Source organism: Streptomyces sp. NPDC031670, assembly GCF_055580545.1.
Genome location: NZ_JBVILC010000013.1, coordinates 113005 through 168986, shown reverse-complemented (window position 1 = coordinate 168986; position 55982 = coordinate 113005). Strand labels below are relative to the sequence as shown.

General features: G+C 68.8%; 51 protein-coding genes and 2 pseudogenes (1 of these 53 running past the window's edge). 30 read left to right on the top strand and 23 right to left on the bottom strand.

Going from position 1 to position 55982, the window contains the following annotated elements:
- Positions 1-309: 309 nt before the first annotated feature.
- Positions 310-1227, top strand: a complete 918-nt coding sequence (locus ACZ5ID_RS24110) for an ATP-binding protein (RefSeq protein ID WP_468901513.1) — start codon at positions 310-312, stop codon at positions 1225-1227.
- Here the strand turns inward: ACZ5ID_RS24110 and ACZ5ID_RS24105 are convergent.
- Positions 1145-2263 carry an FAD-dependent oxidoreductase gene (locus tag ACZ5ID_RS24105; RefSeq protein WP_468901511.1) on the bottom strand — a complete coding sequence of 373 codons (1119 nt, stop codon included), beginning with the start codon at positions 2261-2263 and terminating at the stop codon, positions 1145-1147. The two genes, ACZ5ID_RS24110 and ACZ5ID_RS24105, sit on opposite strands and share 83 nt — an antisense overlap.
- Positions 2264-2316: 53 nt before the next feature.
- On the opposite strand from ACZ5ID_RS24105, the gene ACZ5ID_RS24100 reads away from it, so the two are divergent.
- Positions 2317-3009 carry a TetR/AcrR family transcriptional regulator gene (locus tag ACZ5ID_RS24100; RefSeq protein WP_468901509.1) on the top strand — a complete coding sequence of 231 codons (693 nt, stop codon included), beginning with the start codon at positions 2317-2319 and terminating at the stop codon, positions 3007-3009.
- Positions 3010-3190: 181 nt separating this feature from the next.
- Here the strand turns inward: ACZ5ID_RS24100 and ACZ5ID_RS24095 are convergent, their stop codons facing one another.
- Positions 3191-4177, bottom strand: a complete 987-nt coding sequence (locus ACZ5ID_RS24095; RefSeq protein ID WP_468901507.1) for an alpha/beta fold hydrolase — start codon at positions 4175-4177, stop codon at positions 3191-3193.
- Between the two features lie 109 nt (positions 4178-4286).
- Between ACZ5ID_RS24095 and ACZ5ID_RS24090 the strand changes: the two are divergent.
- Positions 4287-4661: pseudogene (locus tag ACZ5ID_RS24090) on the top strand (MmyB family transcriptional regulator); the annotation flags it as partial.
- Positions 4662-4926: 265 nt separating this feature from the next.
- Here the strand turns inward: ACZ5ID_RS24090 and map are convergent.
- Entirely contained in the window at positions 4927-5703 is a 777-nt protein-coding gene (map, locus tag ACZ5ID_RS24085) for a type I methionyl aminopeptidase (protein WP_468901504.1), read from the bottom strand.
- Between the two features lie 772 nt (positions 5704-6475).
- On the opposite strand from map, the gene ACZ5ID_RS24080 reads away from it, so the two are divergent.
- Positions 6476-7849: an NHL domain-containing protein gene (locus ACZ5ID_RS24080; protein WP_468901501.1), complete on the top strand. Its 1374-nt coding sequence runs from the start codon at positions 6476-6478 to the stop codon at positions 7847-7849.
- Positions 7850-7901: 52 nt separating this feature from the next.
- Here ACZ5ID_RS24080 and ACZ5ID_RS24075 read toward each other — a convergent pair whose 3' ends face one another.
- Together ACZ5ID_RS24075 and ACZ5ID_RS24070 are read right to left on the bottom strand one after the other, a co-directional pair.
- On the bottom strand, positions 7902-8411 hold the full coding sequence (locus ACZ5ID_RS24075) for a hypothetical protein (RefSeq protein ID WP_468901498.1): 510 nt from the start codon (positions 8409-8411) through the stop codon (positions 7902-7904).
- A gap of 31 nt (positions 8412-8442) precedes the next feature.
- Positions 8443-9540, bottom strand: a complete 1098-nt coding sequence (locus ACZ5ID_RS24070) for a hypothetical protein (RefSeq protein ID WP_468901495.1) — start codon at positions 9538-9540, stop codon at positions 8443-8445.
- A gap of 414 nt (positions 9541-9954) precedes the next feature.
- On the opposite strand from ACZ5ID_RS24070, the gene ACZ5ID_RS24065 reads away from it, so the two are divergent.
- From ACZ5ID_RS24065 to ACZ5ID_RS24050, 4 genes are all read left to right on the top strand, one after another.
- Entirely contained in the window at positions 9955-10704 is a 750-nt protein-coding gene (locus ACZ5ID_RS24065; protein ID WP_468901492.1) for a hypothetical protein, read from the top strand.
- A gap of 67 nt (positions 10705-10771) precedes the next feature.
- Positions 10772-12616: an FG-GAP-like repeat-containing protein gene (locus tag ACZ5ID_RS24060; protein WP_468901490.1), complete on the top strand. Its 1845-nt coding sequence runs from the start codon at positions 10772-10774 to the stop codon at positions 12614-12616.
- A gap of 233 nt (positions 12617-12849) precedes the next feature.
- Positions 12850-13176 carry a hypothetical protein gene (locus ACZ5ID_RS24055; protein ID WP_468901487.1) on the top strand — a complete coding sequence of 109 codons (327 nt, stop codon included), beginning with the start codon at positions 12850-12852 and terminating at the stop codon, positions 13174-13176.
- Positions 13177-13192: 16 nt separating this feature from the next.
- The gene (locus ACZ5ID_RS24050) at positions 13193-13495 is read left to right on the top strand and encodes a hypothetical protein (protein ID WP_468901485.1); all 303 of its coding nucleotides are present in this window, start codon (positions 13193-13195) and stop codon (positions 13493-13495) included.
- Between the two features lie 146 nt (positions 13496-13641).
- Here ACZ5ID_RS24050 and ACZ5ID_RS24045 read toward each other — a convergent pair whose 3' ends face one another.
- On the bottom strand, positions 13642-14442 hold the full coding sequence (locus ACZ5ID_RS24045; RefSeq protein WP_468901482.1) for a maleylpyruvate isomerase family mycothiol-dependent enzyme: 801 nt from the start codon (positions 14440-14442) through the stop codon (positions 13642-13644).
- A 184-nt stretch (positions 14443-14626) separates the two neighbouring features.
- On the bottom strand, positions 14627-15415 hold the full coding sequence (locus tag ACZ5ID_RS24040) for an amidohydrolase family protein (RefSeq protein ID WP_468901479.1): 789 nt from the start codon (positions 15413-15415) through the stop codon (positions 14627-14629).
- 100 nt (positions 15416-15515) lie between these two features.
- Between ACZ5ID_RS24040 and ACZ5ID_RS24035 the strand changes: the two genes are divergently transcribed.
- The 4 genes from ACZ5ID_RS24035 to ACZ5ID_RS24020 all read left to right on the top strand — a co-directional run bounded on the left by ACZ5ID_RS24035 (position 15516) and on the right by ACZ5ID_RS24020 (position 19547).
- Entirely contained in the window at positions 15516-15992 is a 477-nt protein-coding gene (locus ACZ5ID_RS24035; protein WP_468901476.1) for a MerR family transcriptional regulator, read from the top strand.
- Between the two features lie 178 nt (positions 15993-16170).
- Positions 16171-17094, top strand: a complete 924-nt coding sequence (locus ACZ5ID_RS24030) for a UbiA family prenyltransferase (protein WP_468901474.1) — start codon at positions 16171-16173, stop codon at positions 17092-17094.
- 51 nt (positions 17095-17145) lie between these two features.
- A complete protein-coding gene (locus tag ACZ5ID_RS24025; protein ID WP_468901471.1) occupies positions 17146-18171 on the top strand; it encodes a spirocyclase AveC family protein in 1026 nt (341 codons plus the stop codon).
- Positions 18168-19547, top strand: a complete 1380-nt coding sequence (locus ACZ5ID_RS24020) for an FAD-dependent oxidoreductase (protein WP_468901468.1) — start codon at positions 18168-18170, stop codon at positions 19545-19547. Before ACZ5ID_RS24025 ends, ACZ5ID_RS24020 begins: the two co-directional genes overlap by 4 nt.
- A gap of 29 nt (positions 19548-19576) precedes the next feature.
- Here ACZ5ID_RS24020 and ACZ5ID_RS24015 read toward each other — a convergent pair whose 3' ends face one another.
- Positions 19577-20224 (bottom strand): alpha/beta fold hydrolase, encoded by a 648-nt coding sequence (locus ACZ5ID_RS24015; protein WP_468901466.1) that lies wholly within the window; start codon positions 20222-20224, stop codon positions 19577-19579.
- Positions 20225-20548: 324 nt separating this feature from the next.
- Positions 20549-22783: a sigma-70 family RNA polymerase sigma factor gene (locus tag ACZ5ID_RS24010; protein ID WP_468901463.1), complete on the bottom strand. Its 2235-nt coding sequence runs from the start codon at positions 22781-22783 to the stop codon at positions 20549-20551.
- A 183-nt stretch (positions 22784-22966) separates the two neighbouring features.
- Between ACZ5ID_RS24010 and ACZ5ID_RS24005 the strand changes: the two genes are divergently transcribed.
- Positions 22967-25675, top strand: coding sequence for a pectinesterase family protein (locus ACZ5ID_RS24005; protein WP_468901460.1), 2709 nt, complete (start codon positions 22967-22969; stop codon positions 25673-25675).
- A 1005-nt stretch (positions 25676-26680) separates the two neighbouring features.
- Here the strand turns inward: ACZ5ID_RS24005 and ACZ5ID_RS24000 are convergent.
- On the bottom strand, positions 26681-27439 hold the full coding sequence (locus ACZ5ID_RS24000; protein ID WP_468901458.1) for a metallophosphoesterase family protein: 759 nt from the start codon (positions 27437-27439) through the stop codon (positions 26681-26683).
- Between the two features lie 352 nt (positions 27440-27791).
- Here ACZ5ID_RS24000 and ACZ5ID_RS23995 point away from each other — a divergent pair, with 352 nt between their 5' ends.
- Complete coding sequence (locus tag ACZ5ID_RS23995) at positions 27792-28082, top strand: hypothetical protein (protein ID WP_468901455.1); 291 nt, start codon at positions 27792-27794, stop codon at positions 28080-28082.
- Between the two features lie 333 nt (positions 28083-28415).
- Here the strand turns inward: ACZ5ID_RS23995 and ACZ5ID_RS23990 are convergent, their stop codons facing one another.
- The 4 genes from ACZ5ID_RS23990 to ACZ5ID_RS23975 form a co-directional block, all read right to left on the bottom strand.
- Positions 28416-29624 (bottom strand): HTTM domain-containing protein, encoded by a 1209-nt coding sequence (locus ACZ5ID_RS23990; protein WP_468901452.1) that lies wholly within the window; start codon positions 29622-29624, stop codon positions 28416-28418.
- Complete coding sequence (locus ACZ5ID_RS23985; RefSeq protein WP_468901449.1) at positions 29614-30330, bottom strand: DUF5819 family protein; 717 nt, start codon at positions 30328-30330, stop codon at positions 29614-29616. Before ACZ5ID_RS23985 ends, ACZ5ID_RS23990 begins: the two co-directional genes overlap by 11 nt.
- A 142-nt stretch (positions 30331-30472) precedes the next feature.
- A complete protein-coding gene (locus tag ACZ5ID_RS23980) occupies positions 30473-31822 on the bottom strand; it encodes an ice-binding family protein (RefSeq protein WP_468901446.1) in 1350 nt (449 codons plus the stop codon).
- An 859-nt stretch (positions 31823-32681) separates the two neighbouring features.
- Positions 32682-32933: a hypothetical protein gene (locus ACZ5ID_RS23975; RefSeq protein ID WP_468901443.1), complete on the bottom strand. Its 252-nt coding sequence runs from the start codon at positions 32931-32933 to the stop codon at positions 32682-32684.
- A gap of 156 nt (positions 32934-33089) precedes the next feature.
- On the opposite strand from ACZ5ID_RS23975, the pseudogene ACZ5ID_RS23970 reads away from it, so the two are divergent.
- Positions 33090-33576 (top strand): annotated as a pseudogene (locus tag ACZ5ID_RS23970) (DUF5994 family protein).
- A 369-nt stretch (positions 33577-33945) separates the two neighbouring features.
- On the opposite strand, the gene ACZ5ID_RS23965 reads toward ACZ5ID_RS23970, so the two are convergent.
- On the bottom strand, positions 33946-34338 hold the full coding sequence (locus tag ACZ5ID_RS23965; protein WP_468901440.1) for a VOC family protein: 393 nt from the start codon (positions 34336-34338) through the stop codon (positions 33946-33948).
- A 385-nt stretch (positions 34339-34723) separates the two neighbouring features.
- Positions 34724-35941, bottom strand: a complete 1218-nt coding sequence (locus tag ACZ5ID_RS23960) for an alpha/beta hydrolase family protein (RefSeq protein ID WP_468901438.1) — start codon at positions 35939-35941, stop codon at positions 34724-34726.
- Positions 35942-36238: 297 nt separating this feature from the next.
- Between ACZ5ID_RS23960 and ACZ5ID_RS23955 the strand changes: the two genes are divergently transcribed.
- Positions 36239-36508: a hypothetical protein gene (locus ACZ5ID_RS23955; RefSeq protein ID WP_468901435.1), complete on the top strand. Its 270-nt coding sequence runs from the start codon at positions 36239-36241 to the stop codon at positions 36506-36508.
- Between the two features lie 268 nt (positions 36509-36776).
- Here ACZ5ID_RS23955 and cynR read toward each other — a convergent pair whose 3' ends face one another.
- A complete protein-coding gene (gene cynR, locus ACZ5ID_RS23950; RefSeq protein WP_468901432.1) occupies positions 36777-37682 on the bottom strand; it encodes a transcriptional regulator CynR in 906 nt (301 codons plus the stop codon).
- A 125-nt stretch (positions 37683-37807) separates the two neighbouring features.
- Between cynR and ACZ5ID_RS23945 the strand changes: the two genes are divergently transcribed.
- Positions 37808-38395: a carbonic anhydrase gene (locus tag ACZ5ID_RS23945; RefSeq protein ID WP_468901429.1), complete on the top strand. Its 588-nt coding sequence runs from the start codon at positions 37808-37810 to the stop codon at positions 38393-38395.
- Between the two features lie 58 nt (positions 38396-38453).
- Entirely contained in the window at positions 38454-38924 is a 471-nt protein-coding gene (gene cynS / locus ACZ5ID_RS23940; RefSeq protein WP_468901426.1) for a cyanase, read from the top strand.
- A 431-nt stretch (positions 38925-39355) separates the two neighbouring features.
- Here the strand turns inward: cynS and ACZ5ID_RS23935 are convergent, their stop codons facing one another.
- Together ACZ5ID_RS23935 and leuA are read right to left on the bottom strand one after the other, a co-directional pair.
- Positions 39356-40174, bottom strand: coding sequence for an ABC transporter ATP-binding protein (locus ACZ5ID_RS23935; RefSeq protein ID WP_468901423.1), 819 nt, complete (start codon positions 40172-40174; stop codon positions 39356-39358).
- The gene (gene leuA / locus ACZ5ID_RS23930) at positions 40171-41967 is read right to left on the bottom strand and encodes a 2-isopropylmalate synthase (RefSeq protein WP_468901420.1); all 1797 of its coding nucleotides are present in this window, start codon (positions 41965-41967) and stop codon (positions 40171-40173) included. The genes ACZ5ID_RS23935 and leuA overlap by 4 nt, the downstream gene beginning before the upstream one ends.
- 188 nt (positions 41968-42155) lie before the next feature.
- Here leuA and ACZ5ID_RS23925 point away from each other — a divergent pair, with 188 nt between their 5' ends.
- Positions 42156-42845, top strand: a complete 690-nt coding sequence (locus ACZ5ID_RS23925) for a FadR/GntR family transcriptional regulator (RefSeq protein ID WP_468901417.1) — start codon at positions 42156-42158, stop codon at positions 42843-42845.
- A 7-nt stretch (positions 42846-42852) separates the two neighbouring features.
- Here ACZ5ID_RS23925 and ACZ5ID_RS23920 read toward each other — a convergent pair whose 3' ends face one another.
- Both ACZ5ID_RS23920 and ACZ5ID_RS23915 read right to left on the bottom strand, forming a co-directional pair.
- On the bottom strand, positions 42853-43713 hold the full coding sequence (locus tag ACZ5ID_RS23920; protein ID WP_468901414.1) for an oxidoreductase: 861 nt from the start codon (positions 43711-43713) through the stop codon (positions 42853-42855).
- Entirely contained in the window at positions 43700-44563 is an 864-nt protein-coding gene (locus tag ACZ5ID_RS23915) for a helix-turn-helix domain-containing protein (RefSeq protein WP_468901411.1), read from the bottom strand. Before ACZ5ID_RS23915 ends, ACZ5ID_RS23920 begins: the two co-directional genes overlap by 14 nt.
- 179 nt (positions 44564-44742) lie before the next feature.
- Between ACZ5ID_RS23915 and ACZ5ID_RS23910 the strand changes: the two genes are divergently transcribed.
- Entirely contained in the window at positions 44743-45105 is a 363-nt protein-coding gene (locus ACZ5ID_RS23910; RefSeq protein WP_468901408.1) for a hypothetical protein, read from the top strand.
- 33 nt (positions 45106-45138) lie between these two features.
- On the opposite strand, the gene ACZ5ID_RS23905 is transcribed toward ACZ5ID_RS23910, so the two are convergent.
- Positions 45139-45561 (bottom strand): winged helix-turn-helix transcriptional regulator, encoded by a 423-nt coding sequence (locus ACZ5ID_RS23905; protein WP_468901405.1) that lies wholly within the window; start codon positions 45559-45561, stop codon positions 45139-45141.
- A gap of 88 nt (positions 45562-45649) precedes the next feature.
- On the opposite strand from ACZ5ID_RS23905, the gene ACZ5ID_RS23900 reads away from it, so the two are divergent.
- Together ACZ5ID_RS23900 and ACZ5ID_RS23895 are read left to right on the top strand one after the other, a co-directional pair.
- A complete protein-coding gene (locus ACZ5ID_RS23900) occupies positions 45650-46471 on the top strand; it encodes an NAD(P)H-binding protein (protein WP_468901402.1) in 822 nt (273 codons plus the stop codon).
- Between the two features lie 1019 nt (positions 46472-47490).
- Entirely contained in the window at positions 47491-48045 is a 555-nt protein-coding gene (locus ACZ5ID_RS23895) for a GNAT family N-acetyltransferase (RefSeq protein ID WP_468901400.1), read from the top strand.
- A 308-nt stretch (positions 48046-48353) separates the two neighbouring features.
- On the opposite strand, the gene ACZ5ID_RS23890 is transcribed toward ACZ5ID_RS23895, so the two are convergent.
- The gene (locus ACZ5ID_RS23890) at positions 48354-49205 is read right to left on the bottom strand and encodes a hypothetical protein (RefSeq protein ID WP_468901398.1); all 852 of its coding nucleotides are present in this window, start codon (positions 49203-49205) and stop codon (positions 48354-48356) included.
- 517 nt (positions 49206-49722) lie between these two features.
- On the opposite strand from ACZ5ID_RS23890, the gene ACZ5ID_RS23885 reads away from it, so the two are divergent.
- The 8 genes from ACZ5ID_RS23885 to ACZ5ID_RS23850 form a co-directional block, all read left to right on the top strand.
- A complete protein-coding gene (locus ACZ5ID_RS23885) occupies positions 49723-50610 on the top strand; it encodes a patatin-like phospholipase family protein (protein ID WP_468901396.1) in 888 nt (295 codons plus the stop codon).
- Positions 50607-51662, top strand: a complete 1056-nt coding sequence (locus tag ACZ5ID_RS23880) for a 1-acyl-sn-glycerol-3-phosphate acyltransferase (protein WP_468901393.1) — start codon at positions 50607-50609, stop codon at positions 51660-51662. The genes ACZ5ID_RS23885 and ACZ5ID_RS23880 overlap by 4 nt, the downstream gene beginning before the upstream one ends.
- A 336-nt stretch (positions 51663-51998) precedes the next feature.
- Positions 51999-52409 carry a RidA family protein gene (locus ACZ5ID_RS23875; RefSeq protein ID WP_468901390.1) on the top strand — a complete coding sequence of 137 codons (411 nt, stop codon included), beginning with the start codon at positions 51999-52001 and terminating at the stop codon, positions 52407-52409.
- Positions 52410-52459: 50 nt separating this feature from the next.
- Positions 52460-52666 carry a hypothetical protein gene (locus ACZ5ID_RS23870; RefSeq protein WP_468901387.1) on the top strand — a complete coding sequence of 69 codons (207 nt, stop codon included), beginning with the start codon at positions 52460-52462 and terminating at the stop codon, positions 52664-52666.
- 83 nt (positions 52667-52749) lie between these two features.
- Positions 52750-54081: an ABC transporter substrate-binding protein gene (locus ACZ5ID_RS23865; RefSeq protein ID WP_468901384.1), complete on the top strand. Its 1332-nt coding sequence runs from the start codon at positions 52750-52752 to the stop codon at positions 54079-54081.
- A complete protein-coding gene (locus tag ACZ5ID_RS23860; RefSeq protein ID WP_468901381.1) occupies positions 54081-55046 on the top strand; it encodes a carbohydrate ABC transporter permease in 966 nt (321 codons plus the stop codon). Before ACZ5ID_RS23865 ends, ACZ5ID_RS23860 begins: the two co-directional genes overlap by 1 nt.
- Positions 55047-55093: 47 nt before the next feature.
- Positions 55094-55930 (top strand): carbohydrate ABC transporter permease, encoded by an 837-nt coding sequence (locus ACZ5ID_RS23855; protein ID WP_468901379.1) that lies wholly within the window; start codon positions 55094-55096, stop codon positions 55928-55930.
- Positions 55927-55982, top strand: partial view of an ATP-binding protein gene (locus ACZ5ID_RS23850; RefSeq protein ID WP_468901376.1) — the 5' portion only. The gene runs 2713 nt beyond the window's last position; 56 of the gene's 2769 nt are visible here — the first part of the coding sequence; it begins with the start codon at positions 55927-55929; its stop codon lies beyond the right edge, outside the window. Before ACZ5ID_RS23855 ends, ACZ5ID_RS23850 begins: the two co-directional genes overlap by 4 nt.

Sequence of the window (55982 nt, the reverse complement as noted above, 5' to 3'; positions counted from 1 at the left end):
CACGGGTGTACCGGTCGGCGCGGCGCGGGTGGCGCCGAATGACAGGACACGCCGTTCGCGGGCTGAGACAGCGCGGGGGTTCCAGGCGTGTCGGGTCTCGGCCTCGTCACCGGCGATCGACGATCGTTGATCGCCGGTGACGAGAGCCCGAAGCGGCGGCGCGAATCCGCCGGGACCCGGAGCGACAGGTTCAGGTGGTACATCCCCACTGCCCGGTATGCGGCAGGTCGATGTAGGCCTCCGCATGGGCCGCCACTGCGAACAGCACATGACCGTACGTTGTGACCTGAGTGGGGCGTGGGGGAGTCGATGTCGACAACGAGCAGGAACGACTTATCGATCTGTGTGGGTCGTGAAGGGGAACCCCGGCTTCTGGAGCAGGCGTTGGACGACGCACGGAGGGGGCGCGGTACGGCCGTGCTGCTGGCCGGCGAGGACGGCGCCGGCAAGTCCCGGCTGGTGCGGGAGGTGGCGGAATCGGCCCGCAGCCAGGACATGCGCGTGCTGCTCGGCCGGGCCAGCGCGATCAGCCCCGCCGTACCACTGCGGGCCCTCAGCGAGGCCCTGGCCTGCCTCTTCCGTGACGGCGTCACCCCGGACAGCCCGACGCTGGGGCCGTACCGCGCCGCTCTCGGCAGTGTCGTACCCGAATACGCGCACTTACGGCCCGCCACCGGAAAGCGGTCCGTCGAGGCTCGGCAGCGGGCCCGAAGTGTCCTCGGCGTCCCCGGCCCGCAGGACTCGCCCGTGCTCCTCGCCGAGTCCGTGCTCCGTCTCCCGGCAACCAGCCGGCAGCCCCGCGGACCCGTCACGAGGCTGCCGGTGCTGACCAGGGTGCGCAGCAACTCCGAGGCGACGAACTGGTTTCCGCCGCTGTCCCGGTACAGCCGGTCCGCGACGTGGTGCGGCACCTCGTCACTTCCGACGCCGAGGTGGCACGCCGCCAGCCGTGCCACCTCGGTCCGGCTCAGCCCCTGCAGGATCAGCAGTGTGCCCGAGTGCCGCTGTGCCAGGTCCCGGGCGAGGTCCCATGGCGCGCCCGGGTCGGACCGGAAGGTGACCAGCAAGACGGTGCCCTGCGCGGCGATGTTGTCCGCCAGGTACGCCACCACGCTGCTGGTGCTGGTGTTCTCGCGCTTGGCGTTCAGGATGGCTGGACTTGGTCGAAGAGGGCGAGGGCTTCGGCTGGGTCCGGGCTCACGAGGCGTTCCAGACCGGCCGTCGTGATCTCCGCCCACCTGCCGGCCCGTGCCCACATCTGTTCCTCGAAGGCGCGGACGGTCTCGTCCAGGTCTCCGGGGTCGGTGGCGATGGCCTCGGCGAGTTCGGCGCCTTCCAGCATCGCCAGGTTCGCGCCCGCCCCCAGTGGGGGCATCAGATGGGCGGCGTCGCCCAGCAGCGTCACTCCGGGGACGTGGGTCCAGGTGTGGGACACGGGCAGGACGTAGAGGGGCCGGTGCACGAAAGCGGTGCCGTGGCGGAGGAGATCGAGGACGGGGGTGGCCCAGCCGTCGAACAGCGCCAGCAGACTCCATCGCATGGCCTCGATGTCGGTCAGGTCCTGGTCCGCGTGCCAGTCCAGCGGCGCGCGGAACCGGGCGTACACCTTGACGTGACCGCCGCTGTTGCGCTGGGCGACGAGAGCTCGGTTCACTCCGTACACGGCCAGGGAACCGTCGCCGATCAACCGGGCGAGGTCGGGGTGGCGGGTGTCGATGTCGTCGAGGGAGGTCTCGACGTGGGTGACGCCGGTGTAGTGCGGTGTCACCGACGAGACTGCCGGGCGGGTCCGGGACCAGGCGCCGTCCGCGCCGACCACAAGGTCGAATGCCTCCTGGCGCCCGTCCGAGAAGTGGACCAGTACGCCATCCCGGGCGCCCGGCACCACCTGTGTCACGCACCGGCCCCACTGGACGTCGAGGGGGCCGAGCAGCAGGTCACGGAGGTGTCCGCGGTCGATCTCGGGATTGGCCCGGTCGTCGGGGCGGGGTTGCCAGTCGCGCAGGACGGTTCCGTCCGTGTCCAGGATGCGCATGGCCTGTCCTTCGGGACGAGACAGCGCCTGGAACTCCGCCAGCAGCCCCGCCTTGTACAGCGCGAGCTGGCCCATCCCTTCGTGCAAGTCCAGCATGCCGCCCGGGGGGCGGGCGTCGGGGGCGGGATCGCGTTCGAGGAGGGTGATCGGGTAGCCGTGGCGGTGCAGGACGCGGGCGAAGGTGAGGCCGGCAGGGCCGCTTCCGACCACTGCGATGCGATGTCTCATGTCGATACACTGTATTGCGCATAGACAGCGCATGGCAACGGTACGGTGTGAGCATGACTGTCTGGGACCGGCCCGAACCGCCGACTCGCCCCGTGCCGCTCGACCGGGAGCGGATTGTCGCCGCTGCCATCGCACTGGCCGACGAGGGCGGTCTGGAGGCGGTGTCGGTGCGCAAGGTCGCGGCCCGCCTGGACGCCGGCCCGATGCGGTTGTACGGATACATCTCCACCAAGGAGGAACTCTTCGACCTCATGGTGGACGAGGTCTACGCCGAGATCCTCCCCCAGGAGCAGGCCGGTGACTGGCGCGAGGCGCTGCGTACCGTCGCCCAGCGCACCAGACACGCCGCTCTCCGGCACGAATGGCTGGCCGACCTGCTGGGAGGCCGCCCGGCTCTGGGCCCGAACGCCCTGGCCGTGGGCGAGGCAACGTTGGCCGCCCTGGACAGCCTCACCGACATCGACACCGCCATGCGCGCCGTGGAGACGGTGAGCGCCTACTTCATTGGTGCGATCAGGCGCGAGATCGCGAACCTGCGGGCCGAGCGCGCCACGGGCCTGTCCAAGCACGACTGGCAGCGCGCCCACGGCCCGCATCTGACGAGAGTGCTGGCCACCGGCCGTTTCCCGGCGCTGGCCAAGGCGGTGTACGACGGCACGGACGTGGACGCCGAGGCATCCTTCGCGACCGGCTTGGACTGGGTCCTCGACGCCGTGGCCGCCAAACTCACCCCATCGTCGGCATGACGCCCGGCCCGTGCCGAAGGTGGCCTAGCTCTGGGTCGTACTTCACGGTGACGGCCGAAACCGACAGTGACAGCCTCATCGCCGACCTCACCAGCCTGGACCCGCCGTCGGCGGATGACGAGATCGACAGGGCGATGAGGGAGGGGCTGCCGGCTCCGTCCTCAGTGGCAGTGCGCACCCCCTAGCCCTGGAGGGCGGAGAGCCAGTCGGTCAGCAGCCGGTTGACCTCGTCGGGGCGTTCCTGCTGGATCCAGTGGCCGCAGCCTTCCAGCAGGTGGGAGGCGGACAGGGCGGGGAGGGTGGTGGGGTAGGCGCTGATGGCGTCGGCCATCCAGGTGGTGGAGGCGTCCAGGGTGCCGCCGATGAACAGGGACGGCTGCTTGATCGGGGCTCCGCGGTGGAGGGCGAGGTCTTCCCAGTCACGGTCCATGTTGCGGTAGCGGTTGAGGGCGCCTGTCAGGCCGGTGCGCTCGAACTCCGCGGCGTAGACGCCGAGGTCGTCCTCGCTCAGCCAGCCCGGGAGCGGGCCGGTGGGGAAGCGGTCGCGCAGTCGGCCGCCATGGGCGACGAAGTGCGGGTCGGGCTCGCCCTGGGCGGGCATGGTGTCGGCGGACAGCGCCGCGTAGAAGCCGGCGAGCCAGCCTTGGACGTCGGGCTCGATCTCCGCCTCGGCGCGGCCCGGCTCCTGGAAGTAGGAGACGTAGAACTCCTGCTCTGGGCCGCCGATCTGGCCGAAGACGTCGCTCGGTCGGGGGCCGCCCGGCGGTGCGTAGGGGACGCTCAACAGGCCGACGGCGCGGAAGACTTCGGGGTGGAGCAAGGCGGAGGAGGCGGCGATGTTGGAGCCCCAGTCGTGGCCGATGACCACCGCACTCTCCTCGCCGAGGGCGCGCACCGCGGCAAGGTTGTCCTGCACCAGGTCGAGCATCCGGTAGGCGTCCGTCGCGGCCGGCTTGGAGGAGCGGCCGTAGCCGCGCACGTCGATGGCCACCGCCCGGTAGCCGGCGGCGGCGAGGACCGGGAGCTGGTGGCGCCAGGAGTACCAGGACTCGGGGAAGCCGTGGATGAGCAGGACCAATGGGCCGGTGCCCTGTTCGACCAGGTGCAGGCGGCCGGCCGGGCTCTCGATGGTGCGGTGGCGGAACTCGGCGGTCGGCTCGGGCTGCATGGGCTTCTCCTCGACTCAACGGCGGATGCGGCTACCCGTCGATCATCGGACGCGGCTGCCTCTCACCGCCATCGGCATTGCCATTCTGGCAAATTCGCAGGAGAGGGGGGACTGGGCCAGAACCGCCGCCGGCTTCGTCGCCGCTCTACGTACCACCATCGGTGACGACACCGACGATTCCCGGTTTGTCGAACTCGTCGGAGAGCTCGCACTGTCCAGTGAGCGGTTCCGCACCCTGTGGGCCCGACACGATGTCCGCAACCTCGACGGAGGCACCACCACCGTCCACCACCCCGTCGTCGGTGAACTGCGGCTCCACCGCGACAAACTCCCCATCGACGACGTCATCCTCGTTGTCTACTACCCCGACAAGGACAGCGACAGCGACGAGAAGCTGCAACTCCTCGCCGCGCTCTCACAGACCGAACACACCGACACAGCAGACCACGGGTCGGCAGACGCCCCGCACCCGAAGACACTCTGACGAAGGCCGCCCTCCTGGCCGTACAGCCAGAAAGGCCGCGCCACGATGTCCGCCATCTGCGGACCGCCTCGGCGCCCTGGCAGGACTACCGAGACCTGCCAGTCGCGGATCACCTGCACCTCCTCCGCAGCGCGGCCTCCGCGAACGAACACGACGGACGCAGGGACGCGGCCTTGGCGACGTGGAGAGGTCAGCGCAGGCCAGCGCAGTGGATTCGCCACACACCCGAGATGAGCAACCGGCGGCTCCTGAGCTCACCGGCGCGCTATCCCCTTACGGGTCGGGTGAGGATTTCGGCTCCGCTGTCGGTGATGGCGATGGTGTGCTCGCTGTGCGCGGTCCGACAGCCCGTCGCACTGCGCAGTGTCCAACCGTCGGCGTCGGTGACGAGTGCGGCAGTGCCGGCCATGACCCAGGGCTCCAGGGCGAGCAGGAGTCCGGGGCGCAGCTTGTATCCGCGGCCGGGCCGTCCGGTGTTCGCGACGTGTGGGTCCTGGTGCATGGTCGAGCCGATGCCGTGGCCTCCGAACTCGGTGTTGATCGGGTAGCCCGCGTCGCTGAGGACCGTGCCGATGGCGTGGGAGATGTCGCCGATGCGCGCCCCAGGCTTGGCGGCGGCGATGCCGGCGGCGAGTGCACGCTCGGTCGTCTCGATCATCGCGACGCTCTCCGCCGGTCTGGCCTTGCCCACGAGAAAGCTGATCGCGGCGTCCGCGGCCACTCCGCCCCTGGCTACGGCAAGATCGAGAGTCAGCAGATCTCCGTCTGCCAGCGTGTAGTTGTGAGGCAGCCCATGGAGCACTCCGTCGTTGACGGCCGTGCAGATGTAATGCCCGAACGGACCGCGCCCGAAGGACGGCGCGTAGTCGACGTAGCAGGACTGCGCTCCCGCCTCGGTGATCATCTCCTTGGCCCACTGGTCGATGTCCAGCAGGTTCGTCCCGACCGTGCTGCGCTGCTTCAGGGTGTGCAGGATGTTTCCGACCAGCGCGCCGGTGTCCCTCGCCCGGTCGAGCCGCGCGGAGTTCAGGATCTCAATCATGGGGACCTCTCATGTGCGTCCAATAACTATACCGGTATAACTATACCGGTGTGAGGATGGGGTCAAGGTCAGACTGCTGCTCACTCACGGGTGCGGTCGCCTGAGCAGAGAGCAGGCGGCGAGCGCGGTAACAACGGCGCTTATCACGACTGACCGAGCGGCTTGTGGGCCGCCCGAACCTGCCGGTGAGGGTCGTCTGCGCTCGGAACCCGATGCGGTGGTGGCTCTGGTGACGCCGGGGCCACGGTCAGGCCCTGCGATGCCGGTTGCTCAGCGGGAATGCCGACGGGCAGCTGTTGGCGCCCGCGTCTCGGCGCCTACGCCGGGGCGCAGGCGCACACCGTGCGTCCGTCGTGTCGCCATGCGCTCGACATGGCGGGCAGTGCTTCTGGGTCACTGGATGGAGGGGTTTGCCTGCCGCCGGCTCGGGCGGCGGTCTGTCCGCCTCCAGCATGGGAGCAGCGCACCGGCGGCAGACGGTTGCTTCGTGCGTGAGCGCAGGAGTCGTCTGCCCGACCAGAAGGCCAGGAGGACCAAGTGGCGTAGGCAGTACGGCACTTGCCCGGGAACGGTCGGCCTTATTGCTTACGCCTGTAGCGGGCGGTTGGTGAACGGTGAGGGGATGATGATGAGCACTGCCCATGTGGCAGCCACAGATGACGAGGACTCCGGCCCGCCGATCAGCACGTTCGCAGGGACGGGGGAGGCGGGCTTCAGCGGGGACGAAGGCTTGGCTGTAGAGGCTGAGTTGAACCATCCGTACGGTGTCGCGGTGGACAGCACCGGCACTGTGTACTTCTCTGAATACAGCAACCACCGGGTCCGCAAGGTCACGGCGGACGGGAAGATCAGTACGTTCGCGGGGGCTGGGGAGGCGGACCGCGGGGACGACGACGGCCTGGCCGTCACTGCCCGGCTGAACTACCCGCGTGGGGTGGCGGTGGACAGCGCCGGTGGCGTCTATATCGCCGATGCCGGTAACCACCGGGTCTGCAAGGTCACGGCGGACGGGGAGATCAGCACGTTCGCCGGCACAGGAGCCGCGGGTCCCGGCGGCGACAGCGGTCCCGCCACCGCTGCCGAGCTGGACCGTCCGTACGGTGTCGCGGTGGACAGCACCGGTGCCGTCTACATCGCCGACCACAACAACCACCGGATCCGGAAGGTCACGGCGGACGGGAGGATCAGCACGTTCGCGGGGACCGGGGAGGCGGGATCCGGGGGAGACGGTGCTGCGGCGGAGTCGGCCCAGTTGAACGGGCCGCACGCAGTGGCGGTGGACAGGTCCGGCGTCGTCTACATCGCGGACAGCGAGAACCACCGGGTGCGGAAGGTCGCGACGGACGGGAACATCAGCACGTTTGCCGGCACGGGCGAAGCGGACTTTGGCGGCGACGGTGGGGCGGCGGAGTCGGCCCAGTTGAACCACCCCGTCGCGGTGGCGGTGGACAGTGCCGGCTGCGTCTACATCTGCGACCAGTACAACCACCGGGTGCGCAGGATTGCGGCCGACGGAAGGATCAGCACGGTTGCCGGCACGGGCGAGGCGGATTTCGGCGGAGACGACGGCCCGGCCAGCTCGGCCCCGCTGAACAACCCGTTCGGACTTGCGCTGAACAGCATCGACGCCCTCTATATCGCCGACCACATCAACAACCGGATCCGGAAGATCGCCTCACCCAGACTGCCCAGGTCTGGCACGGTGGTCTGCTGGGCCAACACCCGCAGCAGGCTGCGGATGGCTGTCGCACGCGAGTCCACCAAGGACGGGGCCGAGATCCACCAGACCCTCCCCGTTCCCAGGGGGCATCAGCGGTGGCGACTGGTCGTGGTCGGCCAGGACGACGGCGAGGCCCTGTACCGGATCGAGAACGTACGCAGCGGCAAGGCCCTGGAGGTCGTCGGCGGGCAGGACTGGGCCGGCGCTGTGGTCGCGCAACGCGCCTATGAGGGGGATGACGCGCACCATCAGCAGTGGAGGCTGATCCCGGTGGGTTCGGCGGCAGACACTCCGCATGTGTACGAGATCGCGAACCGCAACAGCGGACTGCTCCTGCAGGCCGACACGAACGCCCGCACGGCGATCAGGCAGGACGGGGCGGCAGGCGACCACCGGGGTCGGCAGTGGCAGCTGCTGCCCGCGTGATGCACCAAGGGGGCAGGGGCGCCCTCGCCCCTGCCCCCTCACAACCAGGGTGTCACTGGGAACCGGGCGGCTTGTCGGCGGTCGCCTTGGGCGCCTTGCCGGCTTCTGGCGCCTCGGGTTTCGCCGGCGTCTCGGGCATGCTGGTGTACTTGCCCTTGTCCGGCTTGTTCTGCAGGTCCTCGTTCTTCTTCAGGTCGGGGTTGTTCGCCATCTTCGCATTCGACTGCTCCATGCCTTCGGACGCTGCCGTGGAGACTGAGCCGAGATCCTGGGTGTACCCCGTCGGGCCGGCTGCGTCCTGGGTCTTTTGGATGAAGGAGCCAAGGAGGCCCATGATGAGGCGCGCTTCGGGTGACTGTTCCTGTACGACCTTCGCGCGCGAGGAAGCCCCGTGGATCGCCTCGGCGGACAGGGTCGCGCTCTTGTCATCGTACGTGTTGTCGGTAGCGTCCTCGAAGTCGGTGTCCGCGCCTGGCTGCGTTCGGGCGTCGTGGGTCACGGAGAAGAACCCTGCGCTCTGGCCGGCGAAGTTGAAGATACTGTTGAACACTATGGTGGTCACCTCTGCTCATCGTGGTGGTGGTGGCGTCGGCTCAGGAATGCTTGTGCAGCGTGCGGTTGCTGTCGGTGAGGCTCTGGCAGTCGAACATCGTGTGGTGCACGTCCAGGACGGAGACCACCTCGGCCAGCCCGTGCAGGTGGAAGCCGCCGCCGACCAGGTCGAGGACGCTGATGGGGCGGGCGACCAGCCGATCGAGGCCGGGATGGCGGTCGGCCTGCGGGGGAGACAGGACCGCCACCGGCACGGCGTAATACACCGCGATGAACCCGGAGAAGGTGACCGGGATCTCGTAGTAGTAGTGCTTCTGGCAGCGCCGTTGGGTGACGACGGTCTCCACGCGACCGCCCGGGGGGACCTCACCGGAAATCTGCGATTTCGAGGCCCAGCTGGTGCTCAGCGAACCGCTCACGGAGCCTTGGATTCCCAGTGCCAGCGAAGCGTTGAGCATGGCGGTGCCGGTGGCACTGCCTGTGGTCGTGAAACCCACCGACTCCGTCACCGTGTTCGACATGGAGTTCGTCGCCGCGTTCCGCACCGCGTTCTCGGTGGTGTTCGCGTTGTCCGCTCCGACGCTGTCCCTGCTGTTCTTGTTGGTCAGGGTGTTCGCGTTCTTGTTCGCCATCTCGCTCTGGCACTGTGCCTGCATCTGCGCCTGGAGGTCCATCCGCAACTGGTTCTGCAGCTGCAACTGCAGTTGTGCGCTGATGCTGCCGCCAAAGGTGAGCTTGGCATCCCCTTGAAGCGACCACTTGATGTCGTTCGACACGGTGAAATCGACCGAGTCGGTGAAGGTCATCTTGGACGTCTGGCTGCGGTTGACGTAGGCGCGCGAGGAGCACATGTCGGGCGGGGGCTGGCTGATGTCGCACCGCTCCTCGATGAGTGGCTCCCCGAGGTGCATGTAAGCGATCCAGCCCAGCTGAAACGCGGTCACAGTACCGGGTAAGGTGCCGTAACGCTGCTTGTTCACGGAGAGCCCGATGGGTTTGTGTGGCACTCCTGAGTCGTCGACATAGACCAGGCCGGGGTGGTTCAGCAAAGCCTCCCAGTCGATGTGGAGTTCCCTCAGGTTCTTCTTCGTCAGCGGCTGGCGCTTGGTCCGTCCCAGGTTGTACGCGGTGGAATACATTCCCCATCCTCGACTAATGTGTCCGAATGTCGCTCGGCGAATTTGACCGGAATGTGTGCGCGTTCTGGTGAGTCGAAGCTAGCACGTTCTGTAAAGTCCGGGAAGGTCTCGCCGTCCATCACACTCAATCGAGTGATAAGCGCTACGAGTCTTTCAACTTCCCTCGTTCGGCGGTAAATTCAAGAAGTATCGACCGCGTGGTCTGTGTATCCGATGGCTTTTCCTGGAGTCTGGCATCGGATTTCTTCCCGCGAATTAAGTGCCTTCCCCGGTTGCGCGCCTGCTTTAACGTCGCGCTGTCAGTGGCATTAGTCGTGCAGTAAATCCGCGCTGTCGGCGCAGTGGTTTATCGATGAAAACACTGAGCGCCCGACGCGTTGCTCTCCGCATCTAGAACAGGTGAGGTTCCCCGCGATGTACACCCAAGAACGCACCACGATGTCGAACCTGGTGGTCGGCGGCCCCGTAGCAGTCAACAGCTATGACAACGCGATCGTGGCGGCACTGGTCGAGAACCGGCCCGTCATGCTCGTCCACGCCTTCAACGGCGGCTACCTGCGGCCCGCCGAACTGGCGGACTCGATCCACGACAAGGGCGTCGAGCTGGCCACCGCGCTGGACCCGGCCACCAAGGAGGCGAAGGGCCACCTCTGGTACGTCACCCCCGCCGGCTTCTTCGGGCAGCGCCCTCTGTACTTCCTCGAGAGCGCCGCCGGACAGGCGCCGCCCACCCCCGCGGCTGCTGGGCAGATGCCGTCCGCACCCGCAGGCGCGGGGCAGTCCGATGCCGGGCGCGGCGACGACGGCACCCGGAAGCCGCAGCGTCGGCGGATCACCGTTCACCAGGACGCTCCCGCGAGCCCGGCCGATGCCGTCCAGGTGGGACTGCCGGACAAGGTCGACGACAAGTGGCGCGGGAAGAACGGCGCGCCCGAGGACACACAGCTCTGGGTCGTCACGGTGACGCCGTGGGGCGGGATCACCTTCGTGCCGATCACCCACCCCGACACCATTCTCGGGTTCAAGGACCACGCGGTGGCCGCCCACAGCGAGGTCCGCCTCACCTACAACTGGGGCGGCGACTTCACCGGGACGGTCATCAACACCTTCTACCCGCGGCTGCCCAACGAGTGGAGCGTCCCCTACCACCACGTCTTCACGTGACCGGCAGCCACCGACGCGTCAGGCACATCCCGCACCCACACCCGCACCGCCTGGAAGGGGCAGCACGATGCCCGTACCCACGCAAGAGCTGAAGCTTCAGATCGTCAACGCCGCCACCGGTAAAACCCTCGGCGTCAGGGACGCACCCGGTGGCGACGAGGCGCTCGTCGTCCGCGACCTGCTCGACGGCGGTCCGAGCCCGGAATGGTGGCAACTCACCCCCGTGCAGGACGCACAAGGCGCACAGACGCAGGACGAGCAGGCGCATGTGATCCGTAACGCGGTCAGCGGCAAGGTGTTCGACAACCCGGCCGCCGCGGACCGCGGTGTCCGCCAGTGGAACGCCGCCAACAACCAGAAGGCGCAGCAGTGGCACATCGTCCCCGTCGAGGGCGAAGCCGGCTGCTACTTGATCGAGACCAAGACCGACGGTGCCGTCCTCGACCTCGCCGACCCCGGCCTGGATGACACCCCGGTCGTCCTGCGCGAGTACGACGAGAACGCTCAGAGCCAGCGCTGGCGGTTCGTCACGGCCGAACCCGAACGCACCAGCGACCCCGTGCTGCGCTGGGCCCCACTGAGCCACTGGAACAGCCGCCAGTCCTGGCGGCTGACCCGCGCGTCCGCACTGCGCCCGGTACCCGGCGCCACACCGTCCTTCACCGACATGCTGCTGGTCCTCGAGGCATTCGGGAGCGACCCGGACGCCGGGGGGTGGAGCAGCGACGGAGCCAACCGCTCACCCGATGGGCACCCCATCCGGTGGGCCGAGCTCGGCGCTCGGTTCCTCGCCGACACCACCGGAGCCGGGGGAGCGGACATCGTCGGCCTCAAACCCGCGAAAGGGGTGGTCACGTCCTCCAGCCACGGCGATGGCACGTTCGGCGATGAGCGCGTCCTGCTGTCACCAGCACCCTCCGCGAGCAACGCAGACCTGTGGACCCTCGCGGACACGACGGGCGGCGGAAAGGCCGACATCGTCATCCTGTCTGCCGACGGCCTCCGTGTATTCCCTCGTGATGAGGACGGGACGTTCAACCCCTCGGGCGGCGAGCCGCTCATCGAGGCCTTCGGCCACGGCGTCCAAGCCGGCGGCTGGTTAGCCGACAAGCACCCCCGCTTCCTGGTGGACACCACCGGCGATGGCAGGCTCGACATCGCCGGTTTCCACGAGGACGGACTCTGGCTGTCGCTCCAGGATGAGGACGGCGCCTTCGCACCACTCACCGACGAGCCTGCTCTCAAGGCGTTCGGCCACAGCGAGGAAGCGGGCGGCTGGTTAGCCGACAAGCACCCCCGCTTCCTCGTCGACACCACCGGTGACGGACGCGCCGACATCGTCGGCTTCCACGACGACGGAGTCTGGATCTCCCTCCAGGACGAGGACGGCATCTTCGCCGAACCCCTGTACATCCTCGATGACTTCGGGGTCGACCAGGGATGGAGCACGCCTGAGGATCACCCCCGGTTCCTGCTTTCGACCACGGGTGATGGAGCGGTGGACATCGTCGGCTTCGGCCCACAGGGCGTCGTGGTCGCATACGGGCGCGGTGACGGCACCTTCGAGCCGGCGCGACTCGTCCTGAATGACTTCGGACTCGCCCAGGGATGGACGGGCAAGAAACACCTGCGCCTCCTGGCCGACGTCACCGGCGACAGCACCCCGGACATCATCGGCTTCGGCGACGAAGGCGTCTGGGTGGCGCACAACCGCGGCGACGGTCAGTTCGACCAAGCCCAGCTGGTGTGCCGGGGCTTCGGCTACAACGACGACGCCGGCGCCTGGCGAGTCGACCGCCACCCCCGCTTCCTCACCGACATCACCGGAGACGGACGCACCGACATCATCGGCTTCGGTGGCCCCGGCGTATACGTGGCCCGCAACATCTACCGTCGCTTCAGGACCCGCTAGCCCCGCCGGCCCCGCAGACGTGCGGCGCGGTACTGCCCCCGGCAAGGGGAGATTCCGGCGCGCTCATCGATGCCATGAGCGCGGAAGGCGTGACCGGCCTCCCGCATCGCACGAGTAACGACGACAACAACGCGCCATCCCTACCGACCGTTCCGTGACGAACAGACCAGTCCCACACACCCAGATGTGCCCCCTGGTGCGGCCGTCATCCCCGAAGGAATGAGGAACGAGCTGTGAGCACCCCGTCCTACCCCCTGGCCAACGCTCCCTATGCCCAAGCCGCGGCCGTGGTCAATGGGGATGGCACCGTCGTACGGGCCCAAGGTGTCGTCGAAGTCCGACGGATCGCGGACGGCAGCTACTCCGTGGAGGTCAGCAAGGACATCGACCTGGACAAATCCGTGCCGCTGGCCTGCCTGATCGGCCGGGTCGACTCGTCCGTCCCGGCCCAGGTCTGTATCAACCCCCACGCGATCAGCGGCGACCCGCACACCTTCGGCGTAACGACGTACGCGGGTGCTGCCCGCGTGGACAGCCCCTTCACTGTGATCGTTCCCTGAACCTGGAGGACATGCCATGGCCGATCCCGTCCCGCTGTACGCCCCCTACGCCCGCGCCGCCGCCATAGTGACCCGCGAGGGGATCGTGGAGAAGACGAAGAACGTTCTCCGCGTGGAGAAAGTCGGCGCCGGCACCTACAAGGTGATCATCGCCGAGACCGTTGACGTGACCCACGCCGCCCTGCAAGTCACCGCCGACAGCAGGGCGAACTGGGGAACCGAGGTCTACGCCCACAGCCTGGGACCGCATGTCGTGCAGGTCCTGACAGGGAAGAACGGAACGGAGGCGGCGCAGCCGTTCCACATCGTTGTCCTGTAGCGCCGGGAATATGAGTCAGGTCCATCGCATGCCGGTGGCGGAGAGCCACTGCAGTGAGGCCGACCAACCGCCGACCGGCTCGCTCTCCGTGTCCAGCGAGCCGGCAGTTCTGCGTCGAGGCCGCGGCCACCCGCCCCCGCTACGTCCTACTTCTCCTCCGGCTCCCAGGCGCGGAGCAGGTCGAGCAGCCCTGCGTCTCCGTCAACACGCAGGGACTCGGCCTGGATACGGTCGTACAGGTAGAGGACCAGCTCACTGGCCGTGCCGTGGATGGCGGCGCCGGCTGCGTCCGAGGCTCCGCCGGTCCGGGCGCCGGGCGCGGGGAGGCGGGTGGTGCGTGCGCCGTCGCCGTCGACCGTGAGGCGCCAGGAGGGGCCCTCGGCGGTGTGGAAGTCGAAGGCTGTGGGCTTGTGCGGCCAGGCACTCGGCGTTGCGCAGACGGTGAACAGGAACTCCTCGACACCGTCGAGCGCCAACTCGACCGGCAGCGGCTGCGGGGCGCCACCGGTGAGCTGGGTGTCGTACGTGTGCACCGCGGTCTCCTGGGCCCGGTGCCGGGCGACACCGCCGGAGGTCTGCGGTGACTGCGACGCAGGCCACCATGTCCAGCAACCGCCCTCCGGCCCTGCCTCGCGCAGGGCGCTCAGCAGAAGCTGTGTCGACGCGGCCAGCCAGGCGAGCAGGGCCTCACGCTCCCGCGGTACCTCCAGAGCGGCGCGCGCGGCGGCGGCCTCGGCCGGGGGAGCGTCGGCAGGCCCCGCGCCGACGATGGCGGCCCAGAAACGGTCTCCCCCACCCAGGTGCTTCACCAGATCGAACAGCGTCCACTCGGGGCAGGTCGGCACCGGTGCGTCGAGACTGGGCGCGGCGGCGACCGCGGCGCGGAAGGCGGTCGACCGTTCATCGATCAGTCGCAGCAGGTCAGGGAACTCAAGATTCTTTTCCACGCTGGATGTCTATCATCGTGCCTCGGTGCTCGAACAGCGATTTTCACACTCGCCGCCGGTTGGCCGTTCCCACGGTCAGTTCGCTCGAAGACCGGCACCCCCAAGACCTCCCTGCACCGCTACTACCTCCAGGCACAGGAACGGTGCTGAAAACCGGGGGCCTGAAACCTTGGAGGGTGGCGGTTCAGAGGATGCCCAGAAGCTCTCCCAGGGTTCCCCCGAGTACCCGGTCACGTACTTCACCAGGAGGGGTGACCCGTTCGACGGCGGTGCGGGCGAGCACGGGATCGCCATAGGGGGCGTCCGAGCCGAACAGTGTGCGTTCGGGGATCTCACGGATCGCCAGCTGAACCGCGAAGATGATGTTGGCTGTGGACAGCTCCAGGTACATGCTCGGTGTGTCCCGTACCAGTTCGATGGCCTCCATCCAATTCATGCCACCGAGTTGGCTGACCACCAGGGGAACCGCCGGGTAGCGCGCGGCGAGGCGAGACAGGGTGCGCAGGTCCTGCGCAGTGGTGGGGGCGAAACCATGGACGACGACAGGCAGCCCGCCATGGTCATGCGCCGCGGCGAGCACGGGCTCGATCCGGGCGGCCTCCCCCGCGGGGGGCGTCAGTTCCCCGATACCGTGCAGTCCGCGCCCGACCACCTCGCGGTCGATCAGGGCCGCGATGTCCTCCTCGGGCAGGTCGAGCGGCACGGAGCCGAACCCGATGAACCGGTCCGGGTGCGTGGCCAAGGTGTCGTGCAGCTCAGCCCAGGCGGTGCGGTAGCCGTCGACGCTGTTCTCACGGCCGGCCAGGGCATTGTCGAGGACGCTCATCTCACGACGCAGGGACGCAACATCAGTGGCCCGTTCCGGATGCGGTCGGGTTCCGAAGAGCACCGTGCGGTCCACTCCCGCATCGTCCAGGGCGGAGAGGTGGCGTTCGACCGGGTCGTGGACATGGCTGTGGGCATCGATGATCACGGTTCCTCCGGGGGAGAGCGGACCGCCGGAATGTGGCGGGGGGACCCACTGTTGCTCCTTGACACGGTTGGAAGGTCAAGCTGAGGGGGGAAGACGAACAGTGCTCATCGGAGAACTGGCCAAGCGGACCGGGACCAGCGAACGCCTTCTGCGCTACTACGAGCGGGTGGGGCTGCTCCGGCCCGAACGCCGGCCCAACGGGTACCGGACCTATGACGAGACGGCCCACGAGGTGGTCCTGCGGATCCGGGCCCTGCTCGCGGCGGGACTGCCGACCCGAGTCATCCGGCAGGTCCTTCCCTGCACCAACGCCGAGGCCGCCGTACTGCCATGTCCCGGCGTCCTGGACGCACTCCGCGCCCAGCTGCGTGCCCTTGATCAGCGGTCGGCCGAGATCGACGCGGCCAGGGATGTCCTGCAGCAGACCATCACTACCGCCGAGACTCTCAACGCACCTCCCTCACCTCGAGCCCCGGCAACGGACGTAGCGCGAGCGGGCATTGGCACCGGCTCAGAGATCCACTGCCGACGTGTGCAGGCGACTCCGGGCATTCGTGCAGACGACTCCAGTACCTGACAACGGATCAAGCACCGCCCATTAGCGACCTTCCGGTACCGGCGGTGCGCCGACTCGGACCGGGTCCCGGTACATGAAGCGCTCTGACGCTGGGGATGGATCCTGTGCCCGTTTCTGTCCTGGGCCGTCGGCGTCGGCCGCCCGGCCAGTGAAGGAGAGCGCGCTTCGGGAGGGGTTCGTGATCAAGGACGGGTTGACCGGAGTCGGACCACGGCGCCACCGCACCGCTTGGCTGATGTGCCGGCGCTGGTGGTACGTCATCAGGACCGAGGCGGTGCTGAGCTGGCGGTTCAACGTGGTGGACTTGCCGGCCGCGGTGGTGCCGGGGGTGCTTTTCACGGTCGCGGCGTGGCGGAGTCTGCGTCTGCCGGCATCGGATCTGGCGTGGCTGCTGGTCAAGAGCCTGGTCTATTTCTGGCTGTTCCTGTCCGTGCACACCCTGTCGAACCAGCTGATCGGAGTGGAGGAGGACCGCGCGAACAAGCCGTATCGTCCTCTTCCCCGCGGGCTGGTCACGGTGCGGGGGACGGCGCACCGCCTCGTGGTGATGGTCGTGTTGTTCCTGTTGGCTGGGCAGTTGTGGGGGGTGCTGCCCTGGACGGTCTTGTGGGTGTTGCTGGTGGGGGTGCGTACGTACGAGAACTTGATGCGCTGGTGGTTCGTGAAGAACCCCGCGATCGTCGGGGGTGCCTTCGCACTGCTGGGAGCGGCCTGGCAACTCGTCGGCCCGCTCACGGCCACGGCTTGGTACTGGGTGGTCGCCGGCTCCGCGTACTGGCTGGTCGGGTTCGTGGAGGATCTGCGGGACGTCCCCGGCGACATGACAGTGGGCCGCCGGACGCTGCCGATGGTCGTAGGCGCGCCCGTGGTGCGGACGGTTGTGAGTTTGGTGCTCGTCCTCGTGCCATGCGCGGCGCTGTGGGTTCTGGCACCAGGGTTGACCGTCCCCGTGATCGTCTGGCTCGCCTCACTGGCCCTCGGGTGCCTGCTGGTTGCGGCTCGCCTGTGGGTGCTGCGCAGCCCGCGCCAGGACGCGGTGACGTATCAGCTGTACTGCTGTGCGTGGTGCTGGCTGCTGTGCGGACCGGCGTTCTCGGCATGAGGACACGGGATGCCGCGGGGCGACCGTCGGACTTACCGAATGGAGTCTTCCGTGACGACCCCCGGCGCCACCTCCCCTCCCACTGCGCCCCTCGGGCCGCGCTCCCTGCTGTCGCGGGCCGTCGTGCGGTGGGCTCTGCTCGGCGTGGCCTTCGTGATCCTGCAGTTGTACGTATACGCGGCCTGGCTGCTGCGGGGGGACCCCGCGCCCGTGGGCACCGGGGCCGACCCGGTACCTGGTGGGGTGCGGGTGTGGGCGTGGCTGTTCCAGGTCCTGGTGCCCTGCGCGTTCGCCCTGTGCCTGGTGCAGGTGGCACGTGACTGCCGCGCCCGGCGGCGGCTGTCGTTCGACGCACTGCTGCTGGGCGGATGGTTCCTGGTCTACTGGCAGGACCACATGCCGGTGCTGTGGCGGGCGGACTTCTTCTACAGCTCCTATCTCGTCAACCTGAGCTCCTGGGCACCGCAGGTACCGGGCTGGGTGAGCCGGGGCGAGGACCGCACACCCGCACCGCTGCTGTTGACCTCCACACTCTTCCCGCTCCTGGGCCTGTGCACCGCCGGGGTGATCTGCGCGGTCCTGCACCGGTGCGGGCGTCTGCCGGGCCTGAGCTCGCCCCCCGCACTGATCGCGGTGGCCCTCGTGACGGGCATGGTCCTGGACCTCGCGTGCGAGTCGGCGTTGCTCCTGACCGGACTGATCTCCTACCCAGGCACGGTGGGCGCCCTCACCCTGTGGCCCGGCCGGCCGTACCAGTTCCCGCTGTACGAAGCCGTACTGCTGGGCTCGGTGTGGGGTGTGGCGGGCTCACTTCGGTTCTTCCGCGACACCGAGGGCCGGTCCGTGATCGAGCGTGACGCGACGGGCCTGCCGCCACGGGCGGCCGACAGCCTGCGGCTTCTGGCGGTGGCGGGTGTGCTGAACTTCCTGTTCCTGGCCTACGCCCTGCTCTTCAACACGATTTCCCTGCACGGTGATCCCGTGGACCAGGACCGGCCCAGCCACCTCTCGAGCGCCGCCTGCCCCGCGCCGGGCCGGCTGCCCTGCACGCCGTCGGCGGAAGGAGCGGACTGGTGACCGGCAAACCGGCCGCAGGGCTGGGTCACGCCGTGATCTGCGGCGGCGGATTTGCCGGACTGGTCACGGCACACGTACTCGCCGACTTCTTCGACCGCGTCACCATCATCGAACGCGACCGTCTCGCCGACGGCCACGTCGTACGCCCTGGGATCCCGCAGGCCCATCACGTGCACGGCATGATGGCGCGCGGCGCCCAGATCCTTGAGGAACTCTTTCCGGGGTTGCGGGACGAATTGCAGCAGGCTGGAGCCCCCGTCTTCGACCTCGGTGCGGCCTTCCCCGTGCTGACACCCGCCGGATGGACCCCACGGAACAACACCGGCGTCCAGGCACAGTCCTTCAGCCGCACCACGCTGGAAGACCGGATCCGAGCACGGGTCCTGGCCCATCCGCACATCACCCTCCTCGACGGCCATGTCGTATGCGGTCTGTCCGCCACACCCGCGCGCGCCGCGGTGAACGGCGTCCTGGTGCGTCCCGCTGCGCCCTCGCCCGCCGCAACAAACGAGCCGACAACGATCCTGGCAGACCTGGTGATCGACGCGCAGGGCCGCTCGTCCCAGCTGCCCCGCTGGCTCGCTGAAACGGGATGGACGAAACCCGCGACCTCCGTTGTCGACGCCCGCTACGCCTACGCCTCGCGTCTCTACGCCCAGCCGGCCTCACCTCCGCCGCAGTGGGTGTGCACCCTGCAGATGACCTACGCACCCGACGCGCCGCACGGGGGCGCGGTCGCAGCAGTCGACGGCCGACGCTGGATCGTCTCCCTCATGGGCGCCGCTGGTGCTCTCCCGCCCAGCGCGCCGCATGAGTTCGAAACGTTCGCGGCCGAACTGGACAACCCCCATATCGCCGACGCGATACGCCTGGGTGAACCTCTCGCGCCCGTACGGCGGTTCACCAACCTGGCGAACCGCTGGCACCGCTACGACCAACGGAGAACCCGTCACGCCGAACGCCTGATCGTCCTCGGGGACGCACTGTGCACGTTCAACCCCGTCTACGGACAGGGCATGACCGTCGCAGCCATCCAGGCCACCGTCCTCAGGGACCTGCTGCGCACCCGGCGCGCCAACGGATGCCTGGACGGCGTCGCACGCGACTTCCAACGGCGTGCCGCCCGCATCGTCCGACTGCCCTGGCTGATCGCCACCAGCAGCGACCTGGGCTGGCAGAACACCACCCCCGGCCCCTTCACCCGGGCCGTGCGCTGGTACCTCGCCCGAGTGCTGGCGCACATTCCCCGAAACCCCGACCTCTACCGGCGCTTCGTCCTCGTCCAGCACATGCTCAAGGGCCCCGCCATCCTGCTCACCCCCCGCGTGCTGACCACTGTGCTGCGCTCACCCACCACCCCCCGAAGGAGCCCGTGACCCCACCCGCCCCCAACCGGTCCTGATCGTTACGCGACCGCGTTCAACAGATCGGCCACCCACTCCGGCCGCTCCAGCGCGATGAAGTGACCCGCCCCGGGTACCTGCGTGTAGTCGGCGGCGGGCAGGGGTTTCTTGTCGGCTTCCCGGTCCGACGGCCGGGACCAGTCCTTCTCCCCGTAGACGAGGTGGACGGAGGCCCTGACGTCCCGGTAGCGCGCGCGTGCGGCGATGAGGCCGGGGAGGTTCTGATATACGGCCCGAGCGACGACCGGGTAGCCGGGACGGCCGCCGACCTGGAGGAGCTCGTCCACGTAGTCCTCCCGGAGCGCCTTCTTGTCGCCCAGCCCGCCCCGCAGGATCCTGCGCAGGGCGGCCTTGGGCTCTACAGCGGCGACCACCGGGCCCACGCCTGGGGCGAGCACCGCACTGACGACCATTCGGGCGAGGAGGCCGGACGGGGCGATGCCGCCGCGGTGATCCGCGATCAACGGCACAACGGAGCGGAAGTGCTCGGCTCGCGTGCGCACGGTGTGCAGGAGGACCAAGGGGGCACCACTACCGGCTCTGAGACAGCGCAGTGTCCCCTGATCGCTGTGGCGTCCTGAGCGGGGCGCGAGGGTGTGACTGGTGGCCCCCGGGATGCGGATCGTGGGGCGTGCCTCCTGGCTGGGCATGTCGTGGACTCCTTCACGCACGCTCGGCCGAGGAGGCGTCGGCGGCCACGCTCACCTACCGAGACGGCATCTGCATCGGCATCGACACGCTGTGCAAGGCGGCGGGCGTGTCCAGGCGCTCCATGCACCAGTTTTTCGAGAGCAAGGACGAGCTGTGGGGACGGCGGAGGCCGGCCGAAGTGGTCGCGGCAGGCCCGGCATCAGGGTTGCGCCTGCCGACAGTCGGGCTGGAGTCCGATGGCGATCAGGGTGTTGATCAAGCCGCCCGCTACGTGGGCCCGGCATCCTCGGCCAACGTGGCCCGCGGTCGTCGAACCATGGTGGTCAGGGCGTCAACGTGGCGCCGATCGCAGGGTTCTTGGTGTTGCTGAGGAAGGGTGTGGAAGGCAGTTTTCCGTCGGGGCCGCGGTGGGCGGTTGTCGAGGTGGGGTCGGTGAGGCGCAGTACCCGCGTCGTCCAGCCCAACTGGTCCCAGGAGTTACCCGTGTGCTGCGCCTGGTCGCCCAGCCAGGAGTCGGAGTGGTTCGCCAGGGCGAGATTGCGCTGAAGGGTTGCGGCGGACGACAGGAACGCGAAGCCCGCCTGCCCATTGTGGAAGGCCGTATCGTTGGTCAGCCGGGGGGCTCCCGCGTTGCCCACCTCGGTGAACCCGAAGCCGGCGTTGTCCCAGGCGGCGCTGTCCGAGGCAGTGTCGGAGGCCGTGAGACCCGAATCGCCGCCGAGCTTGAAGCCGCTGCCTCCGCTGGAGAAGGTGGCGGTGCCCCAGCGATTGACGCCGTTGCCGAACGACCAGGTGTGCTCGACGGTCACAGCGCCGCTGAATCCGCTGAGGTCCACTCCGTCGCCCGAGTTGTCGTACATCCGGCATCCCTGGATACGGTTGCCCTCTCCGGGGCCGTCCCTGAACACCAGGCCATCGACGTACCCGCCGGTGGGACCGGATTCGTGATTGTCGAAGAAGTCGCTGTTGAGCACCAGGTTGTCGCGTGTGCCCGCGCCGCGCAACAGAAGTCCTGTCTGGCCGTTGCCGTGAACGCTGAGCCGTGCGAAGACGTCGTTGTGGCAGGAGGCGCAGACGTACGGGGCGTTGGGGGCGTTGACGATCTCAAGCCCCTGCACGGTGACGTACCCACCGCTCTGGACGATGAACCAGGCACTGGCCGGGAGCCGGGACCCGTCGAGCACGGGATGCTCATCCCGGTAATTGCTCACCGTGATCCGGCGGTTGGCGGTACCGGAGGCCTTGAGCGCGATCGTGGCCTCGGGGTGATACGTGCCTCCCCGGACGGCGACTGCCTGGCCCGGCTTGGCCTTCGCGGCGGCCCGGGTCACGGTCGCGAAGGGCCGGGCCAGGGTGCCCGGATTCGCGTCGTCCCCGCCCGGGGCGACGAAGTAGTCAGCGGTCGCGACGCCGGCGTAGGAGCGGGGCGCGGTCGACGGGGTGGGAGACGGCGTCCGTGTGGCCGTGTCCGAGACCGCTGAGGTCTGGCCGGGTGGCTGCGGGACGCTCACGATCGGGGCCGGGCTCCGCGTCGCCGGATTGGCCTGCGGGTGTGGCAGGGGCGCCAGATGGATCGCGACGCCGAGAACAGCAGCGAGGGTCGCGGTGCCGCCGACGATCACGGCGGACTTCGCCGTGACCCGTCCCAGACCATGTCGGGGGATGCTCAGCAGCGAGGCCACCGGCCCGGTGGCCACCCCCTGCTGAGCGACGAGGTTCGGGATCCGCGCCGCCAGCACGGCCGGAACCGCCAAGGCGCCGATCCGGATCGGCAGGTCGTCGATCGAACGCCGGGCCCCGGCCGCTGCCTCGCATCGCGGACATGCGGCCATGTGCCGGCTGAGCTTGGTGAGCTGCCGTTGTCCGGCCGCCGCCGGGCCAGCTGCGAGAGATTCGAGTTCGGAGCACCGCGGCCGGGCCCGCCAGGCGGCAAGCACGCAGATGGCGACTCTGAGCTTGGCCTTCATCCGCTGAATCCGCACCGCGGTGTGCGGGACGCTCAGGTGCAGTGCGTCGGCGACCTCGCTGCGGGTCAGTTGCCCGGCGGTCTCCTGCCACCACAGGGCCAGCGTCCGGCGCTGGTCATCGCTGAGCCACCGGCTGGCTTCGAGCAGATCACTGCCAGCCTGGGACAACGCCTGCCGGTCGACGATGAGTTCGGCCAGGTCGCGGGCGGGATCGAGGACGTGGGCCTCCTCGACCAGAGGCTGCTGACGCGCCACCGTGGCCTTGCTGCGCCGTCCGTGATCACGTATCTGCCGGATCGTTATGGCCACGATCCACGACCGGAACCGCTCGGGTTCCCGGAGTTGAGGCAGTGCCCGCATCGCGGACAGCATGGTCTCCTGGACGACATCGTCGACGTCCGCGTGCCCGTGGAGAGCCCGCCCGACGATGTTGTGGACCAGGGGCAGATACTCGCTGAACAGGGCAGCCCGCGCCCGCGCGTCTCCGGACCGGGCAGCGTTGACCAGGGCGGTCCCGGACAGACCGGTCGCCGGCTCAGTCGCGGTATCGGTCGCCGTACCAGCCGTGGGCCCTACCGAAGCGTTACGCAATGCACCCTCACAGAATGTGATCCCTCAGCGGAGGCGCTCATGATGGCACGGCCTGGCAGAGAGACCGACCAGAGGGACCATGTCGGGTCGGGGCGGGCAGGTCACGCGAAATTCGTGGCCTGAACGCGTTATGGGTTGCTGAAGTGGTCCGTCTCCGTAGTAGTAAACGGAGAAAGGACTGGCATGAACCACAGTCGGCACAAGCGGGGCAGACGAACCCGGTGGCCCATCGCGGCGGTGGGTGGAGTCGCCGCTCTCGTCCTCGCGGGAGTGGGTTTCGCCGCGGCGACCACCGTCGGCGCGGGATCAGGTGACTCGGCGAGCGGTGTGAAGGCCGGCACCTACACCCTCACGGTCGCCAAGAGCGGGCTGTGCATGGATCTCGTCGGCGGCAGTGCCTCCAGCGGCGGGCTCGTCCAGCAGTGGGGTTGCGGCCAGGGGCAGAGCAACCAGCGGTGGACCCTGGTCGATCGGGGATCGGGCAGGTTCACCATCACGTCGGCCGTCAGCAAGATGTGCCTCGACGTCCCGGGCGCCTCCACCGCCAGTGGGACCCGGTTGCAGCAGTGGGGCTGCGGGACCGATCAGGCCAACCAGTTGTGGACGCTGAAGACGGCGCGGGAGGGCACCTTCCAGATCGTCAATGTCAACAGCGGTCTGTGCGTCAGCGACGCGAAGGCGAGCACCGCGCCCGGCGCGGCCGTCACCCAGGAGACCTGCACCGCCAACAGCAACAAGCGCTGGAAACTGACCCCGGTCGCCGGCGGTCCGGCCGCGACGCCGTCGGCCACCACATCCGCCCCGGCCACGCCCTCCGGCACGACGATCACGGTGGCCGCCGACGGTTCCGGTGACGTGAAAACGGTGCAGGAGGCGATCGACAAGGTTCCGGCGAACAACACCAGGCCGGTGACCGTCGCCATCAAGAAGGGCACCTACCGGGGCGTCGTCACCATCCCGGGCACCAAGCCCTACGTGACACTGAAGGGCCTGGGGTCCGCCGCCTCCGACGTCGTGATCGTCGAGAACCACGGGGCGAGCGTCAGGAAGCCGGACGGGACGACCTACGGGACCTTCGGGAGCGCGACCGTACGCGTCGACGGCCACGACTTCTCGGCCTCGAATCTGACCCTGTCCAACGACTACGACAACACCGTCACCACGAGCCAGGCGCTGGCGCTGAGCCTGTCCGCGGACCGCGCCGTCCTCACCAACGTGCGGCTCCTCGGCCACCAGGACACCCTCCTGGTCAACGAATCGGCGCGCGCCTACGTCCGTAAGTCCTATGTGGAAGGCACCGTCGACTTCATCTACGGCGGCGGTATCGCGGTCTTCGACCATTCCGAGATCCACCAGTTGGGCAACGGCGGTGTCATCACCGCGGCCAGCACCCCGCCCGCACGCACCTACGGGTTCCTCTTCTACAAGTCGAACATCACCGGAGAGGCGACCGGGAGGAAGGGCAGTCTCGGTCGTCCGTGGCGGCAGGACGCGCAGGTGCTCTACCGCGAGTCCACCCTCGGGTCATCGGTCGACACCGCCCAGCCCTGGACCGACATGTCCGCCTCCCTGTGGACCAAAGCCCGGTTCAGCGAATACAAGAACACCGGGCCCGGAGCGACGGTCAACTCCCGTCGGCCGCAGCTGAGCGACGCCCAGGCAGCGGCCTACACCCCGGCGAAGTACCTGGCCGGCTCGGACGGCTGGAACCCGGCGACCACCACGGCGACGAGCCCCGCAACCGGCACGGTCTGCAAGCCCACCGGCTACGGGGCGAAGGGTGACGGCAGGACGAAGGACACCGCGGCCCTGCAGAAGGCGATCAACGCCTGCGCGGGCAGGGGCACGGTCGAACTGGCCCGTGGCACATACCTCTCGGGCGCACTGACCCTGCCGGGCGATCTCACCTTCACCATCGATTCCGGAGCGACCCTGCTCGCCTCCCAGGACCCGCAGGACTACCCCCTGGCAGGAACCAGGAGGTCTCCGCTGCTGGGAGCGTCTGGCGTAAGGAACCTCACCATCAGCGGTGCGGGCACGATCGAGGGTCAGGGCGCCCCGTGGTGGGCCAAGACCTGGGCGGCGATCAAGGCGGGCCAGACCCAGCCGTCGCGGCCCAGCCTGATTCTCGCGACCGACACCTCGAACGTGAAGATCATTGGGATCACGCTGAAGAACGCCCCGAACGTGAATATCTCACTCACGAAGGTGACGAAGGCCGACGTCGACCGGATCACGATCTCGGCGCCGTCGGACGCGCCGAACACCGACGGAATCGATGTGTGGTCGTCGTCAGCCGTCGCGGTGACCAACAGCACGATCGACACCGGGGACGACAACATCGCCATCGCCTCCTCGTCGCAGGGCCCGTCCCACGACATCTCGCTGAGCAACTGCGTGATCCTGCACGGCCATGGACTGTCCATCGGCAGCTACACGGGCGGCGGCGTCTACGACATCAACATCCACGACAACACCCTGACCGGCACCACCGCCGGGGTCCGGCTCAAGACCGCGCGGGGCCGTGGAGGCGACGTCCACGACATCACGTACAAGAACCTCACGATGACCGGCGTACGGACCCCGATCATGATCACGGGGTACTACCCGCAGGTTCCCGCGGACGGTGACGTCACTCAGGCGATCACCAGCACCACGCCGCACTACCACGGCATCATCATCGCCAACGTCACCGCGACCGGCGCCGAGACGGCCGGCCAGATCATTGGCGTGCCGGAACAGCCGATCACCGGCCTGACGCTGTCCTCGGTGTCGATCAGCTCGAAGACCGGGCTGACGGTGCGCAACGCGACGGTGACCAAGGCCTCCACCATGGTCAAGCCGGCCTCGGGCCCGGCGTTCATCGCGCAGAGCAAGGCCACCGTCAAGTAACGGAGGTAATTCCCCCCTCCGGTCGAGGGCCGGGCCGACAGGACACTGTCGGCAAACGGGCCGGCCTGTCCGGCCGGCACCAACGCCTGCCTTCACCCCGCACGCCGCCCTAGCGGGGGGGGGGGGGGGGGGGGGCGAGGTGCCCGGCAGTCCGCCAGTACGACCGGGGCGCGGAACAGCCGCCCACGCAAAACGCTCGGCTGGGAAACCCCAGCCGAGCGGCTCGCTAAGCTCCTGGCAACAGCCAACTCATCACTTGTGTCGCAACGACCCTGGAATCCGCCCTTGCCAGCGGGGCTTCGCGTTACAGAAGCTCCCGGTGTGGGACCGGAGGCGGTTATTGGGCTGCGCTCAGGAACGACTCAACTGATTTGTAGACCAGCCAAGGTGGGAGTGTATGCCCGTCGGGCAGCGAATCGCTTCCTGCACGGCCACCGGTCTTGTGGGATCCGCCGTCGGCCGGGTGGGCGGTGGCTTACGTTCCGGTGTCTGAATGGGGCGCGGCCCCGAAGCGTTGCCCGCCCACTTGTGGTAGGGCGCTGCTGACCATCCGTCTACGGCGTCCGACGTGCCTCCGCCGGGGCAGCCGCGAAGCTTGGACGTTACCGTCCGGGAACGGGACGTTCGTGCGGAGCCCGACCGGTCGAGTTGTCGTGAAACTGCCGCGGCGCACATCCGTGACGGGGGAGCCGTGCGATGGCTTCATGCCGCCGCGTCGGTCATGCTCTTCGGCCCGGTCGGCCGCGGCACGATGTACATCGTCCACGCCCTCGCTCACCTCGTCGTCTGCCAGGGCGGGCCAAGTCCGCGTCGCCAGGACCAGCCGCATTCGCGCGGAACTGGCCGGCGGCCACCCGGATCGCACCAGGGAGAAACATCTGGGAACTGGTACGGCCCGACGCGCTCATCCTCGACGACCTCGCCGCAGCAGGTTGCCGCCGCTCGTCACCGGACCTTCGCGGGGAGCAGGGGTCCGTTGACGGGACGGCCTCGACCTGCGCGCGATCACGCCCCGGCAGGCCTCGTTGGCCGACCGAAGACCTCGAACGCCTGCTCCTCCGTACACCGCGCGTTGAGACATTCGTCGGCCCATTCCGCCGCTTGCTCGAACGACGAGTTCGCGGTGATGCGTGCCATGGCGGAGGGAATGTCGAGAAGGGTGCGGCGCAGCTGGACGCCTGGACCGAGCAGGGCCCAGTGGGCGCCGGGCCTGCCGAACGGCATACCGATGCTGCCGGGGTTCACGACGAGACGGCCGGCCGCCAGGCGAGTGAAGGGCATGTGGGTGTGGCCACAGACGACAGTGGTGATCTCCGGATCGACATCGGCGAACACCTGCGCCCACTGCTCGACGGGAGTGTCGACCAGGAGCACCTCCTCGTCGTCGCTGGGGCTGGCATGGCAGAACAGCACCGCACCGAGCCCCTCGACCGTGAGGGTGAGTGAGGTCGGCAGCGCTTCGAGGAAGTCGACCTGGTCCTCGCGCAGGCCGTCGGCGGCCGAGGGGCCGATGGGATCGGGAATGGAGTCCCGTAGCCCGCGCCGGTACTCGACCAGTTCGCGGTCGGCGTTACCCCGGACCCACACCGCCCGGTCACCGAGGGCCGCCAGCGCGTCCAGGACCGCGCTGGGTTGGGGTCCGCAGGCGATGTCACCCGTGAGGACGATCAGGTCCGCGTCGGCGACATCGGGTTCCGCAAGGACCGCCTCCACCGCTGGCAGCACACCGTGGATGTCGGACAGGACTGCTACACGCTTCACCATGGTCTCAAGCCTCCCAGACACGCGTTCACTTGGTGATCCAGCACGGTTTGAATCCGTCAGGGGTCCGGTGCGGTCGAGGAGGAGCATGTTGGAGTCGGTCATCGAGGTCCTCACGGACGCCGACGACACCGTGACGGAGGCGATCGTCACGGCGTCGTTGCAGTTCTCGAGGCAGGGCAGGCGGTCGCCGGGCCGGGCGAGCACTTGGCACTCCAGCACCCAGGGCTCGCCCGGGGGTGTCAGTGGCCGCTGGACGAGGCCGTCATCCGGGCCCAGGTGGAGGGGACGGTACCTGTGCCCACCGCACCCACTGACCACCTGACGGGATTCACCGTCATCTGTGCGGGCGCCGGTGTTCTCCAGGTTGACTCCGGTCCGGGAGACAAAGCCGGGCGATGACTCCGCCGCCGCCAGCTCCCTCGCCGAGGTCTGTGCCGAGAATCCCGGGGCCTTCCTCGGCACAGGCGAGGCCCGCGAAGAGGGGGCGCTGGGCCCCGCAGACCTCGCTACCGTGGAGCGGGCGTTGGCCGACCTCGGGTACGTGAGCGTCCCCGAGGAACTGCTGGAGAGCGACTACGAGGGTCCCGGCGCGCCGGAGCACTTTGCAGCACGGTACCAGCGTCAGCCGCTGCTGTTGAAATAGTAGGAGGCGAACTTCAGGGTCGGCGGGGCCCTCCGCGTCGGCCGCCAAGATGAACTTGTCGCCCGAGCAGCCGCGCTTGGTGAAGAACTGGAGCGTCTTGTCAGTTTGTTGATCGGTGAAAACGCGAACGGAGTCGTCCCGTTCGCCACTTCTGGGACACGAGCGGGGGCGGGGGCGCTCGCACCCCGCCCCCTCTCGTGCCCGGGCTCTACTGAGGTCCGCACGGTACTTTGTCGGTCGGCTTGGTCGTCTTTGTTTCTGGCAGCGGAACCACCGCAGACTTCGGCGCAGGTTACGGCTGTCCGTTCGGACATCCACGAGTTCGCGCGGCTTCTACTGCGCCACCGTCGGGCCGGACGGTGGCGGACCGGCGTGACCGCTCGCAGGGCGGGACACCGGCCTGTGCTCCTCCCGGCCGTCCGGATGGCCGCCCTGCTGGGGGACGGATCCACGCCCTGTTCCCTGCCCGGGTGCCATGTTGCGTCGACCCGTACTGCGCCGGAGGAGATGAGGCAGGAACGTGTAGAAGCGATCGGGGAGGAACACTGCGTCCGCAACGATCATCGTGCCCGAGAAGAGCGGCAGTCCGAGAACCACGGCGATGGCGACGTGCATGCCCAGCAGCACGGCCAGGACCGGGTACTTGAGCCGGCCGAAGAGCACGAACGGAAAGGCGACCTGGGTGAGAACGGTCAGGTAACCGACGACCGCCATCGCAAGTGGATACTGGTCCATGGCGTGGGAGAGGGCGGGCCACGGCTGGAAGAGCTCCAGGTTCAGCACAGAGTGCAGGGCGGTGCCGTCGCCCCAGAGTGAGCCCTGGACCTTGTACAGACCGGCCGATCCGTACAGGAAGCAGACCTGCACCGCGATCACGAGGACGCCGCAGTTGTGCACCACGGTGACCAACGTCCGGCGTGCCGCACACAGATCCTCCGCCACAGGGCTCCGCGTCCGCGCAACGACCGTACGCGCCGCCTTGATCCGCTCTCGGCGTGCGTCCAGCGACCAGCGCCGGCCGCACGCGGTGAGCGTGAGGTAGAGGGCCATCAGGAGCAGGAGATTGTCGCCCCCGTCCGTCATGAAGATCGCCCTTGCATGGAAGGAGACCACCACGGCGGCGAACAGCATGGACGTGGCCCGGGTCCGCCAGCCCAGCATGAAGAGCGCGGAGGTCAAGAGGGCCAGCACATAGCAGAGCTCGAAGTAGGCGCGGCGGTCCGACAGGAGCAGGAAGCTCCACCAGCCTGTCTGGTCGAAGAGCTGGGCCGCCAGTGAGGGTGTCCACGGGGAGCCGGGACCCCAGATTTCGTACCGGTGGGGGAACTCCCGCAGGAGGAAGACCAGGTAGAGCAGCCCGTAGCCGATCCGCAGAACCGACGTGGCGTACAGGGACACCGGTCGGCCGGTGAGAAGGTCCCAGACGCCTTCGGTCCGTGCGAGGAGCAGACGGTGGACTGTGGCGGGGGCCCATGCCCCGCCCACGGACCCGCCCGGTACGGCCGTTGTGGCCGGGAGTTCGCGGACCTTCTCACTTCCCATCAGAGGTCACCTTCCACCACGGCAGGAGCCGGTTCTCCACCGGCGTGGGGGGCCGCCGCCCGGCCGTCGTGCCGGGCGCGGCGACGGGCACAGTGACGACCCGGAGCTGGATGAACTCGAATGTGCCTCCGCGGTGGCCGGCGACGCGGTCCGCGGCGATGTTGCTCAGGTACTTCTGCATCATCACGGCTCGCGGAGAGCGTGCCGTGTCGTCGGCCCCGTGTGTGTCGACGTAGGAGGTCCAGGCACGGCGCAGGAGGTTCTGAGCGGTGTGGCTGGGAAACGGGTCGTGTTCGACGGCGGCACGGTCCAGGGCGGTCAGGTCGATCCAGGGGCTGACCCGCGTCGATCCGTCCGGCGCGCTGTGTGCGGTCCTCGCCCACACCCTGCGGTTGGCGGAGTCGGGATTGGGGGCGAAAAGTCGCCAGTTCTGTTCGAAAAGGGGGTACACCCACGCATCGACCTGCCGGCTGTACCGCTGTGAGACGGGGTTGGCAGGCGCCACGTGGAGAAAGACGGCACCGAGATGAACCACGGTTGTCACCACGCACATGAGGACCGCAGTGCGCAGCCCTGCTCTCAGAGCGCTGGCACCCCGGAACCGCTTGGGGGGCGGGTCGGCGTCCTTTCGCCGTTCCCCCGGCAGCGAGCCGCCGTCGGTCCGTCGGTGCTCCCTGACGAGTGCTGAATCACTTCCGCTCGACACCGCCCACCTTGCTTTCTCATGTTCGCTGCCCGGCCTCAAAGGCTTTCCGTGGATTTCCGTGGACCGGCATCGGCGGCGTGCGGCGGAATCGAGGGATTCCGCCGCACGCAGTCATCCGCTGTACGGACTCGCAGTCTGCCGACTAGCCTTCGTGGTCTTCCTGACCCTCGGACTTCGGCGCGTTGCCGTAGCCGTAGTTGCCGTAGCCATAGCCATAACCGTGGTTGTGGTCGGGCCGATCACCATGACCGTGGTCCGGCTTGTCCGGCGCGCCCTGATGATCCTCGCCCGGCTTGCCGTGGTGGTCATACCCGCCACTGTGGTCCGGTCGGCCGTGATCCCCCGGCTTGTGATGGTGTTCACCGGGTTGGTCACCGCCGTGCTGACCAGCGGTGTTTCCGGCCGTGTTGCCCGATGTGTTGCCTGATGTGATTCCTGTGGTGGCGTTGTTGCCCGCGGTGTTGCCCGAGGTGTTCCCGGCGGTCGCACCGCCCGTCACGTTGATGATCGGCCCACCCAGGAGACCGCCGTTGACCAAGCCACCGCTGACCAAGCCTCCGCCGACCAGCCCGACGCTGGTACCGGTCGTGGTACCGGGCGTCGGTCCGTTCGGGGTGCCGGCCGTCGTTCCGGTCGTGGTGGTACCGGTCGTGGTACCGGTCGTGGTGGTGCCTGTCGTGGTGGTACCTGTCGTGGTACCGGACGTTGTTCCGCTGGTGGTACCAGTCGTCGTGCCACCGGTCGTTCCGGTCGAGCAGGGGTTGAGGAAGATCCGGTTGGTGTCGAGCGTCACGGCGCCATTGCGAGCCAGCGCCCGGCCCTCGATGTTGGTCCCCGTGGTCACATGGATGTCCGTCAGAGCCATGATGGTGCCCACGAAGGTGGAGTTCGTCCCGAGGGTGGCCGAACTCCCGACCTGCCAGTACACGTTGCACGGCGAGGCGCCGTTCGTCAGGAGCACGCGGCTGGAGGATGCCGTCGTCAGGGCCTCTGGAATCTGGAACACCCAGACGGAGTTCGGGTTTCCTCCGGCGTCCAGGATCAGATCGCCGGTGAGACCGACACCCGAGGATGCGGTGTAGACGCCCGGAAGCAGCGTGGTGGCGTTGCCGATGCCCGCGGCGAGTGCGAAGTCCGTGGCCTGGCCCGCGGCATTGTTGTATGCCGTGACCAGGTCGGACTTGGCCTGAAGCGCCACGGCGTCGGCGGCGTGCACTGCGCCGAGCACCTCACCGGGCGGGAAACCGGTGATGGCGGGGTTCGGGTGCGTCCCGAGGTCGTGACTGATTACCGTGGGGCCGGTGTTGGTGACTCCCGCGCCCGCCAGAACGGAGAAACTCGTCGCCGTGGCCAGCGGTACCGGCGTGGCGATGGCGACTGCCTGGACGGGCGACAGGACGACCATCGCGGTGGCGACCGCGGCGGCGAGGGTCGAAGCCAGCAAGCCCGGTAGGGTGCGCCGGCGAGCCATCTCAGGGATTTTCAGCTTCATCAAGAGGCCATTTCCTGTGGGGGCCGTGGCGTGCCGGGCTGTAACCGAAAGCCCGGAGAGCCTTGATCTGCTTAGGCATATTACGGAGGAATATGCGCAAGTTCACGGAAAACGTAGGGAATTTTTGGTTTGAGGGTGTTTATCCCTCGAATGCGGGATAATTATTGAGGAATCCATATTTCCGATTATCTGGTGTGTTCACGCGGATGCGCGGATACGCTCTTGGGAGCTGTGTGGGTGGTGATCTTGCCGACGTGGACAGCATTTGCCGAGCGTCGAGCTGCCGTGGTTTCGGGTGCTCTCGAAAGGTCGAGGTGCGGGTCGACTCCCGGAATGACGCCACCGGACGTGCGCGTGAGCAGGTATTTCACCGACAGCAAAACCGCCAGGAAACCAGGCCCCGGAATCGCCGGCGCAGCTGGTGCGGCGGGGCACGACTTATCGTGGGAAGGGGCGCGTTCGGCGGCAGTATCGTTTCTCGCAGGTAGCGGACACACAATGAAGTAGTCCGACGCCCCTCGCGCTCCGGGGTTTTTCGGACGCGTTTCACCGGGCCGCGAAACCCTGAGGGTCCTCCTGCGGCTGGATACGACTCAAACCAGGGAAGACCGTCTCGCCGATGCGTGATGGCCGCGTTCCCGCCGCTTCGGCGCCGAGTTGTCCGACGTCGTCAACGTGCTGACCAGGCACCTCGGCCACCATCACGCGTCGCATCGGTCTGTACGCCGCCGCCTGGGATTTTTTCGGGCGGCTAGGGGCGACCACGTCAACCAGGCGAATCAGACGGGCATCGGCACCGGACGCCTGCCGGTGTGCGAAATGCCCTCGGTGCTTACGGACCGTGCTTCCGGAAATCCCCTCACTTGCGGCGACGGTCCGTGCCCGAGGGGCGGCTGGTCTCCAGCCAGGACCGCGCCGGTTCTGCCGCGCTGGTGGTGTCCACGGTGAGCTCGAGGCGGGTCCCTCCCTCGGTGTCCGCTGGATAGCTCCGCTGTTCTGTGGTGGCGAAGCAGTGACGGAGAACCTCCGCGACGCGACGGGCGACCTCGGGGGAGGCGGAGACGATACGTACGTCGGCGTGTCCGTCGGGGGGCGTTTCCTTGGGCTGCATGACGACCTCGTTGTTCCCGCCTGGGCATGGATCCGTGGACTGGATCTTTCACCCTACTCCGACCCGTGTGACCAGCGAGCTTTCCGACTGCTGCATGCCGCGCAGTACCGTGAGACGAGGAAGTGACTCCGTATTCCCCGCAGACAGGCGAGTGTCATGTCCGACTCCGGTTCGCCGCGTGTCACCAGGCTCCTGCCGGACGCCGTCCACCAGGCGGTCAAGCCGGGGACGGCTGTCGTACGGCTACAGACCAGGCATGACCGCGGGGGCGTTCTCGACGGGGCGTGGTGTGCCGTGCTCCCGTGATATCGCGGCCGAGCTTCCCGCCCTGGTCTCCGCACTGACCGAGTACCTCGGGCCGATCACGCGCGTCGGCCTGGACGCCGGAGCCTGGGACGCGCTGCCAACGCGACTGCTCGTGGACGACCGCGTCGTCCGCATCGACTCCTTCCCGGTCGGCGACGACACCGTCCTCGTCACCAGGGGCGATCAGGACCACTTCTCCCTCCTCGTCATCCCGCCGCACACGACGCCCGAGGCGGCACGTGCCTCGATGGCCGAAGCCGTCCGCGCCGACAACATCACGCAAGCCCAACAGATCCTCATCAACACCGGCACCGACCCGGCAGCGCCGAAGACGTGACGTCGGCCGGCCGAGGCGGCCGTCGTGCCACTCCGGTGCGGGCACCGGGAGGACCGGTTGCGGTCGGCCCAGGGCAGGGGCCCCAGGGGGCGGACCACCCGGGCCAGCGATCAATCCCACCCACGGCCGGTCGTCCCCGCGCAAGGTGCCCGTCGCCGGGCATGTGGTGAACGCGGGCTGGTTCTTGCTGGAGCTCGGCGCCACAGCAGCCCAGACCGTCGTCCGCCTCGCGCCGATCGTGCACGCAGCCGCCGACGCCCGCCCCGGCCTGTGTACCGCCGCCCCTCCCCATATCCCACAGACGAGCCCCAGCACGCGACGAGCGGGCCGCACCGCATAACCCGGTGCCGACCCCCAGTTCATGCGACGTCAGCAGTCGCGGACAGGTTCAAGGAACTCCAGCCGGTTGCCCAGCTTGTCGAACGCATAGAAGCGGTCGTGGCCAGGAAAGTCGTCATCCCAGGTGATGCCTATTCCTTTGTCTTCCAACCGCTTGGCGAGCGCCCGCAGCGAGGTCACAAGGATGCCCGGATGCGCCTTCCTGTTCGGGCGGAAGTCCTCTTCGACCCCCAAGTGGACCTCCAGACCGCCACCTCGGAACCAGCACCCACCACGATCCGCCAGTACCGGCGGCTTCTCCATCTCTGCCATACCGAGAACGTCTCCCCAGAACTCGCGGCAGAGTTTTTCAGCGCCTGGAGGGATCGCCAGCTGCACGTGATGCAGGCCGTCCAAGGCGTATCCGAGCGTTCCCTGAGCCATATCCGCTCCTTCGCTAAAGAACCTCGACGTCAAGATAATGAGAGGTGAACACTCCTGACAAGAATGCGAACTCGAGGGACGGCGCGGCAAGTTGAGAAGTTCCGCACCGAGGTGGCCTGGTGGGACGTGCCCGAGCGGTACAGCCCGTGGGCCGCTGGAGCCCTGGACCAGTGAGGGCATCTCCTTTGGCCTGCGCTCGGGGCGACTGGCGGGGAAGCGGGCGCTTCGGAGCGCCCGGGCTCAGGGGACGATCGGTGGCGCCGGGAGACGGGCGATTACGCCGTCGCCATCGGAGCCGGGTTCGGGATGGAGGCCGGTGGCCTGCCGGCGGGGTCCTGCTCCGGCAGGCGCTTGTGGCGAGCCGCGGCGCCATGGCCCCAGGTCCTCAGGGGAGGAACGTCACTGCCGGGAAGGCTGGGGACGGCCCGTCGAGCAGGTGTCCCTGGCGGTGGCGCAGGTGTGCGTCGAAGAACGCGAGCGGGTAGGCCTGCTGGATCTTCACGGCCTGGTCGGGATCGAGAGTGCCGATCACGTCCTGCAACTGCTGCCTGCTCCATCCGAACAGCTTCGCCACCTGGGGGAACAGCGCCTCATTGTCGCCGTACGAGATGTGGACGGCGCCCTGGGCCTGGATGTTCAGCCGCCAGCCCCGCAGGTGCGACCAGAACGCGGCGGCCTGGGGGTCCGTGGTCCGGGTGAACTCGGCGGACATCATCATGAACGGCCGGTCCAGGTCACCGGCGAGCGGCGGGTTCATCTGCATCGGGCCGTCGAGGCTCAGCCCGGCCCGGATGCGCTCGTCCGCGAGCATGGCGCAGGCGGTGGCCGTTCCGCCCTTCGACCAGCCGAACGCGCCCATGCGCCGCGGGTCGAGGGAGCCGAGCAGCCCGGCCGGCAGCTCCCGCTGGGCGATGTCCGGATTGCACCCGGCAGCGAGCTGCTCGACGCAGTCGAGGACGAAGCGCAGGTCAGCAGCGAAGTCCCCAGGCAGCGTCGGCGCCTTCTGGTCGTTCAGCGGGACGGCGACCCGGCCGTCGGGGAACTCGGTGTATGTGTCGTACTGGTGGGCCACCGTCACGACCACGTATCCGTGGCTGGCGAGCTCCTGGACGATGAGGGTGTGGTCGCCCTGGTGGCTGTGCGCGCCGTGCGAGAACACGACGACGGGCAGCCGTCCCCCCAACTGCCGTACCGGAGCGCCCACGTGGCCGGCAGTGAGCGGCGCCAGGGGGACCAGGTCGCTGAACCCCACGTCGGCGAGGAACGCCTGAAGGGCGCCCGCCGGCATCCAGGGCGCCACCGGGTAGCGCTCGACGTTCCGGGCCGGGTACCAGACGGTGGCCATCAGCTCGCGGAAGTGCCCGGGGCCTGCGATGCCGTCGGGGCGCGACCGGTCGGCGAGGTGCAGTTGGACCGTGCCCACCGGGTACGGCCCGTTGGGCACGGGCAGCGTGAGCCGTTGCGGGGCGGGCGCGGCGCCCGGGCCCGCCCACGCGGGGCCGGCGATGGCGGCAAGCGGCACGGCGGCCCCGGCGGCCAGCGCGGCTCCCAGTATGCGGCGGCGCGTCATGCTTCTCTGGGTGATGAACGACGTGGTGGTCATGGGACCTCCGTGGTCACGGATCGTCAATCGTGCCGCGACGGCCAGTCCGTGGGCACGGGGGAAGACTGCCACGGGCCCCTCCTGTGCAGCATCCGCCCACGGGTTTACATCCCGAGGCCGATGCGGTCGACGGTGTCGTCCTCCCGGTGTCAGGCCGGCAGCCATCTCTCCGCACCACACCAGATGTGGCAGCGCCGGCTGGACCAGAAGCGGCCCGGCACGGGCCGCCCAACGGCGGAGGAGCCACTCTCAGACCCCGCCCGAAACGGCCAGTCATGCGTCCAGGTCCCGGCCGGGGTGCGGCCCGAGGTAGGGGAGCTGACCCCCGCGCAGTGGCGGCGCTTCGTGGAGGCGGTCCGCACCGCGCACACCCGGGGCGACACGAACCGCCTGGTGCTGTTGCACCTCGACAACGTGACCTCCCCTCATAGGGGTGCCGGTCTTCCCTGGCCGACGCACCCCGGGGGCCTGGTCGCCTGGTACCGATCGGGAAACGGCACGTACCTGAAGTGGACCGTCAACCAGTGGATCAGGACCAACTCCGGCATCTGCGGCGCCTACACCTGACCGGGGACCTCCAGCCGCTCGATCGCCTGCATCACCATCACCGCCTGAGGCTCTGACCGACAGGTCCCGGAGCACGACTGACCCGGCCGGCGCGCAGGTCCCCGGGTGGTCGGCCGCCCGGGGACGACTGCCGCCTTCGCCCCTCTGTGTCCGGGCGCTGTCCGCCGCGCCCCCGTGCGTTCGTACGCCAACGGCTCAGCTGGTCGCACCCGACGGCCCGAACCCTGGCGGCAACTGGTTTGTGCGATTGGGACGCTGGTGCTGCCCATCAGGCGGAGGTGTAGCCACGGTTGTGGATGTGGTTGAGGGTGAGGTGGGTGAAGGCGCGGGTGGCTGCGCTCCGGTAGGCGTTTTCGCGTTGTAGGAGGGCGACGGTGCGGGCAGGGAGGGCGGGCTCCAGGGGGATGGGGGTGAGGTGGGGGTGGTCGTGGGTGACGGCGTCGGGCAGGACGGTGGCCAGGTCGGTGCGCTGGACGATTTCGGTCAGGGCCTGGATGGAGTTGGCTTCCACCGCGATGCGCGGCTGCACCTGGTGGGTGGTGAAGTAGGTGTCGATATGACTGCGGGTGGCGAAGTCACTGCTCAGTAGGGCGAGTTGGCGTTCGTAGAGGTCCCGTACAGGCAGTGGTCCCGGTTCACCCGTGTCGGGTCGGCCGGCGCCGGTGACGAGGCTGAGGGTTTCGGTGAACAGGGCGGTGGCGGTGATGCCGGGCAGGTGGGGGCCGTGGAAGGCGATGCCGAGGTCGAGGTCGTCGGCCAGCAAGGCGGCTTCGATGCGGTCCTGGGTCATTTCCCTGACGTCCAGGGTGATGCCGGGGTGGCGGGTGTGGAGTTCGGCGGTGAGGGGGCCGATGAGGTAAGCGGTGAAGGTGGGGGTGAGGGCGAGGCGGAGGTGGCCGCGGGAGAGATCGGCGACGTCCAGGACGGCGCGTTCGGCAGCCGCGAGGTCCCGCAGGGCCCGGCGCGCGTAGTGCACATAGGTCTCACCGGCGTCGGTGAGGCGGACGGTGCGACCGGTGCGGTCCAGTAGCTGGGCGCCGACGGAGCGCTCGAGCTGTCTGATCTGCTGGGAGAGGGTGGGCTGGGAGATGCGCAGGTCTTCGGCGGCGCGGGTGAAGTTCGCGTGCTCGGCGACAGCGAGCAGGTAGCGCAGGTGACGGAGTTCCAGAGCCATATCCCCAACTATAGATGTCATCTATTGCGGAGGTTGGTATTGACTCTTGGACTCTATAGGTGCAGGTCGTGCATGGTGAATCTCGTCAGCCCCACGGGGCCCGACAACCACCGAAGGGAGCAACCATGCACAACCTCACCGAGGGCGCCGCGCGTTTCAGGCGGGATGTCTTCCCGGCCAAGGCGGAGCTCTTCGCGCACCTGGCCACTACTCACCAGCCGACGACGCTGTTCATCAGCTGTTCCGACGCCCGTGTGGTGCCCGAGCTGATCACCGGTTCCGAGCCGGGCGAGCTTTTCGTCATCCGCACCGCCGGAAACCTGGTGCCCGCGTACTCGCCCGGCATCGACGGCATCGCGGCCAGCGTCGAATACGCGGTCACCGCCCTGGGCGTCAGCGACATCGTCATCTGCGGCCACTCCGCCTGCGGAGCGATGACCGCCCTGGCCGAAAGCCACGACATGCGGGCCCTGCCGACGACCGCCGACTGGCTGCGCCACGCGGAGGCCGCACGGGCCCGCACCACCACGGCCGGGGTCGACCCGCTCGTACGCAGCAACGTCCGCGCCCAACTGGCGAACCTCGTCACCCACCCCCCGGTGGCCCGCGCTCTGGCGCAGGGCACGGTCACGCTGCACGGCTGGTGCTACGACATCGGCAGCGGCACCGTCGAGGAACTCGACGTCGTGACCCCCTTCGCCGCCGCAGTCTGACCCCCTTCCCCCGGTCTCACCCCCGCAGTCTTCGCCCGTTCGAGAGGAAACCCTCCCCATGGTGCACGCCCAGTTCGACAACACCGCTCGTCAGGCCCTTGCCGCCAAAGCCGTCGACGCCAAGGTGCGCAAGGACCTCACCTGGCAGCAGATCGCCGACGCCGCGGGCCTGTCAGTCGCCTTCGTCACCGCCGCCGTCCTCGGCCAGCACCCGCTGCCTCAGCAGTCCGCCGAGACGGTCGCCGAGCTGCTGGGCCTGGACGCCGCCGACGCAATGGTGCTGCAGACCATCCCGATGCGCGGCTCCATCCCCGGTGGCATCCCCACCGACCCGACCATCTACCGCTTCTACGAAATGCTCCAGGTCTACGGCACCACGCTCAAGGCCCTGGTGCACGAGCAGCTCGGAGACGGCATCATCTCCGCGATCAATTTCAAGCTCGACTTCAAGACAGTCGCCGACCCCGAGGGCGGCGAGCGCGCGGTGATCACCTTGGACGGCAAGTACCTGCCGACCAAGCCCTTCTGAACCGGCCGGTCCGCCGACCAGGCCCCGGGGGCAGCTCTGCCGTCTGCCCCGGGTTTCGCCCTGACCGGCCCCGGCGCGGCTGACGGCAGCGGTCCCCGATGCAGCGCCGACGCGAAGCAGCTGTGCGACGCGGCTCCTCCTGCTACTGCCGATAGCGGACAAGGGCGGCCGAGGCCCCGTGCCGCTCCTGGCATTGCGTACGACGTCGCGCAGTGGGACGACCCATGGCGGTGCCAACTCGGCCTCCGACGACGGTAGATGAGCTTTCGGAGGCTGCCGGTGAACGGCGAATGCCCCAGTGCCGAACGGTCCGTCACGGCCCCTCACCAGGAGAGCGTGCCCACCCCTACCACGCCCCAACTAGTCAAGCCGGTGTCGCCGGTGGGACGCGCTGGGTCGGCACACCCACCGGCAACCCGCCGTCGGCCGGGTTACGGCAGGGACGGGCGGCGGGCCCGCACACTCCATCGGCCGTCGGCGCGGTAGAGGTGGACCGGGTGGTCGAAGCACTTGCTGACCTGATCACCGGTCAACACCTCGGCCGCCGGTCCGGAGGCCAGGCAACGACCGTCCCGCAGCAGCATGGCGTGCGTCGTGCCGGGAGGGAGCTCCTCCAGGTGGTGGGTGACCAGCACCGACGCCAGCTCGGGATGGGTGTGCTGGAGTGTGTCGATCCGCTCGATGAGCTGTTCCCGCCCGGCGACGTCCAGGCCGGTCGCCGGCTCATCCAGCAGCAGCAACCGCGGCCTTGGCATGAGCGCGCGGGCGATCAGGGCCCTGCCCCGCTCGCCCTGGGACAGGGTGGGCCAGCGTGCGGCGCGCCGTTCGCCCAGACCGAGCAGGTCGATGAGGCCCTCGGCCGTGGCGGCCTGCTCGGGCGTCGGATGCCAGCGGGGCACGCGTTCGACGGTGTTGGTCAGCCCGGTCAGTACGACGTCGTGGACCCGCAAGGGTGTGCGCGGTGCGTGGCGCGGGTCCACATGGCCGACGTACGAACGGAGTTGACGCATGTCGACCCGCCCAAGGCGGTGGCCCAGGACTTCGACGGTCCCTCGCGTCGGGTGGGTGAGCGCGCCGAGGAGGCCGAGCAGGGTGCTCTTGCCGGCGCCGTTGGCCCCGAGCAACGCCCAGTGCTCGCCGGGCCGTACGGTCAGGGACACGTCGTGGAGGATGTGTTTGCCGTCGCGGACGAGGTCGACGCCCTCCACGCGCAGGACCGGGGGAGTGGTGGAGATGCGGGAGTCGGTCACTGTTGGGCCCGTCCGGCGCGGTTGACGGCGGCGAGCACGGCCTGCACCGACGCGGCGAGAATGGAGGTGTCCCAGCCGGCTCCCCACATCGTGGCCCCGTCCACCCGGCACTCCGCGTACGCGACCGCGGGACTGCCGGGCCCCACGCCGGTGGAGTGCTCGGCGTAGTTGAGGATGTCGACGGTGATGCCGACGCTCCCGAGGACCTGGGTGAGGGCGGACAGCGGCCCGTTGCCGGTGCCCTCGTAGGAGCGTTCCTGTCCGTTGACGGTGAGGGTGCAGCGGAACCGGTGCTCTCCGGGCCCGGTTTCGGTGGCGCTCCACGAGTTCAGGATGATCGGACCGTCCTGGGCGGGGGTGATGTAGTGCGTGTGGAAGAGGTCCCACAGGTCCTTGTGCGAGAGCTCCTGTCCGCTCGCGTCCGTGGCCCGCTGCACCGCGCCGGAGAAGTCCGGGCGCATCCCCTTGGGCAGGTCCAGGCCGTGGTGGGTGTGGAGCAGGTGGGCGATGCCGCCCTTGCCGGACTGGGAGTTGATGCGGATGACCTCCTCATACGTACGCCCGATGTCACCCGGATCGATCGGCAGGTACGGAACCTCCCAGGGCGCCCGCTCGGCCGGGACGCCCAGCTCCGCCGCCCGCTTCGCGTGATGGGCCATGCCCTTGGAGATGGCGTCCTGGTGGGTCCCGGAGAAGGCCGTGTGGACGAGGTCGCCGACGTAGGGGTGGCGTGGGTGGATGGGCAGCCGGTTGCAGTGCTCCACCACCTCGCGCACGGCGTCGATGTCGGAGAAGTCGACCATGGGGTTCACGCCCTGTGCGTACAGGTTCAGCGCCAGCGTGACGAGGTCGACGTTGCCGGTGCGCTCGCCGTTGCCGAACAGACAGCCCTCCACCCGCTGCGCCCCTGCCAGCACGGCGAGTTCGGCACAGGCGACGCCGGTGCCCCGGTCGTTGTGGGGGTGCACGGAGAGGATCACCGCGTCACGCCGTGCCAGGTGACGGTCCATGTACTCGATCTGGTCCGCGTACACGTTGGGGGTGGCGATCTCCACGGTGGCCGGGAGGTTGTGGATCACCGGCCGGTCCGGTGAGGCGTCCCACAGCTCGGTGACGCTGTTGCAGACCTCCAGGACGAAGTCCGGTTCGGTGAGGTTGAAGACCTCGGGGGAGAACTCGAACCGGATGCCGCCCCCCGACCGCTCCTCGGCACGCCTCATCAGATAGCCGGCGGCATCCAGGATCATCCTGTGGAGCTCGTTGCGCGAGCGGCCGAGGACCACGTCGCGCCAGGCCGGCGCGGTGGCGGTGTACAGGTGCACGACGGTGCGGGGCAGTCCCTCGATGGAGGCGATGGTGCGGTCGATCAGGTCGTTGCGGGCGGCAGTGAAGACGGAGATGGTCACGTCCTCGGGCACGGCGTCACTGGTGGCGAGGTGGCGTACGAAGTCGAAGTCGGTCTGGCTGGCGGAGGGGTAGCCGACCTCGATCTCCTTGTAGCCCATGGTGACCATCAGGTCGAACATCCGGCGTTTGCGCTCGGTGTCCATGGGCTCGGCCAGCGCCTGGTTGCCGTCGCGCAGATCGACCGGCACCCACAGCGGGGCCCGCTCCAGTCGGCGCGACGGCCAGGTCCGGTCCCGCAGCGGCAGCGCCACCCGGTCGTGCGCGGACCGGTACCGCTCGTGCGGCATCGCGCTCGGCCGCTGCGGGTTCCACGTGGGAGCGCCCTCGGGAACAGGCCCCGAGGGGGTGCGCAGCGTGGCGAAAGCCGGGGTGTGGGGTGTAGCCATGAGACGGAACCACTTTCAGTCGGCCAACCGGTGACCGGCGCGTCTCGACACCCGCTGCGGGGTGCCGGTCGATTCAGGCCCCGCAGCGGCAACCGAGAAGAAGAAGCTCGCACAGCGACATGCCGGGTACAGTAGCCACAACGAACTCCTCAGACAACCTGACATGTGGAAGTGAAGGTGAACGTCGGATGCCACTGGGCGCACTGCGGCCAACTCCCCTGGTCGAACAGGCCACTGAGCGGCTGCGCGAGCAGATCGTCCAGGGCGAGTGGAGCGTGGGAACCAAGCTCCCCGGCGAGAACTCGCTGGCTCAGATCCTCGGCGTAGGGCGTTCGACCGTGCGCGAGGCTCTGCGCGCGTTGGCCGGCGCGGGTCTCGTGCAGGCGCGCCAGGGCGCCGGGGTCTTCGTGATCGCCACCAAGCTCCAGGAGGACTGGCTGACGAGCCTGCGGCGCGCGGCCGTCACCGACGTGTACGAAGTCCGCATGCTCATTGAGGTCGAGGCCGCGCAGATGGCCGCGCGGCGCCGAACCGACGTCGACCTCGTCGCCCTCGACGAGGCGCTGGCCCACCGCCGCGATGCCGCGGAAGCGGGCAACGCCGAGTTCGTCGACGCCGACATCGCCCTGCACTCGGCCGTGGTCGCCGCGGCACACAACCCCGTACTCACTGGCCTGTTCGCCGAGTTCGTGCCCGTACTGCGCCAGGGGCTGATCGACCTGGTGGAGCTGCTCGACCTGCGCTCCGGGGACCCCAACCACGGCGACGACGGTCATGCCCTGCTCGTGGAGGCCATCGCGCGGGCGGACGCCGAATCCGCCGGGCGCACCTTGCGCGAGGAGCTGGAGCAGACGCTCGAACGCCTCCGGGCGAGCTGACACGCGGTCAGCTCGCGACCTGCTCCGGAGGGAAGTCGGCGCTGAGAGTCACCTCCCGCCAGCCGTCGAAGGTGGACCTGAGGGAGTCGAGCTTGGCGGTGGCGATGTCGTATGCGGCCTTGCCCAGCAGCAGGCGCAGCGGGGGTTCTTCGGCGGTGACCGCGTCGATGACGGCTTGGGCTGCGCGTGCCGGGTCCCCGGGCTGGTGGCCGTAGGTGGCCAGGGTGCTCGCGCGTCGGGTGCCCGCGGTGGAGGCGTAGTCGGCGATGGTGGTGGCGGACTGGCGCATGGAGGGCCCGGACCAGTTGGTGCGGAACGCGGCGGGTTCGACGATCGTGACCTTGATGCCGAGGGGGGCGACCTCGGCGGCGAGGGACTCGGAGAGACCTTCCACGGCGAATTTGGTGGCGTGGTAGTAACCGGTGGCGCCGAAGCCGACCAGGCCGCCGAGGGAGGACATGTTCACGATGTGGCCGGTGCGACGGGCTCGCATGCCGGGCAGGACGGCCCTGGTGGTGTTGACCAGGCCGAAGACGTTGGTGTCGAACAAGGCGCGGACCTCGTCGTCCTCGCCCTCCTCGACGGCGGCGAGGTAGCCGTAACCCGCGTTGTTGACCAGTACGTCGATCTGTCCGAAAGCGGCCTGTGCCTGGGCGACCGCGTTGGTGATCTGTTCGGGGTCGGTGACGTCCAGCGTCAGGGCGATGGCGCGTTCCTCGTGCCCGGCGATGACGTCGGGGGCCCTGCCGGGATCCCGGGCGGTGACCACCGCCCGCCATCCGTGTTCCAGCACGGCGCGGGCCAGCTCCCGGCCCAGGCCGGAGGAGCAGCCGGTGATGAACCAGACGGGGGAATCAGCGGAGGTCATGCGAGTTGTGCCCTTCGTCTTGAGTATCCGGGATGTCGGTGAGGGCGAGGCTGCCCAGCAGGGCCAGCGACTGTCCGGCAGCGCTGCCGGGTTCGGCTCGGTAGACCACCAGGTGCTGGCCGGGTGCGCTGTTGACGGAGAAGGTCTCGAATTCCAGCGTGAGGTCGCCGGCCAACGGGTGTCGAAACCGTTTGGCCGAGGCCGTTTTGGCCCGCACCTCGTGGCGCGCCCACATGCGTGCGAAGTCGGGGTTACGCACGGAGAGTTCACCCACCAGGTCCTGCAGCCGCTCGTCGTCGGGGTCGGGGTTGGCGGCCCGCAGTGCGGCCACGCAGCCCTGCGCCACAACGGACCAGTCGCGGTAGAAATCCTGTGCGGCAGGGTTGAGGAACATCGCTGTGATCAGGCTCGTCTCGTCGCCGAGCCAGGAGAACAGCGCCTCGCCGAGGGCGTTGACGGCCAGCAGATCGAGGTAGCGGCCGTAGACCAGAGCCGGTGTGTCCGCCCAGGTGTCCAGCAGGGACACCAGGTGCGGGCCGGCGTGTTCCCGGGCGGCGGCCCAGGGCCGCCCGTGCTGTGGCGGATCGACGAGGGCGCGCAGGTGGGCGGCTTCCTCGTCCTCCAGCAGGAGTGCGGCTGCCAGTGCCCTTTGGACCTGGGGTGAGGGATTGCGTTCGCGTCCCTGTTCCAACCGCACGTAGTAGTCGGTGCTCACGCCGGCGAGGACGGCGACCTCCTCCCGGCGCAGACCAGGGGTGCGGCGTGTCCCTGCGGGCATCCCGTGGTCCTCGGGGCGCACCAGCGCGCGCCGGGCCCGCAGGAACTCGCTCAGCCGGTGGTTCTTGTCCATGCCTGCCACCGTAGAGGCCGGCACCACCGGCAAGGTGGCCCTGTCCCACCCACCCGGACGAGATGGAGGAACCGCGGTGAAGTTCAGCCGGTTGGTCCCGGCGGTCAGGAACGTGGCCCGGCCGGGGACCGTCTTGCACTGCGGCGAAGCTCTCCCCGAACCATGAAGGAATCCATCCAGTGGCTCTCTCCTCCCGCACACGGCGCCGCTCGACTGCGTTGGCGCTCGTCGCCGCGGTGACCCTGCTTGGCCTCGCGAGCTGGTACGTGTTCTCGGGCCGAGGCACAGGGCTGCTGCCGCAGAGCAGCTGGGGGCCGTGGCGGGAGAAGCCGCAAGTGAACCAGTGGGGAGTGCGGGTACGGGTCAACTCGTGGACCAACGCCGCTGAAGCGTACGTACACATGGGCAAAGCGGAGGACTTCACCATGAAGGCGTACGGCACGCGAGCCAGTGCCACGACGGTGATGGACGGCACCCGGCTCACCCTGACACCCGACGGCAAGATCACCGGACAGTGGCCACAGGAGCACGGCACAAGGTGATCTACGGACCCACCCGCTCGTAGCTCGGCATCGTTAGCGGATGTCGTGGTCGGGGTGAGCCTCGTCGTACGTGTGCCGCGCCTCAGCGATGGCAGCGCGGTGAGCGAGGGACCAGTCGGCAAGTGCCTTGACGAGGTGGGTCAGGCCGGCCCCGGTCTCGGTCAGACGGTAGTCGACCTGGGCGGGGACGGTCGGGTACACGGTACGCAGCACGAGGCCGTCGCGTTCGAGCCGGCGCACGGTGAGGGTGAGCATGCGCTGGGAGATGCCGTCGATGGCGCGTTGCAGTTCGCGGAACCGGCGCGGCCCGCCCGCGAGTTCGACGATCACGAGCACCGACCACTTGTCCCCGATGCGGTCCAGGACGTCGCGGATGCCGCAGGCGGGGTGATCCTCGCGTCCGCAGGGGGCGAGGTCGGCAGGTGTGGTGGTTACCCCGGTGTGCGTGAGTGACATCGAACTGCCTTCTTGTGGCCGGTGGGCGCGCGGTCAAGGATCAAGCGTAGTTGCTGATGAGAACCACGACGGAAGACTGTGATTGATCATGATCTTGGTGACCGGAGCGAACGGGAACCTCGGCGCGGCCACCCTTGCGGCGCTGCGTGTTCGCGGCATTGCTGTGGCGGGCGGCAGCCGTACGCCGGACGAGGGGATGCGGCGCCTCGACTTCGACGACCGCCTGAGCCTCGACCTCCGTGGGGTGTCGACGCTGGCGCTGATCTCCGCGGGTTATGGCGAGGACGACCAGGTCGTCGGGCGGCACGCGGCGGTCCTGGACGCCGCCGTCAGGGATGGCGTCCGCCACGTCGTCTATACGAGCCTGACCGGTGCCGGCGACCACCTCGGTTTCGCGCTCGCGCACCGTGCAACGGAACGCCTGGTGCGGGCGAGCGGACTGCCGTGGACGATCCTGCGCAACGGTCTCTACGCCGAACTCTTCGGTGCTCTCCTGATGTGGTCCGACGACGGTGTGGAGTCCGCGTTCGGTGGTGGCGCCCTTGCCGCGGTCGTGCGAGAGGATCTCGCCGATGCCACGGCAATCGTCGCGGCGAATCCGGCACGGCACAGCGGGCGCATCTACGACCTCGTCGGCACGCCGATCACGGGAAGGCAGGTGGCCGACCGGCTCGGGGTCCCGCACCGCACCATCAGCCTGGGCGAGTACCGGCGCAGGCTCCTCCACGAGACACCGGGGCTGCTGGCGTTCCAGCCGCCGATGCTCGCCTCGATCGCCACGAGCATCCGGCACGGCTTCCTGGACGGTGCCTCCCCCGACCTGGTCGACCTACTTGGCCGCCCGGCCCGTGATCCGCTGGCCACGGCCGTTGCGGTCGCCTCCGCCACGAGACCGGAAGCAAGTATTTAGCAGCGGGCGCCACGCGCTCGGCAACGAACCGAGTCCCTGGACTTCGGCTCCGGGGTGACCCGCTGGCGTCGCCGGGCCACGAGGGACGATGCCGGCGTCCGGGACCAACTGCACTTGGTGCTGCTGAAGAAGCCGCGGGTCGCAAAGAAGCTGGACTGGGGCGAAGGGGCCGTTTGCCTGGAGTCCTTCCTCGGTTTCGGCGAGGAGGCCCGGTGTGCCGCCTCTGGTCCGCGGTGAGCTGGAGGTCCTTCTTCCTCATCATCGTGCTCAGCCTTGTCGACACCGGCCTGCGAAATCCCGCCTTCAACACGCTCATGGATGTGGCAGGCGTATCCGCGCTTCCTCTGTACTGCGTGAACCAGCTGACGCTGAGCTCTGCGCTCACCCCGCGCATCCCCCGGTCCTACGGCCTGCTCTCCCTTACCTGGTCCGCAGCGACCGGTGCCCTGGCGCTGCTCGTCCTCCACACTCGGGGTCCTTCCCACTCTCCGTTGTCGCGCAGGGCGGAGGCCCGGACAGGGTGATCGCGGTGGAGGTGGTGTTTCCCTCCAGGGCCCTGGCTGCCGGGGGCCACGGCACTACCCGGCTTCCAGCCGTGCGAGCCGTCCGACTTGCGACAGGCTTCATCGCGGGGGGCTGTTCAGCGTGCCGGCGTCGAGGGTGTGGGGGAGTGGGGCTCTTCTCGTATGCTCCGGCGCAGGCGAGGCACCTTCATACCGCTCGCCCTCGCCGCTCTCGGGCCGGCCGGCTGCATCATCATCGAGGAGGGCAGGGCCGCGAAGTACTGGGACGGCTATCGGTTCGGCGAGCAGACGGCAACGGATTACGCGAAGCGCGTCCTACAGTAGGGACGCGGCCCATACCTGCCTTGCCCGCCCCGATCAGCAGTCGTTCCACGAGGTGCACGGAGTTCACGGGATTCACGGGATTCACGGGGGCCTTGGGCAGGCGGCGTCCTTGGGCGAGCTTCGCACGGCACGTAGCCTGGGAGGAATCGACAGTTGTCCTGGAGCAGCCCCATGGAGATCACGTGGCGTCGGGTCGAGGAGCGGGACTTTCCGCTGCTGCGAAGGTGGCTTCAGCAGCCCCACGTGAGGCGCTGGTGGAATCACGAGACCACCGTGGAAGCGGTGGCACGCGATTTCGGTCCCGCGGCTCAAGGCGACGAGCCCTCGGAGGACCTCCTTGCCTTCCTAGAAGATCGACCGATCGGTCTCGTGCAGCGTTCACGACTGCACGACTACCCCGAGTATCTGGCCGAGGTAGCGGCCGTCGTCCCTGTGCCTGACGAGGCGATGACCATCGACTACCTGATCGGCGATCCCGGCCGGACCGGCCAGGGCGTCGGAACGGCGATGATCCGCTCCGTCATCGCGCGGACCTGGGCCGAACACCCGGCCGCCCCGTGCGTCGTCGTCCCGGTGGTGGCAGCCAACCGCCGCTCGTGGCGGGCGCTCGAACGAGCAGGGCTGAGCCGGGTCGGGGTCGGAAACCTGGAGCCGGACAACCCGGTCGATGACCACACCCACTACCTCTACCGCATCGACCGGCCGCAGACGCAGACCGGCGCCTGACAGTCGCACCCACGCATCAACCCGAACGCACAGCCTCGCCGGTTCCAGCGCGCATCCGCCAAGTGGGCCGCGGGGGCGCCGGTGCGGGGCGACGGGGGAGTTGGCCTTCTGTTGTGCTGCGCCGCAGGACCGCGCACGGCCGCTGCACGACGCGGACTGCCGGCTCTGCCGGGCCGCGAACCGGGCCGCGAAGGGGACCGGTGAGGCGTTCGGCCGTCCCGCCCACCACAGAGTCGGTACCAAGCCCCGCCGCGGTACGTGAGGCTCCGCCCGCCTGAACCGTCAGGGAGCCGACAAGGCGGGATAACTCACGGACGCGGAACCTCTTTCGTACCGCTGGCCCCCGGACCCCTGGTGTGTTTCTTGCGGAGTTTCTCCGCGACTTCGTGGGCCGAAGCCGGATCATAGACCGTCATCGTCTTGCCCGGCGAATACATCGCGGCGCCCCGGGGCGTGTACTGGTAACTGCGGATGCCGTGGCGGACAACCAGCGCGTCGACCGCGCCGACGGGTACGTGCCACAGGGCAGCCAGATCTGATTGCGTCCACCACTCGTCCGGGCACACGAAGCTCCGATCAACCTCCGTCCGGTGCTCCACCGCTACGTGAGCCGAACCGAGTTGGCTGGTCAACCAGTCCAGCAGTGCCTTGGAGTCGACCTCGGACATCGGGGCCTGAAACCCCGGCTCGCACGCCACCGTTCCAGCACGCGTGTGCAGCACCACTTTGAGTGACTTTCGTTGGCCCGCCCTGAGCCGCTCGACAACGACGACGCGCTGCAGATCAGCCGCAGCAACGGTCGACGAACGCAGGAAGCGAGCGATCACGAGTCGCTTCGCATTCCCCTGAGGACGGAGCTCGATCCACCGCACCATCGTGCTCGGCACCGTGACTATCGACGCCAGGACGAGCCCGATCACGGCCAGGACCGTCAGCCCGAGACCAACCCAGAGGATGGCCCAGACCAGCCCGGACTCCGTGAGTACGGCGACCACCAGAGCCGGCAGCAGGAGGGGGGCCGCGATCCACAGCGGGACCACGACGCTCGCGCCGACCGCGAAACTGAGCTCCCGGACTCGACTTGGCACGAACACCAGCCGCCCACCCGCTGCCCTCGCCGACACAACTCCCGCCAACGGATCCGTGCTGCGAATGGCCATGGGTCAAATGTAGATACGAGCCAAGCAGTTCGTAAGAGGCTGGCACAGCACGGCAGTTCCACGTCCGCGAGGGCCCCCAACTCCCGCGCAAGGTGTTGAACGGATCACCGAACCAGACGGGTCGGAGACCGAGGTCAAGCAGGCCCCTTTCATGCCTCAGCGAGCATCCGGTCGGGGCGTTGATACGCCATCGGTGAAGACGGGCATGCCGAGATCGACCAGTTGAGGGCGTCCGTCTGTAGGGGTGCTTTGGTGCTTTTGCTGCTCTTGAGATTGCTGAGCCTGGACAGAGCGGCAAGCAGACATGAGGGGCGGCCAGAGTTCATCGCCGAGGAAAGCCGCTCATGAGGACCGGCGGGCAGATCCGGTGTCGTCCCCGAACACCGCAGGCCTCGCGGGAGTCCGAACGGCGCCGAGCCCGCCGGGCCGGGCGACGCAGCCCACCGTGGTGGTGCCCGGCCGGGGCGCGGATGGGACGGCCGGGGCGGGGCAAGCGCTGAATATGGACGACGATGCCATGACAAGGCAACCCGAGGGAAAGAGCACGGATTACCGCTGCGCGTTCGTCCTGGGCGGAGGCGGGGCACTGGGCGCCTACGAGGTCGGGATGCTGAGGGCCCTGATCGAGACCGGAATCCGCCCGGACCTGGTGATCGGAACGTCCGTGGGCGCGATCAACGGCGCGGCGATCGCGGCCGAGCCGACGGCGAAGGCCGTGGCGCAGTTGGGTGAGCTGTGGGGGAGCCTGGGCCGTTCGGGCGTGTTCTCCGGCTCGGTGCTCCAAAGCCTGCGGCTCGCCGCCCGAAACCGGACCCACGTCTACTCCTCCGCACCGTTGCGCGAACTCCTGGAAGCCCGGCTCACGGCGCGGCACATCGAGGATCTCGCGGTGCCCTTCCAGTGCGTCGCGGCGAGTATTGAAAGTGCTGCCGAGCGCTGGTTCACCCAGGGCCCCCTCATCCCGGCGGTCATGGCCTCGTGCGCGGTCCCGGGACTCCTGCCGCCGCTCGAAATCGACGGCGAGCACTACTTCGACGGCGGGCTGATCAACAGCATCCCCGTGGGCCGCGCGGTCGCTGCCGGAGCCCGCACCGTCTATGTGCTGCAGGTCGGACGCATCGAGCGGCCTCTGCGAGTTCCCCGGGCACCCTGGGAGGTGGCTTCCGTGGCCTTCGAGATCGCCCGCCGGCATCGCTTCACCCGGGACATGACCGACCTGCCTCCGGAAGTCGAGGTACACCTGCTGCCCACGGGTGCGGCGTCCGGCAGGGGGGAGGACCTCGCCGGCCGGAAGCTCCGCCACCGCGACTTCGGACTTTCCGCGCGCCGGATGGAGTTGGCGTACGAGGCGTCAGCCGCTTACCTGGCAGCCGCAGGCAAGTCCCGCAGGGACGAAGTTTCATGAGCCGCGCGGTCGGCGTACGCGATGTGGCCAGGCGATGCGTCAGCGTGCCCGCGCTCGTCGTCCTGATCCCCGTCGCTGCGGCTCTGCTGCTCGTGACGCTCGTGCTGGCGCCGCTGTCGTTGTTCGCCGGACGGTCCGGGCGGGCCTGGCAGCCCCAACGGCTGGCTCTCTACGCCCTCGTATACCTCGTTGCCGATCTGGTTGGGGTGCTCGCGGCGGGTGGCGTTCGGCTGCGCTGCCTGGGCGGCGGCCGAGACCGCGAAGAGCGTCTGGTGGCGCTCAACTACCAAGTACTGGCGCGGCTGCTGGACTTCCTGGTCACGTGTTCGGGATGGATCTTCTCGCTACGAGTGGAGGTCGAGCCGCCGATCCCGTCAAGTACGGACCGGTCGCGCGAGGGCATAGTGGTCTTTGCCCGCCATGCCGGCCCCGGAGATTCGATCCTGCTGGTACACGGCCTCCTCTGCCGCGCGGGCCTGCGCCCCCAGGTCGTCCTCAAGCAGTTCCTCCGCTGGGACCCGTGTCTGGACATCGTGCTCAGCCGTCTGCCGCACTGCTTCGTCCCACAACGGGCCGAAGCCGGGACCTCGGCGGCCATCGGTCTGTTGGCGGCCTCATTGCGCCCGGGGGAGGCGCTGGTGATGTTCCCCGAGGGCGGCAACTTCACAGAGCGTCGCAGGCGCCGGGCCATCGGCTGGCTCAACCGCACCGGCCAGCTCCGGCGAGCGGCTCGCGCCCGCCACCAGAAGCACGTCCTGCCGCCCAGGATGGAGGGGTCCCTGGCGGCACTGTCCGGGGCGGGTGATGCCAGAGCGGCAGTCGCCTTCGTTGCGCACACCGGGCTCGACCGCATCGACTCGCCAGCCCGCCTGTGGCAGTCGATCCCCCTGCGCACGGCGGTCCGCGCCACTTGGTGGAGCGTGCCCGTCCGCGCGATACCCGCCGGACGGCAGGCCCGTGAGTCCTGGCTGACCGACCAGTGGTCGCGCGTGGACGCCTGGGTCGCCCGGGAGTGGAGCCGCCCCACCCCGGCACCGCCCGCCGCGCCCTAGCTGTATTGACCGCGAGGCATCGCTGACACTTGCCTTCAACATTCAGCCCGGGGCATCCGGCCGCAGCCGGTCACCATCATCAGTGCTGCCACAGTGCACGCCGGCCTGCCAGCTCCTGCTACCGAAGACCTGCCGGGTCGGACACCCTCCATCGCCGGAACATGCGGCGCATACGTGTCGACTGCAGCGCTTCCGCCACGGGCGGACGGAGGCGTTCAGGGGTGCGAGTTGAAGTGGGGGAGGAGGACAGCAGGAGGTAGCCTCGCGCCGTGTCGGACAGCCGCGCGGTAGGCAAATTTCGTTGCGTGTCGGGGGCAGAGTAGTCAGACTCGCGACATGACAGCGAAGATCAGCCGTATCAACCCCGAGCAGTTACATGAGACGCCCGGCTACCACCACATCACCGTGGCGGAGGCCGGCCGAACCGCTTATCTGGCGGGGCAGTGTCCCCTCGACCGCGGCGGCTCTCTCATCGGCGCGGGCTCCCTCACCGTGCAAGTCGATCAGGTCGTCGTGAATGCACTCACTGCCCTCGCGGCGGTGAATGCACAGCCGGAGCACGTGGTGCGGTCGGTGATCTATGTGAGGAGCGATGACAGAGAGGACCTGGGCATCGTCTGGGGCCGGCTGACCGCTTCCGCACTCGGTCCGGCGTTCACGTCTGCCAGCACGCTTCTGGGGGTTGCCCAGTTGGGCTTCGCCGGGCAGTTGGTCGAGGTGGACCTCACCGTCGCGCTGCCCGACTGAGCGGCATCGCTCAGCGCTGGGGGAGCCCCGCCCTTGGCTGTCAGAGTCCGATGACCAAGCCCTCGTGGGGTCTGGTGGGCCCCCGCGACCGCACGATCAACCCTGATGTGGAGTGTTACGGCTACGAGCGCGCCGGCCTGACCACCGTCGAAGTCGACCCCTCCCACCTGGTCATACTTGCCCAGCTCCAGGCCGCAGCGGCGCTGATCCAGGACGCGATCCGGTCCACCGCCCACGGGCCCCGTCAGGCCGACTAGAACGATTAGTCGATATTGTTCGAGCCCTGGTAGCTTCTGATCGCCCCCGAGAGCCTCGGTGGGCGATCGGAGGAGATCCACCCATGAGGTTCGGCGCGAGGACCGCGCTCGCCGTCATCGCCGTTGCCGCCCTCGCCGCCGCCTGTGCTGTTCCCCAGGACAGCGCTTCCCGGTCACACCCCACCGCGGATTGCGCCCCGTACGCCCGTTACGGCAAGCACCCCGCCACCAAGGTCACCGTCTACGCGGAGAACCGGGACCGCGAGGCCGACCTGTTCGAAGAGACCTGGGCGGACTTCGCGCACTGCACGGGAATCGACGTCCAGTACGAGGGCGACGGAGAGTTCGAGACCCAGATCCAGCTTCGGGTCGACGCCGGGAACGAGCCCGACATGGCGTTCTTCCCGCAGCCCGGCCTCCTGGAACGCTTCGCGCGGGCGGGCAGACTCAAGCCCGCGAGCGCCAGTGTCGTGACCCTCGCGAAGCAGGGCTGGTCGGCTGACTGGAACAACTACGCGACCGTGAACGGCACTCTCTACGGCACACCACTGGTCGCGAATGTGAAGTCGTTCGTCTGGTACTCCCCGAAGTACTTCCGGGCCAGGGGACTGAGCGTTCCCCGCACGTGGTCCGAGCTGATGGCGGTCACGGAGAAAGCCGCGGCGTCGGGCGTCAAGCCGTGGTGTGCGGGAGTGGAGTCCGCCGAGGCAACCGGCTGGCCCGTGACGGACTGGATCGAGGACGTCCTGCTGCGCCAGCAGGGCACAAAGGTCTACGACCAGTGGGTCAGCCACAAGATTCCCTTCAACGACCCGCGGGTGATCCAGGCCATGGACACCGTGGGGTCCCTCCTCAAGAACGACCGCTACGCCAACGGCGGTTTCGGCCCGGCCCGGTCGATGGCGTCGATCTCCTACCAGGAGGCCGGCCTGCCGATTCTCTCCGGCGACTGCGCGATGCACCGCCAGGCCTCCTTCTACGCCGATCTGTGGCCGAAGGGAACAAAGATCGGACCGGACAAGGACGTCTACGCCTTCCTCCTGCCCGGAGCCGAGCCGGCCGACCACCCCGTACTGGGCGGCGGGGTGTTCACCGCGGTGTTCGCAGACCGCCCCGAAGTGCGGGCGTTCCAGGAGTATCTGGCCTCCCCCGACTTCGCGAACTCCCGTATGAAGAAGGGCCCTTTCGTCTCGGCGAACCGGGGCGTGGATCCGGCGAACGCCGCGACCCCCGTCGACAGGCTCTCGATCCAGCTGCTCCAGGACCCCAGGACACAGTTCAGGTTCGACGGTTCGGACCTGATGCCGGCGTCGGTCGGCGCCGGGACGTTCTGGAAGGGAGCCGTCGACTGGATCGGCGGCGCTCCGACCCGGCAGGTCGCCGACTCCATCGAACGGTCCTGGCCGAGCCGCTGATGTCGTTCGACGCCGTTGCCCAGCAGCCCAAGCTGCTGTACCTGCTCCAGGGCATCGCCGCCTTCGCAGCGGTGGTCGGCTTGGTCCTGCTTGCGCTGCACCAGGGGCCGGTACGCAGGAGGTCCGCGGCCCTGATCCTGCTGGCCCCCGCGCTGCTGCTGCTCACGGTCGGTCTGCTGCTGCCCGCTCTGCGCACCTTGATGCTGTCCTTCACCGACCGTGGGGGAGAGGCGTGGGCCGGGTGGGACAACTACCGGTGGCTGCTCACCGATTCCCGGGCGCTGGTGGCGCTGCGCAACACAGTGGCGTGGGCGGTGCTCGTGCCGCTGACGGCGACCGCGGTCGGTCTGCTGTACGCGGCGGCCGTCGTGCGGTCGCGGTTCAGGGCGTTCGCGCTGTCGCTCCTGCTGATGCCGATGGCGATCTCCTTCGTCGGCGCGGGCGTCGTCTGGAAGTTCGTTTACGCCTACCGGCCGGCGCAGGCAGGGCAGATCGGGGTGCTGAACCAGCTCGTCGTCGCGTTCGGCGGCGAACCGCGGCAATGGCTTGCCGACTCGCCCTGGAACGTCCTGTTCCTCATGGTGGTGATGGTGTGGACACAGGCGGGCTTCGCGGCCGTCCTGCTGGCCGGCGCCATCAGAGCCGTTCCCGCTGAGCTGATCGAGGCGGCCCGGCTCGACGGTGCCTGCGCCCGGCAGATCTTCTGGCGTATCACCCTGCCGTCGATCAGACCCACGCTGACCGTCGTGGTCCTCGCCCAGGCTATCGGCGCCTTCAAGGCCTTCGACATCGTCAAGACCATGACCGGCGGACAGTTCGACACGGACGTCATCGCCCACGACATGTACGACCAGGCCTTCCGCTACGGCGAAACGGGCCACGGCGCGGCGCTTGCCGTACTCCTCTTCGTCCTCGTCACTCCCTTCGTCGCCTACCAGGTCCGGGCGCGGCGGGGGGCCGGGTGAAGGGCGCGCGGGAGCGTCTGGCCTCCCGCGCTTTCACGTTGCTGGCCGTGGGGATCGCGGTCCTGTGGACGACACCGGCCCTCGCTCTCCTGCTCTCCTCGTTCCGCCCCGAGCAGGAGATCAAGACGACGGGCTGGTGGACCGTGTTCGGTGCGCCGCACCTCACGCTCGACAACTACGGGGAGGTGCTGTCCGGCGGCGGGAACGGGTCGGGGCGTCTCGCGGAGTACTTCGTCAACTCCGTTGTCATCGCCGTCCCCTCGGTGCTGTTCCCGCTGGTGGTGGCCTTCTTCGCGGCCTACGCCCTGGCCTGGATCGACTTCAAGGGGCGCGATGCGCTCGTCATCGGCATCTTCGCGCTCCAGGCCGTGCCGCTCCAGATGGCGCTCGTCCCTCTCCTGAAGCTTTTCTCCCAGGGCTGGCTGTTCCTGCCCGCGTGGCACCTCACCGGTCCCGCACGGTTTGCTCAGGTCTGGTTCGCCCACACGGCCTTCGCGCTGCCGTTCGCGGTGTTCCTCCTGCACAACTTCCTTGCGGGGCTGCCCCGGGAGCTGGTCGAGGCCGCCCGTGTCGACGGCGCGTCGCACGCGACGCTGCTGCTGCGGATCGTGCTGCCGCTGAGCCGCCCGGCCCTGGCGACCTTCGCCCTCATCCAGTTCATCTGGGTGTGGAACGACCTCCTGGTGGCACTGACCCTGTCGGGCGGAACGGCCCAGACCGCGCCCATGACGGTCAGAGTGGCGAGCCTGGCCGGGACGTACGGCAACGAGTGGCAGCGGCTCACCGCAGGAGCCTTCGTGGCGGCGCTCGTCCCGCTGCTCGTCTTCTTCGCCCTGCAGCGTCACTTCGCACGGGGACTGCTCGCCGGATCGGTCAAGGGATGAGAGGCGACCGGGCCGAGGCGGAGCGCGCGGCAGGGTCGGCGAGCGCAAGGTT

What these genes read in the sequence shown, in the direction of transcription:
- ACZ5ID_RS24110 (WP_468901513.1), top strand. Translation starts at nt 310, where the DNA reads ATGTCGACAACGAGCAGGAACGACTTATCGATCTGTGTGGGTCGTGAA.
- ACZ5ID_RS24105 (WP_468901511.1), bottom strand. Translation starts at nt 2,263, where the DNA reads ATGAGACATCGCATCGCAGTGGTCGGAAGCGGCCCTGCCGGCCTCACC.
- ACZ5ID_RS24100 (WP_468901509.1), top strand. Translation starts at nt 2,317, where the DNA reads ATGACTGTCTGGGACCGGCCCGAACCGCCGACTCGCCCCGTGCCGCTC.
- ACZ5ID_RS24095 (WP_468901507.1), bottom strand. Translation starts at nt 4,177, where the DNA reads ATGCAGCCCGAGCCGACCGCCGAGTTCCGCCACCGCACCATCGAGAGC.
- map (WP_468901504.1), bottom strand. Translation starts at nt 5,703, where the DNA reads ATGATTGAGATCCTGAACTCCGCGCGGCTCGACCGGGCGAGGGACACC.
- ACZ5ID_RS24070 (WP_468901495.1), bottom strand. Translation starts at nt 9,540, where the DNA reads ATGTATTCCACCGCGTACAACCTGGGACGGACCAAGCGCCAGCCGCTG.
- ACZ5ID_RS24065 (WP_468901492.1), top strand. Translation starts at nt 9,955, where the DNA reads ATGTACACCCAAGAACGCACCACGATGTCGAACCTGGTGGTCGGCGGC.
- ACZ5ID_RS24060 (WP_468901490.1), top strand. Translation starts at nt 10,772, where the DNA reads ATGCCCGTACCCACGCAAGAGCTGAAGCTTCAGATCGTCAACGCCGCC.
- ACZ5ID_RS24050 (WP_468901485.1), top strand. Translation starts at nt 13,193, where the DNA reads ATGGCCGATCCCGTCCCGCTGTACGCCCCCTACGCCCGCGCCGCCGCC.
- ACZ5ID_RS24015 (WP_468901466.1), bottom strand. Translation starts at nt 20,224, where the DNA reads ATGCCCAGCCAGGAGGCACGCCCCACGATCCGCATCCCGGGGGCCACC.
- ACZ5ID_RS24005 (WP_468901460.1), top strand. Translation starts at nt 22,967, where the DNA reads ATGAACCACAGTCGGCACAAGCGGGGCAGACGAACCCGGTGGCCCATC.
- ACZ5ID_RS24000 (WP_468901458.1), bottom strand. Translation starts at nt 27,439, where the DNA reads ATGGTGAAGCGTGTAGCAGTCCTGTCCGACATCCACGGTGTGCTGCCA.
- ACZ5ID_RS23990 (WP_468901452.1), bottom strand. Translation starts at nt 29,624, where the DNA reads ATGGGAAGTGAGAAGGTCCGCGAACTCCCGGCCACAACGGCCGTACCG.
- ACZ5ID_RS23980 (WP_468901446.1), bottom strand. Translation starts at nt 31,822, where the DNA reads ATGAAGCTGAAAATCCCTGAGATGGCTCGCCGGCGCACCCTACCGGGC.
- ACZ5ID_RS23975 (WP_468901443.1), bottom strand. Translation starts at nt 32,933, where the DNA reads ATGCAGCCCAAGGAAACGCCCCCCGACGGACACGCCGACGTACGTATC.
- ACZ5ID_RS23965 (WP_468901440.1), bottom strand. Translation starts at nt 34,338, where the DNA reads ATGGCTCAGGGAACGCTCGGATACGCCTTGGACGGCCTGCATCACGTG.
- ACZ5ID_RS23960 (WP_468901438.1), bottom strand. Translation starts at nt 35,941, where the DNA reads ATGACCACCACGTCGTTCATCACCCAGAGAAGCATGACGCGCCGCCGC.
- cynR (WP_468901432.1), bottom strand. Translation starts at nt 37,682, where the DNA reads ATGGCTCTGGAACTCCGTCACCTGCGCTACCTGCTCGCTGTCGCCGAG.
- ACZ5ID_RS23945 (WP_468901429.1), top strand. Translation starts at nt 37,808, where the DNA reads ATGCACAACCTCACCGAGGGCGCCGCGCGTTTCAGGCGGGATGTCTTC.
- cynS (WP_468901426.1), top strand. Translation starts at nt 38,454, where the DNA reads ATGGTGCACGCCCAGTTCGACAACACCGCTCGTCAGGCCCTTGCCGCC.
- leuA (WP_468901420.1), bottom strand. Translation starts at nt 41,967, where the DNA reads ATGGCTACACCCCACACCCCGGCTTTCGCCACGCTGCGCACCCCCTCG.
- ACZ5ID_RS23925 (WP_468901417.1), top strand. Translation starts at nt 42,156, where the DNA reads ATGCCACTGGGCGCACTGCGGCCAACTCCCCTGGTCGAACAGGCCACT.
- ACZ5ID_RS23920 (WP_468901414.1), bottom strand. Translation starts at nt 43,713, where the DNA reads ATGACCTCCGCTGATTCCCCCGTCTGGTTCATCACCGGCTGCTCCTCC.
- ACZ5ID_RS23915 (WP_468901411.1), bottom strand. Translation starts at nt 44,563, where the DNA reads ATGGACAAGAACCACCGGCTGAGCGAGTTCCTGCGGGCCCGGCGCGCG.
- ACZ5ID_RS23905 (WP_468901405.1), bottom strand. Translation starts at nt 45,561, where the DNA reads ATGTCACTCACGCACACCGGGGTAACCACCACACCTGCCGACCTCGCC.
- ACZ5ID_RS23900 (WP_468901402.1), top strand. Translation starts at nt 45,650, where the DNA reads ATGATCTTGGTGACCGGAGCGAACGGGAACCTCGGCGCGGCCACCCTT.
- ACZ5ID_RS23895 (WP_468901400.1), top strand. Translation starts at nt 47,491, where the DNA reads ATGGAGATCACGTGGCGTCGGGTCGAGGAGCGGGACTTTCCGCTGCTG.
- ACZ5ID_RS23890 (WP_468901398.1), bottom strand. Translation starts at nt 49,205, where the DNA reads ATGGCCATTCGCAGCACGGATCCGTTGGCGGGAGTTGTGTCGGCGAGG.
- ACZ5ID_RS23885 (WP_468901396.1), top strand. Translation starts at nt 49,723, where the DNA reads ATGACAAGGCAACCCGAGGGAAAGAGCACGGATTACCGCTGCGCGTTC.
- ACZ5ID_RS23880 (WP_468901393.1), top strand. Translation starts at nt 50,607, where the DNA reads ATGAGCCGCGCGGTCGGCGTACGCGATGTGGCCAGGCGATGCGTCAGC.
- ACZ5ID_RS23875 (WP_468901390.1), top strand. Translation starts at nt 51,999, where the DNA reads ATGACAGCGAAGATCAGCCGTATCAACCCCGAGCAGTTACATGAGACG.
- ACZ5ID_RS23870 (WP_468901387.1), top strand. Translation starts at nt 52,460, where the DNA reads ATGACCAAGCCCTCGTGGGGTCTGGTGGGCCCCCGCGACCGCACGATC.
- ACZ5ID_RS23865 (WP_468901384.1), top strand. Translation starts at nt 52,750, where the DNA reads ATGAGGTTCGGCGCGAGGACCGCGCTCGCCGTCATCGCCGTTGCCGCC.
- ACZ5ID_RS23860 (WP_468901381.1), top strand. Translation starts at nt 54,081, where the DNA reads ATGTCGTTCGACGCCGTTGCCCAGCAGCCCAAGCTGCTGTACCTGCTC.